Origin of the sequence: Rubripirellula lacrimiformis, from assembly GCF_007741535.1 — a bacterium.
GTDB classification, from domain to species: Bacteria; Planctomycetota; Planctomycetia; order Pirellulales; family Pirellulaceae; genus Rubripirellula; species Rubripirellula lacrimiformis.
In genome coordinates, this window is record NZ_CP036525.1 from 4,152,342 (window position 1) to 4,210,012 (window position 57,671).

The following is a 57,671-nucleotide window of genomic DNA, read 5'->3' on the forward strand; positions in this document are numbered from 1 at the left end:
GCCGTCCCACCGCCAAGTGGAGCGGTTCCCGAGCCAAGTACGATCCTCACGTTTGCCGGAGTCCTGTTTGCAGGGATGATCCAGCGTCGGCGTCGACAGAACGTGAGTCCTGCCTCGCGTCTGCGGAACGTTTAGTCGTTTCGCACGCCTCCAAAGCTGGCTAGGATTCACTCTGCGGTCAACGGTTCAAATGTTGCTGTTGCTGTTGCTGATGCCATCGAGTTCGGTCAGCCAAGAATCAGGACTTATCTGAACCGTTGCCTTGCGCATTCCGCAGATGATTGGCAGTAGGTGGTTACGGCGCAGAGATACCGACCATATCCGTCGGTATGGTGGCATTGGTGCTTTCGTCGGCACTCGCAATACGTGCGACGTCTCCGCAGCTGGGGGAACAACCAAGGGTTTGATTTCGGCGGAATCAGCGTCCTTCCGAGGGTGTTCGGTCCGCGATGTCCATTCTCTCGAAACCTGTGGTGCTTGCATGAGTCCTTCTCGACGGATCCTGGAATCGACCTTGGCGTTTGCTGCGGTTGTTTATGCCACGTCATGTTTGTGCGACAGCGTCGGGTATTCACGCGACCCGATCGAATCGGCGAAGCTAGAAATCAGCGCCGAGGCGGACGTGATTCGTGATTTGATCACTCGGCGGAATTCGGAGGTTTCGGTTCGCAGTGCCATGGATCCCTCGGTAGTTTCACTGGACAAGCAGATCGAAGAATTGCGGACGCACACCAATCTTCCGCCCTACTGGCCACGCGACAACGATCGCTTGCGAAACTATCGAGCGACTGGAAACGCACAACCAACCATCGATGCGTTGGTAGATCGTGTGCTGCTCCTAGAGGCCGAGGTTCGAGCGCTCAAGACGAAACAAAACGTCGGTGAGTGATTCGGTACGTGACGTAGAACGGCCTTTCTAGGCCGTCGAGTGGTGGGGATGGGTGTCGTGGTGACGGCCTGGAAAGACCGTTTTACTTTCGATTGCCGATTCGGCATTTCGCGGCGTTTGGGGCGATTTCGCGCAGCGTTCTTCTGGTCTTGGTTTCCCGCGGGATTCGGTGATTGCGTGTCCGCAGGTTGCTGTCATTTTCCGCAATCCTCGGCCCATCTGCCCACTTTCCTTCGATAGACTAGGAGTGCACCCTGCCCCCCAACAGAGATAGTGAACGCTGATGATCCGCATGAAATCCCCCATGGCCAATGTTCACAAGCTCCGTCGTGACGCACTGAAACGTCGACGAATGCTGGCCGAGACGCTCGAATCTCGTCAACTGCTGGCCGGCGAATGGGGCGACACGGCGCCGTCGGACCAGGCGTTGGTCTCGTCCATGAACGCGGAGGGTGAAGGTCTGGTTCAGGAGACGACCGAGACCATCGACGCGGCGGCCCAGGTCGGCAGCGATTCGATCGACTCGTTCGCCAGCGGACTTCGGCAGGCGGTTGGTCAAATTTCTCGCGTGCTGTCTGCGGTCAATCACCTGCCAGGCTTGGCCAGCGAGATTCCGTACCTGGGGTCGATCGTGCCAGAATCGATAGGCGGGACGACGATCGTCGATACCGAATCGATCGCATCGTTGTTCAACTTGGTGGAACGTTTTGACACCGAAGTGTTGCTGCCGCTGGAAACGTTTCTGGAAAACGATCCGGCAGCGACCGCGCAGAGTTTGATCGCGGAGTTTGATTTTCTAGAAGCCGTTCAGGGGATCAGCGGTGGCACACAGGCGGTCCGCCTGAACTTCAATCCGGTCACTCAGTTCAACGCGACGCTGTCCAGTTTGCTGGATCCGATCACGTCCCAAGCCGATTCGCTGCTGCAGCAGATCCAAGGCGAGTCGTTGGCGACGATCGTGCCGCTGAATTTGGGCACCGAGAATCTATCGTTCGACATTTTACGCGACGCGGCGACTCGCGAATTTGCCGTACGCATTCCTAACTTCAGCATCGGACTGGACCGACCGCTGACGTTACCGGTTGATTTCACCGCCAGCATCGGTTTGCTGTCCGGCGGTGTGACCGGCGGCAGCATTTCGTTGGACGCTGGGCTGGACGTGGCGTTTGGGGACGCCTTTGGTGCCGTCATCAACACCGGCGACTTAGGTGGCGCATTCGGGCTGGAATCTTTGCTGGAGGTTTCGATCTCTGATTTGATTGACGACATCAGCCTGACCTATCGCGGCGAAGGACTGAACGTGAACCTGCCGTTCCATTTTGATGTCGCCGGTTTTGGCAGTGGGAACACACCGCCGGTGTTGACCTTGACCGACAGCAACCCGTTTGATTCGCAGATCCCCGAATTGGATCTGATCGTGCCAGAGGGTGCGGACTACTCGCCGCAGTCGATCTTCAGTTTTCAAACGCTGGACCCCGCCGGGCTGGTGTCGTCGATCGAGCAGATTGGAACCTTGATCGGCGCTTGGGAAGACGGCGACTTACTGAACTTTCCGATCCCGTTAGCCGGCAACACGACGATTGGCGACGCGGTTCAGTTTGCGACCAGCTTTACCAACAACGTGACATCGTTCTTGAAGGGCGACGACGGCACACCAGCGTTCGCATCGATTCAGGAATTCGTGAATTTGATCCCCGGTGTGAACATCAACGTCGCTGACTCGCTCAGCGACGTGGTGGTCTACGACCCCGTGCGGATGGCGCTGGACATCGATCTGCAATACTTTTCACAGTTGGAACCGATCGTTGCGCAGGCCGACTTGAACTTCGTCGCCGGCGTGAACGATTTCGAACTCGGTTCGTTCACGATGGATCCAGGCGCCGATGGTACCGACAACCTGTTGACCATCACCGGTGACGTCACCACCGGCATGAAAATCTCCATCGATCTGTCCCCGCCGAGCCAACAGCGAAACGGAAAGGTGAATGTGGCCGAGACGATCTCCTCGCAAGCAAGCGGCGCGACAAGCGTTGTGGATGTGCTGGCACGTCAAGGCATTGGGTACCTGCGGGGCCGTTCGATCGCGACTCAGATCCAAACGTCTAACGGCGAATCCTACACACTCGACTTTGGTCCCATCACGGATTCGACTCGAATTGGGGATTTGATCGATCGCGGTCGAGTGATCGTTCAAGGCGAGCTTAAGGTTGATGTCCGTTTCGAAGATGACCGTTTGGTTTTGCTTGACACAACACTTGGCGGTGGTGCATTTCAGTTAATAGCAGAAGATCAAGAATTCTTTACCCAGCTGTTTCCTAACCCTGCCGACGGAAATCGTTTGGAGAGTGTTCCGCTGTCAGACGCGATCGAGATCACACGAGACACTCTGTTAGAAACATTCTTTGACCCCTTCGATGCACAGCTTGATCAAGACAGTCGCGACGTGGTTATGTCGATGCGAGATGGGACGTCCCGGACAGTCTCCTTTGGGAAACTGAGAGATCGGACGGTTGGGGACTTGCTGGATGCTTTCACACTTTCTGCGGCGGGTGTGTCTCAAACGCTGGCGTCATTTTCGGGACGTTCGGTTGTGCTGCGTGACAAGACAGTGCCGGACGCCAGCAACCGTTTTTCGGTGGTTTGGGGGGATGGCCAAGGAACAACGTTGCTGCAAGCGATTGTCCCGATCGGATACGACCGCGTCCAAAGTTCGGAGGTCGATTCGGCGATCTTAGTCGGCCAGAGCGTCGATTCGGCATTCCCAATCAGTTCGGTTGTCGCCGAGAACGAATCTGTCCCACAAAATATTGTCGATGGCTGGATCGCCGAAGGGCCGTTCGGATCGGTGGGAGGCAACGGACTGACGGCAGACGGAAGCAATCGCGTCGCCGGAGCGATGAGTCGTGTGCTTCCTCATCCGACCAACCCAGACGTGCTTTACGCAGCATCCGTCAATGGCGGAGTTTGGAAAACCACCAACGCGCAGGTTGCGTCACCAACTTGGACGACGACAACCGATCAACTGCCTTCTCTATCAATCAGCGCCCTAGAATTTGACAGTGCGGATACGACTCGTCGAACCATCTACGCGGCTACCGGAAACTATTCGAGCTATGGAGAATCTGGAGCCGGGGGGTACCTGTACCGAACGACCGATGCGGGGGAAACCTGGGAGGTCGTTGAAAACAACCTGCCCATAGGTTCAAACAACATTTCAGCATTGTTTGTGGATGGCGACCTAATCATCGCCACGACCACCTGGGGTACCGTTGCCTTGAATGGCGGTGACAGCGGGAATGGCGTGTTTGTGAGCACAAACCGCGGACAATCGTTCTCTCCGGCGAACATCCCCGGATCGTCTCCAACGACTCCGTTCTATGATGTCGTGGCAGATTCTGGTCGCCAACATGTCTATGTCGCTGGAAAAACCGGCATCTACCGAACCGATGATGATGGTGTGACTTGGACGAACCTAGCCAGTCTGGCGAATACGCCCACCGCCGCGTTCGTCAATGCGTTTCCCGCGCTCAATAACTCGATCAATCGGGTCGAACTGGCGATCCACCGTGACGGACGGATCTATGTTGCACTGGTTGCGGATGCACAGCCACAAGCTGTCTTCTATGCGGAGGACGCAACGACAGCAGTGGTGCAGTGGACGCAAATGGATCTGCCAACACTACCCCAGGGCGTCGCAACCCCGCTTACGGGCGCCAGCAATGCAACACCCATTGTTGTCACCGCTGCTGCCCACGGAATTGATCCCGAAACTCGAGAAACTCAATTCGTCTTGATCGACGGTGTACTCGGGAATACAGCAGCGAACGGTTTTTGGCGAGTCAACGTGCTCAGCGCGGATACCTTTGAACTGCTGGGGAGTTCGGGAAACGGAGCCTATACTAATGGAGGCACTTTCGTCGAACTCACAGGGCCCAGTCCGCGTCCGAAGACGGTCAATCCAGCTGGTTCGCAAGGCGAAATCCATTTCTCGTTCGAAGTGGATCCAATCGCTGAACACATCGTTTACATGGGCGGCGATCGTCAAACGATTCCGAACCTGATTGATGCGGGATACGAGGGCGCAATTTTTCGCGGTGATACGCGAGAACCTCGGCGTAGCGGTTCCCAAACGACTTCGCCTCAATGGACCCACATCACCCATTCGGCGAATAACAGCTTTGAAAACTCGGGTGGGACCGCGACGGGAACCGCACCCCATGCCGATTCGCGTGATATCGCCATCGATGCGGCAGGACGACTGATCGAGGTAGACGATGGAGGAGTGTTCTATCGATCATCTCGATTCGACGAAGGAAGCATTGGCGATTGGCATTCGATCTCCGGCAATCTGAATACAATTGAAATTCATGACATTGCCTATGATCCGCTCCTTAATACCTTGCTGGCGGGTACACAAGATAACGGAAACCTATACCAAGCGTTTGAAAACCAAGCGGAGTGGACACGGAATTCGTTGGGGGATGGTGGTGATGTCGCGGTCGATGCTGTGAGCTTGGCTGGTGACGGGTCACTGTACTATACGAGCTACGTCAAAGCAGAAGATTTTGCCTATACCGAAAATCGAGATGATTCCTCAGCACAATTCAATCAGCCGCTGGCGTTGCCAAGCGGCTTCAAGGGGGCATTTCGATCTCCGTTTGAGATCAATCGCGTTGATCCTACACGGTTGCTGCTTCAATCCGTAGATTCTCTCTTTGACATTACTTATAGGGAAGGAGTTTACGCAAGCGGGGTTGAGATCATATTTGGCACCAGCTACCGAGACGACCAGAATGCGCTGGTCTTTGGTGGGACGAAAGACGGCATTGCGAATGCCGATCTCATATGGGCAGGCCAGGGAAACACTGTCTACCAACGAACCGATCGTTCCGCATTTCCTGCTCCGCGATTTTCTTCTCCCGGAGAATCCATTCTCGATCTCGCAGTCTCGCCAACGAACTATGACCGCATTGTCGCGGTAACCAACGAGAATGTTCTCTATTCGACGGACGCGTCGACGACAACCGACTTGGCCAGCCTGTATGTTCCGTCCTATGGTGTGCTGCCGAAGATCCGGAGCGTCGAGTTGATTTCCACTAGCGTCGGAGACTTTGTGATTGCAGGAACCAACACGGGGATTTTCTGGATCAATGCCAACGCGGCAGATCGTTGGACGAAGCTTGGAACCGGCTTGCCAAATGCAGTCGTCTATGATCTTGAATACAACTCCGATGATGATGTGCTTGCGGTGGGAACGCTGGGACGAGGCGCATGGACGATGGAAGCAATTTCGGAGAAATTGGTTCGCAACTGGAGTGCAAACCGTATCGCCGACGACAGTGATCCGAGATCAACGTTTTCGGCAAGTTGGTCAACCGTTGCTGCCGGGCACGCAGATGGAGCAAAAGTTTTCGATGCCGGCGTCAATGCTGTTGGTAACGAAAAGGGAGTTTGGCATTTCGACGGTGTAGAACCAGGCACTTATCAGGTATTTGCGAACTGGTCGGTCGCAGCGAACAATACCCCAAACGCAAATTACAGCATTGTCGACTCTGGGACCGTGATCGGGTCTGCGATACTAGATCAAACGCTAGCCCCAGCCACGGAAACGGTAGATGGTGTTGTGTGGCAGTTGGTCGCTGTTGTGACCACGACTGGCGATAGTGTTTCAGTCGAAGTTACACCTGGCAACGCAGGATTGACTCACGCGGACGCGATTCGCCTTGGTGTGCTTGGTCAATCTCAGAGCTCCGACGGCAACCAAGACGGTGTGCTCGTTGGGGAAGAACTGATCCCTCATCTGCCTCCGCAATCCCAAGTCGATTTGCAGACGCCACTTGACAACTTTACCGTCGTTCCCGGTGGACTCTTCGATTCGGCAGTTGCACCTTTGATGGGGCCGTTCCAGTTGGCTGAAGGTGAATCACCGCAGGTTTTAGGCCCCCATGTTCACTTCGCTGACGGGTCCCTTGAAATCCTGCCAATCGGGCTGACCAACAATGCCGAAACGATTGATGATCTGATTCACGCACTTCGCGTCCCCGACAAACTGCAAGTTCAGTTCACAGGCGATCGGCTGACGTTGATCGATTTAACCAACGGCAGCGAGACGTTTTCAGTTGACGTTGATCCTCAGTCTCGTCTTGGCAAGATCCTCTATGACCCAATCGTTGTGCTTCGCGACGCACTCGCCGTTGGTCGTGATGTCGATGACGACGGACAGGTGCAAAGCCGGGTCCTGGCGATTCGCGATCTGGAAGAAACTGATTCTGCGGCGGAATTTGTTCCTGAACTGACGCATGATATGGTCGGCGCGCCCATCACCGCTCAATTGCGTGACGGCACATCCGTCGAGCTGAACGTGGGCGAAATCAATCCGAATGTGACGCTGGGCGACATCATTGATCGGCTGACGGTGCGGCGGGGACTGAAACGAGTGGTGATTGCTCGTTTGGACGGCAACCGCATCGTGCTGGAGGACAACACGCGGCCCATCAACGCCTCGTCAACATTCCGGTTGGATTGGGATGGGAACGTCGCCAACGGGCCGACGTCCTATTTCCTGGGTTCGACCAATGGCAGCACGGCCGGGTTTGCGTTGGGCAAGTCGCTGCGTGAAGAATCGCTGCAACCCGATTTGCAACAACGTATCTTCAGTACAATCTATGATGCGGCGCCAAATTGGACGACGCTGGATACGGTTGCCCGTCGAATGGGCAGCCCGCAGGCATTTGGAATCGGATCGGAATCCGAAACGCACTTGTTCAAAGTCCAGTTGGCCGATGGGCGATTTGCAGACTTCACGGTTCCCGGTTTGCTAGCCAACCACACGATCGCCGACATCACGCGGCAGTGGCAGTTCTTTGATGAAAGTGGCGTGGAGCCGGAACTGTTGGCCGAGGTCAAGTTGGTCGATGACCGCTGGGTGATCGTTGACAAAACCAACGGGAATGTTGTTCGGCGAATCACGCAAACCTCGTCGGACTTTACATCGGCTCTGTTCGCGGATTCGGTCGTTAACGATGACGGTTTTGTGGTCAGTCGTAAGCTATCGGAAACCTTGCTGGACAGTCTCGGTTCGGCGACGCCGATCGGATCGTTCTTTGATCCCGAAGACGCGCGGTTGAACCAGGGCATTTCGGCGCCGCTACAGATTTCGCTGCGTGATGGTTCGACGCAAACCGTGAACCTTGGCGATTGGAACACAATGTCGCTGGGGGATTTGGTTCAGCGACTGACCTTGCGCAATGAACAGGGCAACACGGTTCTGCTGGCCGCAGTCGAAGACGATGCGTTGCTGTTGGAAGACATCAGCTTGGCGATTGGCGCTGCCGCCGTCCAACCGTTCTCCATTCGCTGGGTTGGCAATCACAGCGAGAATGACACGCCCAATGGCGGTCAATGGGCCGGTCAATTCGTTCCCATCGCCTCCGATGCGGATTCCGATGGTGTGCTACGTGGCAAGCCGTTTTTGGCCCAGTTGCCCGGCGAGCTTTCGCCGGTTTCTAGCAAGACATTGCTCAGTTCAATCCTGACTCGCAAACAGCTATCGTTCGCGATCGGATTACCAGCAGCGGCAACCGTGACGCTGCGGGATGGCCGTCCATTGTCCATCGATACCGGCCTGCTGGATGAAGATTTGACCGTCAGTGATTTCTTGTCACGGCTGACGATCGAGGATGATGACGGAGTGGTCCTGATCGCGTCGCTGGTCGGCGACCGGATCGTGTTGACAGACATGACGGATGGCCCCAGCGGCGGCGATGATCGATTGTTGATCGAATCGTCGCACCCGGTCTTTGAACAACTAGGGTTAGTAGGCAGTTCGGCCGTGCTGGACACGGCGGAGCGAATCGTCCTGACGTCCAATTCTTTGGCGACGTCGCGAATTGCATCCACCACAACGCTGGACCAGATCATCTCCGATCTGCCGATTCCGGACTTCGTGACGTACGGCTTGAGCGTTCGCACCGCCGACTTTGACGATGCCGATGTTGGCATTGGGCTTAACTTTTTGAACGACGGCGGTGTGTCGACATTGCGGGAAGTGTTGGATAATTTCAACAGCCTTGACCAAGTCTCGGTTCACTTCGAAGACGGTCGGTTCGTGATGCGCAGCGGAGCCAGTCCGTCCGCTGATGGGGCCTTGCAGCTGACGCCGTTTGGCGAGGCCTCGACAGGGCGCGAGATCGCCTTTGCATTGTTCGGCGGAGACGACGAAGGGGTCGATAGCGGCCAGCGGTTGCTGGTTGATATGGACAACGATGCGGAATCATTCGGCGCAAACGTCTACCCGGCCCTGCGTGATTCCAACGTCAACGCAGGCACATCGCTGGGTTCGTTGTTGCGGACCATGGAAATCAATATGGATTCGGGTGTTTTGCAGAACACTCCGATCCGTTACCAGCTTTCCGATGGTAGCATCCAGGACGTCACGGTTCGGCACACCGAGAACCTTTCATTGTCGGACTATGTGCGGCAATACGAAGTCATTCGCAATGGTCGCACGGTCGTCGCGGCGTCTTTGGCCGGGAACGCGTCGGACGGATTCCGTTTGGCGCTTGCAGACTACTCAACACGATTCTTGGATCCCAGCGATTCCGAAGCGAACCAATCGGCGTACGGCGGTTCGTTCAGTGTGATTGTTCAACCCGGTGCGAGTGCGGGAAACTATTCGACGTTGCCGTTCTTGTTAGGCGTGCTAACACCGAATGCCGAGGGTGCATCCGTGTCGGGCAGTCCGTTGGTGGCAGCGGCCAAGAATGTTCTCGATCGAATTCGGATCACCGAATCGCCTTCGTTCGTTGCCAACATCAGCGCGGTTGCGTCGAACCTGAACGCAACGGCGTCTGTGGGCGGGGTAGCGTCGGCCTCGATCGTCAATGGGAGTGCTTCGGTAGCCGGCAGCGTGGGCTTGTCGGTCATCATCCCGCCTGGGCAAGAAGATCTTTCGCTGGGCGATCTGGGGCGTGCCTTGATTAACCCGCTGACCAGCTTGGATCTTGATCTGGATCTGGACGTCCAAGCCGGTGCCGAACTGGCATTGGAACTGTTCGGCGTGCCGCTATCGTCCAACCAACCAGGTGAAACGCCGCGTTTCGATCTCGTCTGGAACGATGTCATTACCGCGGATCCAGCGATCGCTTTTCAACCGGAAAACCTGCAGCTAACGACTCAGAACTTTGACAATCTGGTTCCCGAGTTTTCGCTTGCCGACATTCCCCGGTTGATTCGGTCGGCGGTCGACATTGTCAATGAATTCGCAAGCGAGCAATTGCTCGGTAAACGTCTGCCAATTATCAACGTTTCACTGGCAGATTCCCTTGCGGCAGTCGACCGAGTTGCCGCGATCGCCGACAACGTGATCAACAATGCCCAGGGAACACTTCAGGACATCGAAGATGCAATCGAGCTCGGGATTGAAAATGGTCTGGGGCTGGTCGACATAGATCGCGATTTGGTGGAACTGGATCTGTTTTTCGACGGCGACACGATGACGCTGCGAAGTTCGCTAGAAGTCGCCTTCGACGTGATGCAGCAGCGTGCCTTCGATCTTGATTTGGCGTCGTTGGGGTTGAGCCAAAACGAACTTGTTGATCGAGGATTGGGGTCCCTGTCGAACTTCGTCGACTTTTCTGGCAGTGGTGAGTTTGCGTTCGAAGCGGATGCAACTTTCAATGCGGACCTGGGATTGGATTTAGTTCAACTGGGTCTGGTGACGCCGCCCGATGGTGTCGTGGATGACGCGCGTTTCCGCGACGCCGTGGTCGTCTATGACACCACCGGTGTGGTTGCCAATGCGCGGATCGCAGCGGATGACATCCAGTTCGAAGCGGCCATTTTGTCATTGCCCGTATCCGTCGGACCGGGACGTCTGGCACTGGATCGCGACGGTCTGAATTTTGACGGATCAGCCGAAATCACGGACCCGGCCCGGATCGAGATTCGCGCCGCGGGGACTTGGGCCAATAGCCGAAAACCACTCGCAAGCATCACCACCAGCGACTTCGAAATCAACTACGGCGACGGCGGTAACGCTTTGTCGGATGCGATCGGAATTGGCATCGATTTGCCCTTGTCCTTGGGTAGCGACGGAGTATCACAACCGTTGCAAGTTCAATGGAATGAATTATCGCAGTTAAGTTTTGAAATCTTGCCCATCGGCCAATCCATTGCGACGGCAGGATCGACGGCCCCCAATCAGATCGCGTTGCCGAATGTCACCGCCCTGGTGACGGACCTAAGTCTGACCGACGGCTTGATTGCGCTGGCCAATACGCTACGTGGTTTGTTCGATTCGCTGGACAATTACTTGGGTGACGAGATTCTCGGCATCCCCGTGCCGTTGATCGGCGAAGGGCTGGATGGCGCGGTCTCATTTGTCGAAGACTTTATCGCGCCACTGGCTGACCAGTTGCAAGCCGCTGATACGTCCGCGGATCGCGTCGCGGTTGTTGGTCAGAAAATTTTGTTCGATACGCTGGGCCCCGGTACAAACGGAAACGGGTTGAACGTGTTGAACTTGATCGATCGGAATGGGGACGGTGCGTTCTCCTACTTAGACGTTCCATTGCTGGCCGATGTTGCTGACAACATCTCGTACCCGATCTCGATCCAGAAATCAGCTTTTTCGACCACAGTCCCGTTGGATCTAGACGTCGGTGGCAGCGCGCTGGGCCTTGATCTAGAGGGCGATGCCCGCATCGATGTGAATTACGGCATCGATTTTGTGGTCGGATTCAATCTAAATACCGGCGGCTATGTTGAATTTTTGGACGGACAGAATTCAGAATTGTCGTTGGAGTTTGTCGCCAGCGTGGACAATTTGGTGGGCGAAGGTCGACTTGGACCGCTGCGGATTGGCGTCGAGACGATTCCGGCAACAAGTCTGACAGAGGAACAACGGACGCGCACTCGTTTAGATCCCAACGATTCGACGACAGAGACCGTCAATGCATTCCGCGGCGCCGTTGGTGTCAACTTACCGGACGGACAATTCGGTCTGTCGGATCTGGGACTGCTTTTCGCCGGAATCGAAGCGGACATTGAATTTGCGGGTTCGCTGTACACCAAGGTGGATACCGGGATCAACACGTCGGTCGAGGGCATTCCGACGATTGTGGCCGACCTTGCGCTGAACTTTGATCGATCGTCGCTATCGATTGGCGAAGGGGTCGAGTTCGCCGCCCCCCAAATCGCGATCACAAAGGCTGGGCTGGACCTCGGCTCGTTCGTCACCAATGTGCTGACGCCGGTATTGAAACCCGTCAATCAGTTCTTGCGTCCGATCCGTCCGGTATTGGAAACGCTGACATCGCCGATCCCTGGCGTCTCGGCACTGATTGGCGAGGTGACCTACGTCGATCTGATTTCGCTGTTTGGAAGCGGTGGCCAGTCGGTTGTACCGTTCGTCAACGCGCTGGCGGATCTTGCAGAGTTTGCCGACGTTCCTGATTCCGCCGACGGTCTGATCCTGCCATTGGGCGATTTTCTGCCCACGCTTCAGGATGGTATTTTGGTTCCTGGTCCGTCGATTGGTGCCGAGAACTTGCAAGACTTCCTAGACAGCAATGAAGATGCCAACTTTGATGCATTGAACCAGTACCTCAGCAACTTGCCGTTGCCGTTGACGGCGGATGGCGACGACGGTGACATCGGCGATGATCCCAATACGGTCGGTCCCGATGGGCAACCTGGGATCAGTCGCAACCTGACACCGGGCAAATTTAGCATCCCGTTGTTCAAGGATCCGTCGCAGGCAATCGAACTACTGTTTGGTAAACGTGATCTTCGGTTGGTGGAGTACCAAGCGCCGATTTTGGAAGCCAATTTTGAATTCGACTTGCCGTTTCCGGTGTTTCCAGCGGTGGATGTGATTCTGGGTGCGTACTTCAACGCTCGCGTCGACTTTGCATTCGGCTATGACACACAGGGGTTCTTTGACTACGCCGATTCAGGCCGATTCCTTGATGTGTTGAACGGATTCTTTTTGGACGACCGGGCCGTCTTTGATCAGCAAGGCAATAAGATCAGCGACACAGCGGAGTTGTCCACGAATTTCGGGGTAACGCTTGGCGCGCAGATCAACTTGGCTGCTGTCAAAGCCGGCGTCGAGGTCGGTATCGGCGCGGGCATCGAATTGGACCTGAACGATCCCAATCTAGATGGCAAAATTCGCTTTGACGAATTGCGGGATAACATCAGCAAGGGATTCGGCGCCGGCGTTGGTCCGTTGTTCATCTTCGACCCGTCCGGCGGTATCGATGCGTTCGTGACCGCCTTTGTGAAGGCCTTCGGAATTCGCGTTTCGACGACGTTGGGGCCACGGCGCATTTTGGACTTCGATCTACCGCAATCGTCCGACTTTAACCCCGTGTTAGCTAGTCTGGACAGCGACGGTCAGCTGCTGCTGCATACGGGGCCGAATTCGTCACTTCGTCAGTTTGGGACGTTGGATGACGTCAACGATCTGTTCTCGCTTTCGTTGGATGACGAGACGGATGATATCGTTGTGACCGGGTTTGGCGTCGAGCAGCGATTTGCACGGCGTGACGTCACCAGCGTCTACGCGGAAACGGGATTGGGCAACGACGAGATCTTTATTGATCACACGATTAGCATCCCCGCCGTCATCCTTGCTGGGCCGGGTCGCGACGTGATCGTTGGTGGTAGTGGTCCGTTGATCGCCTATGGAGGCAGCGGGAACGACGAAATCACGGGCGGTAGCGGCGACGATGTGCTGTACGGCAACGGTACCGATCTGATTTCGGGTACCGAAACCGTCGTGGATGAGGATGGCAATGAACGCGAAGTGCCGATCACGGACCGCGATGTACTGGTGGGCGGCCCCGGCAACGATGTGCTGATCGGCGGCGAACAACGCGATGAATTGCAGGGCGAGGAGGGCGACGATCGGCTGGAAGGTGGCCTGGGGCCTGACTTCCTAGGCGGCGGACCTGGCAACGACGTGTTGGTCGGTGGCGATCATGACGATGCGTTGGATGGTGGTGATGGAGACGACCGGCTGTTCGGCGACGCCGAACCGGGGACTGGAACCGTGATTGCCGGTGCCGACTTCTTGCAAGGTGGCGATGGCAATGATCAGTTATTCGGTGGCGGCGAAAACGACGAACTGTTCGGTGGTGCCGGTAGTGATTCCATCTATGGCGAAGCAGGGGACGACCTGATCGTCGGGGGCAAAGCTTCCCCCGCGATTCCGGACTTCGAATTGTTACAGCCGACTCCCGATCTAGCTCCCCACGTGCTCAGTGGCGGTCTAGGGAACGACCTGATTTACGGGACCGCCGGGCCGGACACGGTCATCGATTCGGGGGGGCAGAATCGAATCTTTACTTACGAAGGGGACGATATCGTCACCGCCGGTGATGGCGCCGATCTGATCCGCACTGGCGACGGCAACGATGTGGTCGATGCCGGCGGAGGCGTTAACCGGATCTACACCGGTGCTGGATTCGACATTGTGACATCCGGCGCGGCCAGCGACTTCATTGATCTGCGTCCACAGCAAACAGCCAACACCGGTTTGCAGCTTCAGATCGCAGCCGCTATCGATGGTGGCCAAGTCACCGATGCGGGCGGGAACAACACGATCTTTACCGATGATGGCGGTGACACGATCAATGTGCTCGGTAGCGGCGAAAACTTCATCGATGCCGGCGGCGGTGACAACTTCATTCGCACGGTGGGATTCGGCGGCGACACCATCCAAACTGGCAGTGGTGACGATGTGGTCAATGCGGGCGATGGAAACAATGAAATCAGCGTTGGGGCTGGCAACGATGAAGTGACAACCGGCGGCGGAAACGACAACGTCTATCTTGGCAGTGGCGACGACACCGCTTCGACCGGTGCGGGCAACGATGTCATCATCGCAGGCCTTGGCGATGACTTTGTCGATGCCGGTGGCGGAAGCGACTTCATCCGCGGTGGACTTGGCGACGATGAACTGGTCGGCGGTATCGGCAGCGATAATGTCGATGGTGGAAGCGGACAAGACATCATTTGGGGTGACTTGCGCATCTATACCAAGGCCGAGCTTTTCGCGGGATTGGTCTTGCCCTTTGGTTACGACGCAGATGAAACCATCGTTCCCCTGACGGCAGTCGTCCCTGCGGTCGTCGCGAACGTATCTCTAGAAGGTTTCCCCGAAGATGGCAATGACTTGCTGCGTGGTGGTGACAGTCTTGACTACATCTTCGGTGGCGGCGGTCGCGATCGAATTGAAAGCGGTCCCGGGGCTTCCTACATCGATGGTGGCCGTGGCAACGATATTTTGATCGGCAACAGTGGTCCGGATGTGATTCGTGGCGGAGCAGGCGACGATGACATCCAGGGCTTTGGCGGCATTGACTTTAGCTACGGCGATGATGGTGATGACTTCATCCGTGGCGGAGCGGGACTGGATGTTTTGGGAATCATTCAAACGCTTGGACAGCGGTCCTATGGTGGTTCGGGCAATGATGTGATCTGGGCGTGGGCGGCGTCGTCGTTGGCAGGTGAGACCGGTCTGGTGGGTGAATACCTGGACGGTGGCGAAGGGCGTGACGAACTGCTGGGCAACCTGCGCCGGGATACTTTGATCGGTGGGGGTGGCGACGATCGATTGCTCGGGGATGCATTGGCGGGCAGCAACTACGACAGTAACGCCGCCTTCCGAACACTCGGCGGCGATGACGTGATCGTCGGGGGATTCGGCGATGACCTGCTGCAGGGCGGCGGCGGCAACGACATGTTGTTCGGCGGCGCGAACGTCGATGAACTGGAAGGCCATGCCGGAAGCGATCACCTGTACGGCGGACATGGCATCGACTTCATGCGTCTCGACGTGGATTCGCAGTACGACGTGGACGACTTGGACGTGATTGACGGCGGGTTCGCTGATGCACCAAACGATACGCCGTTTGGCCTGGACAACTCGACGGACATCATCGTCATCAACGGTTCTGACGAAGACGATATCATCACGATCGCGGGCAATGGTGATCAAGCGATCGTCAACTACAAGGTTGGGAATGAACCGCTTCGCCAGATTGACATTCGCATTCAAGACGCCGACGGGAACACACTGGTCGAACAGTATCAGATCAACGGCTTGGGCGGGAATGATAGGATTGGTTTTGAAGCGTCGTTTGACACCAGCGACCTGGCCGCACGCAGCCGCGACTGGGTCGGTGTGTTCCAAGGCGGATCCGGCGACGACACCCTGACGGGATCGGCTGGTCGCGATCGGCTGGATGGCGGACGCGGAAGTGATATCGTGTACGGCCTTGGCGGTGACGATCGGCTGTGGGGTGATTCCGGCGAAGGACGATCGACCGATACCGATTACCTGTACGCCGGTGGCGGGAACGACGACCTGCTGGGTGGGCTGGGGATCAATTATCTGTTTGCCTGGTCGGGTGACCCCACCGGCGGCGGAGCGATCCTAAACGGTCCGAAATATGGTGTCTTCGATGAAAATGGCGAGCGCGAGGACACTGGACTGAACCGGATGCTCGGACGCGACCAGGATGATTTCCTGTATGCAGGCAGCGGTCTTGATTTCATGTACGGCGGTGATGGGGATGACCTGCTGTACGATGTCGATGGTGAATTGCTGGAAAGCTTTGGCGTTCCCGAGGGCGACGAGTGGCTCGATTACGCTCGCAACAACGATTCGGTCTGGTACTACGGTGCGACCGATCGTGACGACATCATTTCAGTGGACTACGTCACCGAACCGGGGTTGCTGGCCAATCATCACCTGATCACGCGGCTGACCGAGAACAATGGTTTCTTCTCGTTCGATGCCCAGGTTCGACTGGACTTTGCCGCCACCAATCCAGACGGTTCGTTGGTTTGGGATCCCAGCGATCTGGTGCAACGTGTCGAAGAGATTCGCGACGCCGTTGACGATGATGCCAGACGACTTGTGGCGCGGACGCTTGAACTGTCCGGCGATCTACTGCCGCCGGAAGGCGACTTTTCCGCCATCATTATCAATGCGGGCGCGGGCGACGATCAAGTCTTTGTTGGACCCACCGTGCAAAAGACTGTTTGGACTGCTGCGGGCGCAGGCGACGACACCGTGGAATACGCCACAGGCCAAGCGATCCTTTCGGACATGGGGGATTCCAATCGACGCAACGAAGTCTTTGGCGATCCCGACGACTTTTCGGGTGCGTTTGACTTAGGCACGCTGTTGCCAACTCAAGATTCCAGTGAAGGTCGGCAGGTGTTATCCCAGACCGCAATGTTCACCAACGCGACCCTGGATGGTCCAACGGACGTTGACTGGTACACCATCCAAGTCCCGTTCATGCAATTCGGATTTGCAGGAATCACCGTCGATTCGATCGATCCCGAAGATCAAATCACACTAGAACTATTCGCTGTGAACCCACAGGTGGAAACGTTTGGACTATTCGGCACTGGCAGTTTGGTCCCCGACGCGAACACGGGCGATCCCGACAAGGCGGATCGCTGGCGAATTGACTTGCAACAGGAAAGCACCCAATCGTTCCAAGACAACCTGTTCTACATTCGCGTTCAATCGGCCAACGGATCACCGACGCAGTACAACCTTGGCATCGACTTCGCTCGCCCCGAGGACCAGGCTCTGGGCGTCGTGCGGATCCCGCTGGGTGCAGAATCGGACACCTACCTTCGCCGTGACGTGATCGTCGGTGGCCCGGGCGACGACATTCTTCGTGGCGGCCCCAGCGAAGACTGGGTGATTGGTGGCGACGGCAACGACATCATCAGTGGTGGTGTTGACGGTTTTGCTTCGGACATCCTGATCGGCGGCGATGGTGACGATGTTTTCCAGATCATTCCTTCGGATGTCGGCGAACTCGATTTAACCTTGGCCGATGAAATCGACGGCGGCGATGGGTATGACCGTGTGCTGTACCTGGGCGGCGACATCGATGATCGTGGCCGGCCGGTGCCGGACTTCGTCACCCTGCGTTATCAACCGTTGCTGAATCGCTATGAATTGGCAGCCAAGGTTTGGGACACGGCGAACCAACGTTTTGAAACCGAGGGGAATCAATTTGTCATCCATTCGGCTAGCTATCGTACGCGTCAGATCGAGGCGACAGAGTTTGACACTCGTGCAGGTGCCGACCAAGTCAGACTGGACGAGGCTTCCTATAGCATCCTGGATGACGAAGTCGTCAATGTGTCCGGATTCCAGTTTGATCTGGTCGATGGGACCAACGATCAGCGAGAAACCTACGGTATATCGCCCGGCGATCGACAGGTCGGTGGCGGCGCCGCGAACTTCATCATCCGTGGCGGTACCGGAAACGACTTGCTGGTCGGTTCGCCCTACGGCGATGTGATCTTCGGTGGTGGTGGGCTGGACCAGATCATCGGCGGCGGTGGCAACGACAACCTGCACGGCGAAGCCGGCAATGATCTGATCGTGGGTGACCAGATTGCGTCCCCGGCGTATGTGTGGGATCGCTATGAGGTGATCGCTGGTGAAGATCGTTCGAACGATTCGCCATCGTTTGCGACACCTGTTCGATTCGATGGTGATTCACTGGAAAATCTAACTCTGCACGATGGTGACGGTGGCGATTGGTACGTCATCCCAGCGTCTTCGGTGTCTGAGCCACTGGATTCAAGTGGTCTGGTCGTTGATGTTGAATTCGATGATGTTGACTTCGATGATTCCGTATCGCAAAACATCTGGGCCAGCATCAATCGAGCCAGCGGACGCGTCGGTGCGGAAGTGATCCCGGCTCTGGTCGATCCAAACACCGGTGCTTATACGCCGACGGCAGGACAGCCTGATGTGTATCTGATTGGGGTCGACAACCCGGTTGGTCAGATGGTAGTCGCGTCCTCGGCACCCCGACTGGATTTGATTGGCGACGGGCAAACCGTCACTGCTGGATTCGTTCTGGACATTTCCGGACAACCGACAGTGACGATTAGTTTTAACGTTTCCTCTGGACAGTCCGGGAAATCGATGGCTGGCAGTATCAATCGAGAGTTCCGGGACCTATTCCTGAACGACGATGTCAAAGCATATTACGACGCCACGCGAGCCCGCTTGATTTTGGTTTCGCTGAAAGATCGCGCCCTGACGGTACGCGCCGGGGACCTCTTTTCGTTTTCGTACCTTGGGTTTGACGACGGGCAGGTTCCCCAGCAACTTCCCTACGGACTTGGTGGTTACACGATCTCCGTCGTCGACAACGAGATCACCAGTCCGCCAACGGCCGCACCGTTGCTGTCATCGAATCCATTTCAGTACAAGACCGCAGACCGAAGTGTGTTGAGGCCGGCTCCCCATCAATCGGTCGGCCTAAACGAACCGAATTTTTCGGTGGATACGGCGGCCAGGATTGAGGGTGGACGCCGTGACGAAATGATTGGAGAAATCGTACCGCTGGGTGATATCAACGCCGACGGACGGGACGATTTCGTGGTCCCTGGAACGACGCGAGCGTATGTGTTCCTGGGACACGTGGATGCGAATTCCCTGTTCGGCGATCAGTCCGATATCCGCGATGCTGCCGACTACATACTGAACTACCCCAATGCCGGGGACATTGAATGGATTAGCGGACCTGTCGATGTTGACGGCGACGGATTTGACGATCTGACGTATGCTCGCACAAGCTTCACCAATGTCGAGCGGACGGAAGGGAACACGAGCATCAACATGATCAGCGGACGCAACCTGACGCAAAATTCAGCCCAGCTTTTCGCGATTCCGATGGGCGGCTTCGAGTATCAGGATTTGGACCACCAATTTGACCTGTTTGGCAGACAACTGGCTTCGCTCAGTCGATCGGCCGATGTGCCGATTCAGGCCGAGTGGATTCGCTACAACGACGATGAATTTGCGGATCTGGCGATCTTCAGTCAAGAACCCAGCCTTCGCCGCGGCACCACCGTTGTGAACTACGGTGGCGTGCTTGATGGTGCACGGATTCATGATCAGGTCGTCAACTACGCGACCGGCAACAGCAACTACATGATGACCCTTTGGTCAGGGTTAGAGGGTTCCAGCGTGGTTGCTGCGTCGCACTTCGATAATCCTGGATCGGTCACCTACGTGGGCGGTTCCCCCGAAGCGTTCTTTGACTTCGGTGATGTGAACGGCGACGGCCTGGACGACATCGTGGCCACCGTCCCACGCGGTTGGGAATTCAGCACGAACGGGAATCGCGATCCGGACATTGTGATCTCGCGAACCTACCTTCACCCTGGGGGAAGTTTTGGTTTTGGCTATCGGTTGACAGCGCCGATCCTGCAACTGGCCGCAGATACCATGGGGCTGCGCGACACGAACAATCCAGATTTGGGTAATCAGGGCGCACTGAATGCCGAGTTGCCCGTGGTCGTGAGCGATCTGGACAACGACGGTTTTGCGGATCTGATCGCCATCAGCGATCTCAGTAGCTCCGATCGCGGTATCGCATCGCTGTTGATTTATACTGGCCAGGAATTGACGGATAACGACGATTTCGCCAATCGTACCCCGGCGGTTGTCTTCGGCCAGATACCGGCGTCGGGCCGTAGCCTGCTGGACGCTCGCGTTTCGATTGGTGATTTTGATGGCGACGGCAGGCAAGATCTCGGGTTCAGTATCTCCAACCCGAGCCAGGCGGGAACCTTTATCTTTTATGACGCCATCGATGGCGGAAGAACTCGATCAACGGGTGCTGGATCGCGACTCCCCACACCGGTGGCGTCAATCGCGTCGCCAATCGGCGCCAGTAATTTCGGGTTGGCCGGCGGAAACGCATTCGACCTGAATGGAGATCGCATGGATGATCTGATCCTTGCCGATTCCGATGCGACAACTTCCGCCGGTGATCTGGGCGGCGGCATTTTGTATGTCGTTCCGGGAAGCCAACGCAGGATACCGCTTCCCGATGAAGCAACGATCGTGGATCTTGGCAACGATTCGATTCGCGGGATCGGTGACGTCGTGCGTGATTCGCAAGGACCGCTGCAGATTGATTCGACGCTGCAGACCAGCGAAGGGACCGATTGGTATCGCTTCCGCACGGTCGGTGACGGACAAGTGGGTGACGTGATTCGTCTGTCACCAACCGCCGACCTGTCTGTGTCAGCAACGGACGGTGCGTCGGGCATCATCAGTGGATCCACTGCGTCTGACAACGTGCGAACTGTGGCGTTCGATTCCGATCAAACCGGAGTCTACGAAATCGATTTGACGCATCTGTTGTCACAATTTGTCGATCCAAGTTCTATCCAGGACGCGACGTTGTCAATCCGTGGGCGTGTGTCTGCGACGGTCACGTCCGGCACGCCGTTGGCCAACCCCGGAAACTTCACCGCGACTGACAACGGCAAAGTCTTCTTCACCGCCGGAGATAGTTATTCCGAAACGGGTTTGTACGTTTACGACGGTACCGAAGTCCGCCTCGTGTTGTCATTCCCTGGGGAATTCATCAGCAACCTGACCGCAATCGGTGACCAGTTGGTATTCACATCGACCAAGTCTGACGAAGAGGATTTTGGTCCCCCGACCTGGTACATCACCGATTGCGTTACGACCAACGAGATTGCAAACGGCGAACCATTCGAATTCGAAGGCGGCGGGCCGATCGAATTTCGCGGAAACCTTTACGCAACCCATCGAAACTTTGGGCCGACGACTTACCAATCGGTCAAAATCGACATCGATCCGACCAAGCCCGCGACGGCAAGTTTTGAAATTGTCCAAGAAGACACCGGTGGAAAAGTAGCCGGATCGACTGACACCGGACTGTTTTACTTTGCGGGCGGCGGAAAGCTTCTATTCAGCGATGGAGTCGCCCCGGTGGAACAGATCGCCGACTTTGGTTTCTTTGCCAACGATATCTACCCGGATGTCGCGGTGTTGGGGGACAAACTGTTTTTTGGAGCCACGAAAGACGATTCGACGCGAGCCGCTTTCGTCAGCGATGGCACCGAGAATGGTACAGTCGAGATCGCATCTTTCGGTACCAGTGCCGATGAACTGCCGATACACTTCGTGGCTGCGGACTCAGTGGTCTACTTTCTGAGCAATGATAAGATTTTCGCTTACCAAGACGCGACAGCCAAAGCCATCCACTCTCTACCCAAGCGACCCTTTTTCGCACAAAATGCCCAGAAACCTCAGTTCGCAACGGCAGCCGGAAAGAACCTGGTCTTGTTCTATCCGCAAGACGAACAGGTGGTCGTGGAAGTCATCGATCCCGACGGCACGATCCTGGCGTCTGCGATGACCGCTACCGTTGACAATTTGTATGACGATCTCGACGTCGCCGTTGACGGGAATCAGTTTTTGCTTAGCTATCGGGGAGTTGACAAAGGCGAGTCGTTCGAACGGCTGGAGGCATTCGATCTGACCAGCGGACAACTGACCGTGTTGGAGGACATTAGGCACAACGGCGGTTTCTTCAGCCCGTTCACTGGCATGACATCGGGGGATGGCTTTGTGTTGTTCGGTGGGTATGACGAAAGCCAGTACTCTGGCCAAGTCTGGGTAACGGACACGACGGTTGCCGGAACCGAACCACTGCTTTTCGGCGATGGAAATGGAGGCGTTGGCGGTGGGAATACCGTTACCGTCCAGCTGGCCGGCGGTGTCAATGATTTGGTCATTGATGGCAGCGAACTAGACGAAACGTTCGTGATCACACGAACGATCAATGCGTCTGCTACATCGACCCTTTACGACATCGATCTGTCCGGTTCCCTGGACCAGCTTCGCGAACTGTTCCGTTTGGGTTCCCGGTCGTTGGTGGTCACGATGGGCGTTGACGAGAATCAGGCTGTGTTCGAAGCGCTGTCGGACAGCGAAGACACGGGACTGTTCGTAGGTGGATCCAGCGGCGGTGTCTCGGGCGAACTGATCGATTCCACAGGACGCATGATTGCGACCGACTTTAGCAATTTGGACATCCGCAATTTGCCCGCCGGTGAGTATCTGGTGGGAGTGTCGCGATCGAATCGCAGCGGCACGCAGGCAACCGACTATCAACTTGAGATCAACGCACCCCGTCTGGGCGATGCCCACGACTTGCCAGCGGACGACATTCTGCGCGGTGGCGATGGGGACGATGTGGTGATCGGCGGCGCGGGGAAGGATCGCATTTCAGGTAACAGCGGTGATGACAACCTGGTCGGTGAGTTGTTCGAGATGCGTGATGCGGCAAGCAACGATGCAATTGCCAGTGAGCTTCCCGAGGACCGGTATTCCGATTCGCGTTCGCCAGTGCAGCAACGTGACCCTCGAATCGTGATTGGGATCGCAGACGAAGATCTTCGGCCGGGTGAAGTTAACATTGGGGAATCAGCAATTGCCATTGCCATCGCTGACCAACTGGGCACCGAGGTGATCACCCTGCCCGGCGGTAACGAGGCCTTTGCAACCCCTATCTACGCCAGCGACCTGGGGGCCATCATTGACTTGGATCTATCGGATCTTGGGTTGGGAAGTATCCGCGGACTTGAATATTTTGTGGGCCTCGTCTCGCTAGACCTTGCCGGCAACAGTCTTGACGTGGACGCGATCGAAGTGCTGACGCCCGGCAACAACGGCACCACCGGAACTCGGCATCTGGAACACCTGAACCTCGATGGCAACAAGATCGAGTCCGTTTCACCGCTTAGCCAGTTGGTCCATTTGCGTGCAATGAGTGTTGCTGACCAGGGTGGCGTGCCTCTTTCGGACCTATCGCCGTTAGAGGACATGACCGAACTGGTATACCTGAATGTGTCGGGGAACGCGATTGTCGAATTTGACCCGATTCGTAGTCTGCAACACTTGCGTATTCTTGATGTTTCGGGGCCCGCGCTTGACCGGGGCATTGCGAGTGCGATCGATATGCGTTCGCTGACCACCAAGGCGGGCACCACCGCGTCCATCGCCGCTGCGAACGGACCTTGGCAAGTCGTCAATGATCCCGCGGCGATCGGCGGCACCTACCTGGTGTTGGACACGGATAGCTTAGAAGGCGATGAACATGTCGACCTTTCCATCAACGGACTGGCGAATAATGTTGATTACGAAGTGTTCGCCCAGTGGCATGGTGATGCCAGCCACACCGGCAGTGCGGGCTACAACATCAGTGGAAAAGAATTTGTCGTCAATCAACGGGTGGCGAGCAGCGGTTTCCCACAGGACGCTGCTTCGCAGTGGCAAAGCCTGGGTGTGTTCAGGCCGACAAACGGATCGATCACGGCGACTGTCGCCCCGATCGGTGAAGACGGTTTGCTGATTGCCGATTCGTTGATGGTTCGGCCCGTCGCCGGAGCATTAGGAGACGAGCTAGTCCACCTGGACGTTCGCGGTGCTGCGGTCACGCCGCTAAGTCGTGATTTGTTGTTGGATACACTGGATGGTCGCGGCGGTGTTTTGCACCAGGACCGAACCAGCGCGCCAACTTACATCGGCCCCAACGCGTTGGTCTTTGGCGAAGCGGGCGACTACGACCAATCGTATCCACTAAGCAGTTTCTTTCGCAGCGACCAAGCGGGATCGCTTTCCTACTCACTCAAGGTTCCCGACGACACCGACCTTCGTGCGACGATCAATGCTAGTCAACTGGCGATTGAGACCAACGGTGCTGTGCAGCGGATTTTCTATGTCGAGCTTACAGCGACGGACTCTCGCGGTTTGTCCACCGTAGCCGCGATACCAGTTGTTGGCGGCTTCGGTCTTGCCCAGGGACAAGTGTCCGACGCGAGTGGTCGCCCAACCGAAGGAGTGCGGGTGCACTTGTCCAACTTCCCCCAATTCGAAGCCGTCACGGACTCGCTGGGGCGATACAGCCTACTGACGCCGACGGATGAAGTGGAGATCAGCCTGGTCGGTGGTCAAAACATTGGTGTGGCCCAGTCACCGATTGCCTATCTGGAAGACATCGACGTTCCCTTTTTGCTATCGAACATCGATTTCAGTTTCACTCCGGCGATGGGATTGACCGCACCATCCATGGCTGCCGAAGGCGACGTGGTGGAAATCCAGATCGATCTGCAGCTAAGCGGCCAAGTGAAATGGACGGTTACTGGAGGCCCGGTCGCGAACGAGTCCGGTGATGCGAATGGCTTTAAGTTCACACCGCTGGACGAAGGCGTTTACACCGTATCGGCAACGTTGGAAACCGACGACGATCGCGAACTAGTTTCGCTGGTAGCGATCCGTATCGAAGAGGTTCCGACGGCCCTATGGGTGGGTGACGATCTTGTTATATCCGAAGGACAACTCGATCTAAGTCGGCAGTTGGTGGTTGATCCCGGCATCGATGCCGTCACCATCAAGGTGGACTATGGCAATGGAGAGATCGAACGATTCGTGAACACAACAGACCGTACTTTTCATCTGCAAACATTCTATTCGTCGGAAGGCATCTACCCACTGACGGTCACCATGACGGCGGACGGGAAAACCGTGACAGATTCGTTCGATGTCACGGTCACCGATAGTGTCCCGGAACTGATCGTGACGCCACTGACCGGTTTCACACAGAATCGTGAAGATGGAACCATCAGCGTTTCAATCACGGACCTAGCCGGCACAATCAACCGTACGACGTGGTTCTACCGCGTCGATTGGGGGGACGGGACTCCCGTAGAGAACTTTGCTGAACTGGTCGACGTCAGTGCCGGAAGCGTTTCAGCAACGGCAACGCTGGACCATCGCTTCTTTGACGAGGGCACGTACAACGCGACAGTCCAAGTCATCGACGCCGACGGCACGACATTCGATCAACAACTAGATATCGTGGTTGTCAATGATGCCCCGATCATTCAAACCAGCCTGCCAGCAACCGTATCGGAGGATCAGATTTTCGTTGCCTCAACTCAAATCACGGATTCCGATTTGGTTCAGGTTGTCTGGGACTTTGGCGACGGTTCGGCATTCCAATCCGGCACGGTGGTCAACCATCAATATGGTCAGCCCGGTGAATACATCATCACGCTGACAGCAACCGACTTCGGCGATCCCAATGATCCCGATGACGATCTAATACAAACCGTGTCGTATGACATCGAAGCCACCGACGTGAATGATTTCCCCGTCCTACGCCCGATCTCGCCCGTCCAGATCACGGAGACATTTGCGCTGACTCTGCCAACCTTCGCCACCGATGATGACGGCGACGCGTTGTTCTACAATCTCTCAAACGCTCCCATCGGCGTCACGATCGACGAATTCGGAGTGATTCATTGGACGCCCACCGCCGACCAAGGCCCGGCGACCTACGCGTTCGACGTCGAAGTGGAAGATGACGGCGGAGGGGTGACACAGCCCGTGACCATCACCGTCCTCGACACCGGGTCGATCTCTGGCGAACTCTATCTCGATGCCAATGGCAACGGCCGCCGGGCAAACGGTGAGGCCCCGTTGTTGGATCGGTTCGTAATGATTGACGAAGGCGACGACGGGACTTTCGAGCAGACAATCGCGGTGGACAGTGAAGGCCGATTCCAGTTCGCGAATTTGCCGATCGGGCTCTACCGCGTCGTTGCCGACTTGGGCACCGATCCGGGGGCGTCGACGCCGCGGTCCTTCCTGGTCGACATGGCGACCACTCGCGAGGTCGTGCTGACGCCAATCGGATTCAATGATGACATCGATGGCGACGGCATCAGCAACAGCGACGAAATCAATTCGAGTGCCGGTTCGGATGCAAACAACGACGGAGTCTCCGATCATTTGCAAGGCAATGTGGCGTCGATTGAAACCATCGGCGGTCCAGTGACTTTGGTGAGCGCGGCGGGAACGAAACTTACCAACGTTGCCGCTCAAGACGCGATCGACTTGGACGCCGTCGACGGCATTTTCTCGCACGGCCGGATCCTGTTTTCGGTCGATGGACTTCCCGAGGGTGCCGAGGCGACGGTTGAACTGAAGACGCATGGCGACTTGGCGATCAACTTGATTTACACCGTCAATGACTTTGTTGATCCTGCGGACCCATACTTCTCCCAATACGGGGATGCGGCAGACGAGACCATAGAATTCCTTTCCGACCGGATTCGTTTGACGGGACTTGATGGCGGTGAGAACGATGTCGACGGTAACCCCGATGGCGTTCTAGCCTTTTCGTTGCAACCTGTGTCCGTTGATTCCGTTTGGACCAATCCGATCGACCCGTTCGATGTCAACGATGACAAGAAGACGAGCGCTTTGGACGCTCTGGTGATCATCAACGCGTTGGGACGAAAACGAGGGACGTTTGATGTGAATTCGCCTCGTCCCGACGGCGAGAAGTTCTTGGATGTCAATGGCGATCACCGCGTCTCCGCGTTTGATGCGTTGCTTGTGATCAATCAGTTGGGACGCAAACGAATCCTGGGTGAGCCCGAGATGGTCCCAGATCAGAGTGCCGATTGGATCATTCAACCGCAAACAACGCTCGATGACGCCGACGATGACAAAGAAGAAGTCAGAGACCAGCCATCCGAGAATCGACTGTTCTAACGCGATGGTTTCCTAACACCATTTAGGATTTCGGGGAGGTTTCGAACGATGCCGAAACACACGTGGCGTCGGCTTGGCATGATGGTCGGCGTAGTGGTGGTTTGCGGAATCGCGGTCCTCTGGTACTCCCATCCGACTGCGCCGTCCGTTGCTGGCGGCGGGCCAATCGCTGTCACGTGGCAACACCTGCGGAACGAGTCATGGTCCTACACGCTGGATCATCGCACCAAGGTCCTTGACCTTCGATTCTCTCCTAGTGGAGTTGTCAGTTCTACAATGGGCGCCAGGGATGGTGACCTGATAAGCGTCAGCGGGCTGGTCTACCATTGGCGGATGGATACTCCGAAGCGTCTGATCTTTACCGATCAGGACGGTGTGGCGGTATACTTTACCTTCGACGTGAAGGCTCTGACGAAGCATGCCGCGATCGTGACGGATGTTTCCAGCGGGGAATCGATGTCATTCACAAGGCGTTATCGAGGCGACGTACGCACCAATCCCCCGGGGCATCTCCACGTCATGCGGTTGCACCACTTCATCTCCGGTGGTGGTTGATCCATCGCTGACGACGGGGATTTCCGATACGCTTCCTCCGCTGATTCGCACGCTTGCCTGCACGACGACATGAATCCGTATTCTCCGCCACAGATTGAATCCGCCAACGTGCGGCATCGATGTCCGATATGCGGGCGTAAGGTTGGTTTCCTTCGATTCACGGTCCCCCTAGGGGCCTGCGGTGGGTGTGGAAACTACCTTGCGATTCGGAACTGGAATCGGTGGTCGCTGCCATGGGTGTTGCTCATCGTTGGCATTATCACGGGGCCTTTGCTGGCGGAACTATTGGGCTTGCGAGCACGCGGCTACCCAATGGGACGACTGATTTTTCTGTGGATGGTCTCGATCATCGTCTTCGACAAATTCACGGGAAGATTGGTGCCAGCGATTTGTTGGGGCCTTCTTGCACTGCGAGACGACGATCGGTTGTCGGATGCGGATGACAAAATGCAAGGCGACGCTGTGGGATGAAACGCACATCCCGTCTCACCAATCGCCCCAAAAGATTGCCGGACGCCTTTCCCAATAGCGAAATGAATCCATACGACGCTCCGACCTCATTGCCCGCTGCAGCGACGTCACGATCGGACACGGGCCTGTGCCCGGTTTGCGGAGCTCCTGTCCGTCGCCTTGCATTGGCATGGCCAGTCTTTCGCTGCCAAACATGCTCGAACAGGCTAATCATCAGTGGTTCTCGGCGGTCACGGAACCTGTCGATTCTGACGATACTTTTACTCGTGGCCGGTTCCTACATCCCATCGGAACAAGGATTTCGCACAGGTACCTATTCCTTTGGCGCCATTCTTATTTATGCGATCATGTCAACATTTTGGCTGCACCTATTCGGCCGGCCGAAGTTGAAAGCTTGGTTCGGTCAAGCATCGCCGGACGCGATCAACAAAGCACGCGAAGCTTACCTTCGCAAAACCGAAAGCGACGCGCAGGTAGGTAGCCAGACCTCTTCCGATTGATTCAGCGTTCCCCCGCTCGCATCAATCCCGTCACCTGACAGTCCCCCAAATACAGGGCCGAATCCCCAAGCGAAACGCAACAAAACCATTCACAGCAAACCTCATCCAAGGTCCGCCAACGAACGATCCCTCAGGCGATAGCCTCGGTTACGTCACCCAACAACCGGGGCTATCGCCCAAACGGCTCACATTCAGATATCGATCGGCCGCTCCAAACTCACTCGGCGGTTCTAATTGACGCCAAAGAACAACCAGTCGGTTTGCTCGTGGTCGACCAGAGAATTGAATGTTCGAATCGGTTCGACGTGAACGGTGTCAAAGGTGGCGTTGAGCGCTTCCGAAAAACTGCTGCTTTCGGCATAGGACCAAACCGACAGAACGCCGCCTTTGGTTAGGTGTTGTTTTGCCTTGGCAAGACCAGCCGCGGTATAGAACTCGTGTTCTTCTTCGCCCAGCTGGTCACTCGGTGAATGGTCGACGTCGATCACGATCAAATCCAGCGGATCCGCAGGCGGGCCGAGGAGTCGCTGGTAGACGTCCGCGGAGGTCAGAGTCAGGTTTTCGGCTGCGCTTAATTGCGAAGACAGCGGGATCAACCCCTGACGTAACCAGTCCAACACTTGTGGTAGAAACTCAACCACTTCGACCGACGCCACCTGTGCGTTTTTCAGCAATTCCCACGCTGTGTAGCCGAGACCGAACCCGCCAACAAGCGTTTTCAAATCGCTGCCACCATGGATTTGGATCGACCGACTCGATATCGCGCGCTCCGAATCGGTGTTGTAGCTGCTCATCAAGAATTCGTGGTTCAGAGTCACTTCCGTGACCACGGTACCCGGTTGCGACAAGAGTTCGCGCCGCCGCAAGCACAGCGGACCTAGAGGAGTATCCTCGTAGGCCAATATTTCTAGCTTGGATGGTTTCATCGTTTCACTTCCAGGACTGGGGGGGGGCAGCTGCCGTCGAGAGTCACGATGGACTGTGGCATGAAGCAGATGGACGGAAACGTTTGGAGAAGCGTCGCGTTCGGTCGCCTAGCATATCAAAACGTTGAATGACCGGACGCAAGGACGAGCCGGTTGACGAACAAAGAACTTGAACCAATGTCGCGATCGCGCGTCGCTTCACGCAAGGATTTCGTGGATGACGTCGCCTTCGACGTTCGTCAGTCGTCTTTGTATCCCGTTATGTTCGAAGGTCAGTCGTTCGTGATCGAATCCGAGTAGGTGCAGGATTGTGGCGTTGAAATCATACAGCGGTCGGACATCTTGGATTGCCTTTTGCCCAAGTTCGTCGGTGACGCCGTGGCTGACGCCCGGTTTGACGCCGGCCCCGGTCATCCAGCATGTGAACCCGTCCGGATTATGGTCACGTCCCTTGGATCCCTTTTGAAAGAAGGGCATCCGACCAAATTCCGTGCACCATACAACCAGCGTATCGTCCAACAACCCTCGTGCCTTCATGTCTTTGATCATCGCAGCGGTGGGTTGATCCAACACAGCCGCGTGCTTGTCGTATTGTTCTTTCAGTTTGTTGTGCCCGTCCCAATTTAGGTCGCCACCGCTGGCATAGGCGCCGTTGAAAAGCTGAACAAACCGAACGCCGCTTTCGATCATCCGTCTGGCCAGAATACAGTTGCGTGCATAGGCGGCACGGACCGGATTGGACTCGTCGTCTGCTCCATAGCTTCTCAGCACGTGAGCAGGTTCTGAACTGAGGTCGGATAATTCGGGCATGCTCATTTGCATCCGAGCGGCTAGTTCGTAGCTTGCGATACGAGCGGCAAGCTTCGTGTCACCGGGGTGATTGTCTTGATGCCGCTGATTCATCTGCTGCAACAGTTTTCTGGCCGCAAGATCCGCACCCGGACTGACGTCGGGCGCGCTCAGGTTTCGCAGCGGTTGCTTCGAACTGAAAGGAGTTCCCTGGAACGCCGCTGGCAAAAAGCCTGCACCCCAATTGTTGGATCCGTTCTGCGGAACGCCTCGTGGATCCGGGATCGCGACGTACGCAGGCAGGTCCTGGTTCTCGCTGCCCATCCCATAGCTGATCCAGGACCCCAGGCTGGGGAACCCATCGAGCGGCGTGCCGGTCGACAAGAAATTCTCCGCTGGCCCGTGCGTGTTGCTCTTGCTTGTCAACGAATGCACAAAGGCAAAGTCGTCCGTCAGCTCCGCTAGATGCGGGATCATGTCGCTGACCCATTTCCCCGTTTCCCCCCGTTGCCGAAACTCGTATTGCGGGCGAGCTAAGTCTCCCGCAGGGCCCTGGAACGTGACCGCCGGACCGCCTTTGAGCGGTTGCCCGTCGTGTTTGATCAGTTCCGGTTTGTAATCCCAAGTTTCCAGTTGGCTGACGGCACCGGCGCAAAAAATCACCAGCACATTCTTGGCTTTGGCGGGAAAGTGAGGCTGACGTGCGGCGAATGGACGAGCCGGATCGATCGTCGGTTGATCGGCCAACAAACGATCCGAAGACAGTAGATCCAGCAGCGCAATGGACCCCAGCGCTGTTGCGGCATTGGACAAGAACCCACGACGATCCTGCGTCGATTGTCCGAGTGGTTGTTGCTGATGCGAACCGTTCTGGTTGCGAAGATGCATGGTGGATCCCGACTGCCTGGAATATCTGGCGATGTGGAACAGTTGCCGACGCGTAACGCCGCTAGGGTAAAAACAAGAATTCGTTGCTGTTGAATAACGCACGACAGAACGTTTCCAGCCCATATTGATGGACAATCGGCACCGCATCGGCCAGTTCATCAGCTTCGGGATCGCGATTGAGTGCGATTTGATAGGCGGCGCGTAATTGTTGTTCATGGTCGTCGCCTGCCTGCTGTCGAAGCAATCTTGCAAACGCGGCAGCTTGCTCGATCGTGAACCGGCTGTTGAACAGGTTCAGTGCTTGGATCGGCGTGGTGGACTCGCTGCGTTTAGCCGCGCTTTGACCACCGTCGGGGCAATCGAAGGCTCCGAAGACAGCATCGGTTTCCCGCCGGACCTTGTGGGCATAGACCATCCGCCGAAGCCCGTCACGCTGGAACGATTCCACGGGGGTAAAACCGGACAGACCGCCGCGTTTATTGAACAGACTGAATCCGCGACCGCCCATCGTCAGGTTCAGCTGTCCGTTGACCGCAAGCATGCCATCGCGAATCGCTTCGGCATCAAGTCGACGCGATGGATATCGCCAAAGCAGTTTTACGTCTGCATCCTTGGCCGCGGCTTCGGGTTGATGCGCGGATTGCTGACGATAGGTCGCCGACAAGACAATCATGCGGTTCATGCGTTTGATGGACCATCCGGATTCAATGAACTTGATGGCCAAAGAGTCCAGCAATTCGGGATGCGTTGGTTCGGCGCCGTTGCGACCAAAGTCGTTTGGCGTTTCCACCGGGCCCACACCAAAGTGCCATTGCCAGATTCGATTGGCCATCACCCGCGCCGTCATCGGGTTGTCGGGCTGGATGATCCAGTCAGCCAGCGCGATCCGGCGATCTTGTTCCTCGGTGTCCGCGGGCAGCGTCAGGTCGCCCAGTGCGCTGAGGACCGCGGGAGTCACCGGTTCCTTGGGCTGTTCGGGATCACCACGGCTAAGCCGATGGATGTCGTCTGGTTTTCGGAACGTACCAGCAAAAGCCAACTTCGCACGCTCTGCTTGCGCGATCCTGGCTTCGGTCGACTGTTTCTGTTCCAGCAGCTTTTGTGCTGTGCGTGAATCATCAGGACTTAGACCTGCCAAACTGTACGTCGGCCGCCGGTCGGCATCGGGTTTCCAATCGTGACGATCGGTCGAATCGGCGACGACCATCCATTTGTCCGTCGAATCGTCATTGGCAACTTCGATCTTGTAGCTTGTCGCCAGCCGATCGCTGAACTTTCCTTTTCGATCGCGTCCCCATAGAACACGCGTAATCTCCTGTTCGTCTGCGAACTGCAACTCGACCCAGCCTTTGCCCGATTCGTTGGACATCCAGCTTCGCGAATTTCCATAGGTTCCATCGTTCACGAACTGGGGATCGTGTCGATCGGCAACGACCGTGTCGCCCGACGTGGTCACCTTGGTGCCGACACTTGCCAACGCAATGTTGTTCCCATCTGCGTTGAACACTTCCAGTTCATCGATACAGGGTTCTAGATTGTTGGTGGACATCACGGTGAATCGCAAACGTTTCGCCGGCACGGGCGTGAAGCGATCAATGTTCAAAGACGGTTGAACCGGTGGACGGCGAGGCTGCACGTGGACCAACGGCTGCATTTGATCCAGCGATAGCCCCGATTCCAGCGTGTAGGCGATGGGTAACCGGTCCGCCAATTTCCCATCGCGATCCCGACTCCAGACCACCTGTGCGATTCGTACAGGATCAGCCAATTCGAACTGTACCCAACCGGTTCCGTTGGAATCCGACATCCAACTGCGAGCGTTGCCGTAGCGTCCGTCGTTGACGTGTTCCAGTTTGTGCTTCGCCGACGAACGGCTTCCAGAGGCCGTGACCTTGGTCCCCAACGATGCCAAGGCGACGTTGATCGGGTTCTCTTCGTCCGTCAGGATCTCGAATTCGTCCAGACAGGGTTCGATCAGACCAAGCGATGGGTGCAGATTGGAATCGTGGATCGTGAACCGAACAAATTTGGATTCCACCGGCGGGAACGATTCGATGTTCTGCTGTGCGTTTGCAACCATTGAATCCGCCTGCGGTGTCTGGGCGGGCATCGCTGTTGGGACGAACTGAGTCAGCTTCTGTTCGATCGTCGAAAGCCGTTTTCGTAGCGCCACGACGGAACGCTTTCGGGCTTCGGTTTCCGGGGACTGGACTTCCCGATCGGAATATTCAACGCCGGCCACAAACGCCTGCATCTCGTAATAGTCTTTCGCGGTGATCGGATCGAACTTGTGATCGTGACATCTGGCGCATCCGACACTAAGCCCCAGGAAGGTCTGTCCGATGTTGTTGACGATTTCGTCCAACGCGTCCTGTCTGGCTAAGCGAATCGACGGTGCATCCTTGCCAATCTGGCCGGGCAACAGCACCGATGCGGTGACCAGGAATCCGGTGGCGGCGTCATGACCGGACGCATCCCCTGCGATCTGCTGTTTGATGAATTGGTCGTACGGCGTGTCGCGATTGAGTGCATCAATGACATAGTCGCGATAAGGCCATGCATTGGGGCGTTCGGTGTTGACTTCAAAACCGTGGGTGTCGGCATACCGCACGACGTCCAACCAGTGCTGCGCCCAACGTTCGCCGTATCGGGGTGATTGCAGCAACCGGTCAACAACGGCTGCGTAGGCTGCGTCACCATCCTTTGCGTGTTTAAGAAACTGCGCGACTTCGTTGATCGTCGGCGGCAGACCGGTCAGATCCAATGTCACACGTCGCAGCCACGTGATCGGATCGGCAGGCGGCGAAGGCTTCAGACCGTTCTGTTCCAATTTCGCAAGCACGAATCGATCCAGATCGGACAATGGCCAATCCTGCTGTTGGACCTCGGGAAGCGGCGGTGCCGTCACCGGTTTCAGAGACCAGTGATCCATGCGGTCTTCCAATTTCGCCGAATCCACACCATCGGGCCACTCCGCGCCTTGTTCGACCCAACGGACCAGCAGATCAATTTGGGAATCGGACAGCGGGTCACCATCGGGAGGCATTCGCGAATCCGCGTCAGAACTGCGGACCATTTCGATCAGCGGACTTTCGCCCGAATCGCCTCGAATGATGCTCTCTCCCCATCCGTCGCCACCCTTGAAAGCTTCGGATTTGATATCCAACCGGAGGCCACTTTTCTGGGTTTCCTGGCCATGGCACGAATAACAATGGGTTTGCAAAATCGGTTGCACGTCGCGAACGAAGTCCACTTGGTTTGCAAAGGCCGACGACATCGGCATCGCTGCGTTGGCGATCAACAGTGCGCAGGTGACAGAAATTCGGTACATGGAACCTTCGTTCGAAAATCGCAACAGGGGCTTGTCTGTGCATTCTAGTTGGCTGTCGGCACGCATCTACTTTGACGGTCCACGGCGTCCGATGCAAGCAAGCTTGGCTTCGTGCTGCAGCCACCTCAAGATCCCCTCTTGGGGGTCAATGCACTTCGCTGGGACGGGTTCTGCCGACCATCCACAGGCCTGCGGTTCCTGCATCGGCGTGTGGACTTGATGATTGGGGCGGTCGCGAATGAAGTTGGACGACCGCGGGCATAATTTTCGGCGGCAAAGCAACACGGTTCACATCTGTTGGTTCCGATACGGCTAGAATGGTCGGTCCTGCCGCAGTGGCTCGATGCCGTTGCTTTCCCACCTTTCCAGCGAAAGACTTTGCTGTGCAACACCCGACGACTCCAATCGCGACGCGGACGTATGGATTGGCTTCCAAATTGGCTCTGCTGTTCGCAGTTCTAACCACGACAGTGAGCGTATCGGGTCAGACCAACAACGCGCCGAAGACGGACGTCGGCGACCGGATGTTGACGCAGTACTTTCAATTGGAAACCGCATCGCTGTCGACGGATGTCGTAACGCCTGGGATGACTCTTCCTGAATTAGAAGAACAACAGAGCACCGATCGCAAGCGGTTGGCCGAAATGCTGGGGTTGGACCCGATGCCTGAACGGACTCCGTTGAAACCGGTCATCGTCAGCACCGAACAACGTGATGGATTTCGAGTTCAACGACTGCACTTTCAACCCTCACCAGGTCTGTACGTCGCGGCCAACTACTATCTTCCGCCGAAATGTGACGAACCGCTGCCGACGATTTTGTACGTCTGTGGTCATGCCAATACGGTGAAAGACGGAGTTCGGCCGGGCAACAAAGCGGCCTATCATCATCACGGCGTTTGGTTTGCCAGGAACGGCTACACCTGTCTGGTCATCGACACGATTCAACTGGGCGAGTTTCCCGGCCAGCATCACGGCACGTATCGGCTGGGCAAATGGTGGTGGAACAATCGCGGGTACACTCCGGCGGGGGTCGAGGCGTGGACCGGGATGCGAGCACTCGACTATCTAGAGACCCGCCCGGAAGTTGATGCTGATCGGTTCGGTGTGACCGGGCGATCCGGTGGCGGCGTCTATTCGTGGTGGATCGCCGCGCTGGACAAGCGAATCAAAGTTGCCGTTCCCGTCGCCGGCATCACGACGCTGCACAATCACGTCGTCGATGGATGCGTCGAAGGCCACTGTGATTGCATGTACATGATCAATACCTATCGCTGGGACTACGGACGTGTCGCGGCGTTGGTCGCCCCGCGTCCCCTGCTGATTTCCAATACCGACAAAGACAGTATTTTCCCGTTGGACGGTGTGGTCCAGATTCATCGCCAAGTCCGTGACGTTTACGAACTGTATGGCGAGCCCAACCATTTGGGTTTGCAGATCACCGAAGGGCCGCACAAGGACACGCAAGAACTTCGCGTCCATGCATTTCGTTGGTTCACTCGCTTCTTGAGAGACGATCATGAACTGATCCGAATGCCGGCGGACAAGTGCATCGAGTTGACGGATCTGGCCGTCTTTGACACTCCACCGGCAGACGAGCGAGTGACCACAGCGGATCAGTGGTTCGTGCCCGAGGTCCAGGATCCGGATCCGAATTGGCAGGAATCGCTGTTGCAGAAAACGTTTGCCGGTTGGCCAAGCGGAGATCAAATCCCGGCGCTGGATACCAAGCGAATCGCGACCTCGGTGAAGGACGGAATCCGCTGCGATGTTTACCAATTCGATAGCCAGCAACCGTTTCGATTGCCGCTGTTTGTGTTGTCCGCTGAACCGGAACCCAAGGAAGCAGATCCGCAGGAAACCAAACCCGCAAAAGATAGTTCTGCAGAGCCCCCTTCTGCAGATGCCAACAACGCAACACCAAACCACTGGACGGTCGAAGTGCTGGGCCAGGAAGCTTGGGAAGAAGTTGCTGGTGGGCTAGCATCGATTTTGCCCAAGCAGTTCCCCGATGCCGTTGGATCGGACGACCGTTTCCAGACGCTTTCCAAACGATTGAAGCAGGATCCCACGGGGACGTTGGTGCTGTTCCCACCACGCGGAATCGGACCCACGCAGTGGTCCGGCAACGACACCAAGCGTGGCCACATCCGACGACGGTTCATGCTGTTGGGACAGACGTTAGATGGGATGCGTATCTGGGATCTGCGTCGCGCCATCGCGGCGGTGCGATCGATCCCGGAATTTGACGATGCACCGCTGACACTGCGTGGGTCTGATCACGCTGCGGCTTGGATTCTGTACGCCAGTCTGTTCGACCAACCGGTTACGGAACTGGAATTGATCCATCCGCCATCCAACCACCAGGACGGGATTACTTTGCTGAACGTCAGCCGCGTGGTGGACATGTTCAGCATTATGAAACAAGCCGAATCGCGTTCCAAGTTGAATGTCTGGTCCGACGTTGCCAGCGAAGAAGACTGATTGATCACCAATAGGAAATTCCATGTTGATGCCAAAGTCCATCCATCGTCGGTTGCTCATTTCCACGCTGTTCGCCTTGACGTGGATGGACGGCCCCTCGGCGCCACCGGCATCCGCCCAGGATGCATCGCAAAACCGTGTGACCACTTCGCAAGGCCTCCAGTACGCGAACGTGGATGGCACGGTTTTGAAACTGGACCTGTATGTCCCCGATTTGGAACCGGCGCCGCCATTGGTCGTTTGGATCCACGGCGGTGGTTGGCGAGCAGGTTCACGAAACAAACCAGCCCTCCGCGTGTTGACCGAACACGGCTATGCGGTGGCAAGCATCAGCTACCGATTCACGGACCAAGCGATCTTCCCCGCGCAGATTCACGACTGCAAAGCCGCCATCCGTTGGCTGCGTGCAAACGCGGATCGTTACGGCTATAGCGGAAAGTGGATCGCGGTAGCCGGCAGTTCTGCGGGAGGACATCTGGCGCTTCTGGCCGGCGTGTCCGGTGGCGTTGCGGAATTGGAGGGCGACCTGGGTGACCACTTGGAACAATCGTCGACCGTGCAGGCGATCGTCGACTACTTTGGTCCGTCGGACTTTGTGCTGCGAGGGAAGACACAGCCTGAACGTGCCTATACCGAAGAATCGGGATCCTTTGCACTGCTGGGCGGGACTCCCAATGGCAAGCTGAAACCCGAAATGGAATCCAAAGCGAGCCCCGCGGCGTATGTCAGTCCAGATGACCCGCCGCTGTTGGTTTTCCACGGCACGAAAGACAAGACCGTGTTGTTGGATCAAAGCCAACGGATCGTTTCGCTGTATCAGCAGGCCGGGCTGAAGGCCAAACTGGTGACGATCCAAGACGCAGGCCACGGAGGAAGAAAGTTTTTCGCTCCGCAGCAAATCGATCGCGTCGTCCAGTTTTTGGATCAACAGCGCTAGGCGGCGGTCGCTACCTACGGGGCAATCGTGATTGTCTTGCGTGTTTTGACCGGGTACCACGACTGGATGTCGTTGGCCAAACGCGTGACGACGTCGGGATGTTGGGAAGCCAAGTTCCGCTGCTCGGTCGGGTCCTTGCTTAGGTCGAACAATTGCGGTCCCCGCTCTGTGCGTGGGTGAGTGCTTGCGTACCGATTGACTTCGCCGTCATAGGTTAGCAACAGTTTCCAATTGTCTTCGATCACCCAGCGAAACAGCATCGATGCTTCGGGGTCTTCGATGTCCGCGATATCGTGGGCAAAGCTTTCCCCGAAAATTTGCTTGCGATCGATGGCGTCACCAGAGGAGAGGTTGGGGATCAGGTTCAGGCCTGGCAGATCGGCAGGAATCCTTGCACCCGCGGCCGCCAACATCGTTGGAACAATGTCTAGGCTGGTCGCCAATTCCGGACGATCCGCGGGACGAATCGAATTGGGCCAACGGTAGATGATGGGCGTTCGGATGCCACCTTCATTGGGGGACTGTTTTGAACGCAGTGCGTACTTGGAACTGGTCGGATCTTGGATCCAGCCGTTGTCGGTCAGCGATACGACCAAGGTGTTGTCGCGCTGGCCCGAATCATCGATCAGTTTCAAGACGTCCCCACAGGTTTCATCGAACCATTCGCACATCGCGTAATACTTGGCGACCGATTCGGGTGTATTGTCGTTGCGATACTTCGCCAGAATCCGCTCCGGTGGATTGTGCGGCGTGTGCGGCAGGAACGGTGCGTACCACAGGAAGAACGGTTTGTCTTCCGCGACGGCCATCTCGACAAATTCTTTGACAGGCTGGACTCCATCGCGACCGATTTTCAGGCCCACGTCGCCGTGTCGCCCGCCCGGATTGGGAAATCCCTTGGTCATGCCGTGGGTGAAGCCCGCGTTTTGGTAGCTTCCTTCCCACAGTTTTCCGCTCTGGTGGCTCAGGTAGCCGCGCTCGGCCAACAATTCCGGCAGCGTGTCAAAACGGTCTAGGTACGAAATCAGTTGGGCACGTTGTTGCGAATACTTTTCGGAATTCGGATTCGCATACTTGGGGGATGGATCGTTCCCGGTCACGCCGTGAGTCGACGCGTAGTGCCCGGTCAGCAAGGTCGCAAGCGAAGGTCGGCACAGCGCCGTCGGCACATAGCCACGACGGAACGTCGCGCCTTCTTTGGCCAACTGGTCCAAATTGGGTGTGCGAATTTCAGCATGCCCCATGAACCCATAGTCGGTCCATGCTTGATCGTCCGAAAGCAGCAGGACGATATTGGGGGGCCGCTGTTTGGATGCGTTGTCCGCAGCAGCATCGTTCTGAGCCTGGACGGGGGCCGACGACAAGCATGCGACCGCCAACAACGGTGCGAAAAGGCCTGAGAAACGTTTCGACACGATATTCTTCACGGTGCGATTTTCCTGACGGGAGGGATTCAGTGGAGGGATGCCACTGAGAATAACCAGACTGGTCCATCGGTTGAACGGTCCTAGTCAGATTCGCGTCGAATCCAGCGGGGAGTGGCAATTCGTAGCGCAACTCGCCAAGAGTTTCGGCTGCGCCGCCGGAGGGATGGCCGGGGGGGAGGGCCGGAGGGGATGGCCGAAAGTCTTGGCGACTTGCGCTACGGGTGGGGATCGCGCGGCCGGAGGGGATGGCCGAAAGTCTTGGCGACTTGCGCTACGGGTGGGGATCGCGTTGCCGGGGGGGATGGCCGAAAGTCTTGGCGACTTGCGCTACGGGTGGGGATCGCGCGGCCGGGGGGGATGGCCGAAAGTCTTGGCGACTTGCGCTACGGGTGGGATCGCGCGGCCGGAGGGGATGGCCGAAAGTCTTGGCGACTTGCGCTACGGGTGGGATCGCGCGGCCGGAGGGGATGGCCGAAAGTCTTGGCGACTTGCGCTACGGGTGGGGATCGCGCGGCCGGGGGGATGGCCGAAAGTCTTGGCGACTTGCGCTACGGGTGGGGTTCGCGCGGCCGGGGGGATGGCCGAAAGTCTTGGCGACTTGCGCTACGGGTGGGATCGCGCGGCCGGAGGGATGGCCGAAAGTCTTGGCGACTTGCGCTACGGGTGGGGATCGCGCCGCCGGAGGGATGGCCGAAAGTCTTGGCGACTTGCGCTACGGGTGGGGATCGCGCGGCCGGGGGGGAGGGGCTAAAAGTGCTGGGCCGTTAGATCTGCTGTGGACTCTTACTTAAGCTTCTTCGAACAGTTGCAGATCGGCGAAGTCGTAGACTCCCGAAGCATGGTCGTTGCGACATTTGACAAAGTATTGCCACTGAGATCGCGTGAAGTTCCACAGCATCTCGGTGATCAATCCGTCCTGGGTCGACTCGGGCAACTTCAACGTGACCTCGTCAAACATCAACAGCTTGGGACGACCGATGTGGTCCGGGTGCGGGTTCAGCTTTTCGACAAGCTCTGCCATCGCCGTCCGCAGGTTGTCATGCGGCGATATCGTCGCATTGCAGATGGCATCCTTCCGTTCGGTCCGATGAGTGACTCGAACCGCAGCGGTGGGGGCTCCGTCGTCGGGAACAAACCGGTGGATCAGAATGTCCTTGGATACTAAATGCATCGCAGCGTCCGTAACGCCAGAGGAACGAAATCAAAGTGTCTGCCCTAGGAACGAAGCCTGAAACAGACCATTGATCTAGCGTAACACACCCGACCGGCGAATGCCCGAATCGCTGGGATCTACCGCAGGCGACTCCCTTCGTCCGCGGTCTCAATCAGAAACCATTCGGCGATGCCATCGAATTCCGCCACGCGTCGTTGACCGGACGTGCGGTTTAAGACGCGGGTTCGACGTTGGCGTCGCCGGTCGAACGCGATCCCGAATTGGACTCGAATTGGTGCCCGCGGCGAGGACCATCTTCGGTCAGCGTCAAAATTTCGGGTCCGTCTTCGGTCATCAACAGCGAGTGTTCGAACTGGGCCGATGCACGTCCGTCTTTGGTCCGGACTGTCCATCCATCGTCTTTGTCGCTTCGTGTATAGCGGCTGCCGGCATTGATCATCGGCTCGACCGTAAAGCACATTCCGGGGTAAAGCCGGTCGATGCGGCTTTGGCGATTGGGGAAGTGTGGCACCGATGGGTCCAGGTGAAACTGGAGCCCCAACCCGTGTCCGACATATTCGCGTACGACGGTGAAACCGCGCCGATGGGCCTCGGGGACGACCGTTTCGCCAATCGTGCTGACGCGACATCCAGGCGTCAGTGCTTCGATCGCCAAATACAGACAATCAAACGCACATTGGGTGACCGCACGTCGTTCTTCCGATACGTCGCCGATCAGGAACGTCTCGCTTTGGTCACCATGCCATCCGTCAACGATCGTGGTGATGTCGACGTTGATGATGTCACCGTCCTGCAGCACGTATTCGTCCGGAATCCCGTGACAAATCACGTCATTGATGCTGGTACAGCAACTTTTCGGGTAGTTCTGATATCCCAAGGTGGCAGGCACGTGACCATTGTCGATCGTCCAGCCATGGATCATTTCGTCGATCTGTCGCGTGGAAATCCCCGCGGTCACATGCGGTCGGATGTAATCCAGTAGGCGCGCGTTCACACGCCCGGCTCGACGCATCGCGTCCTGCTGCTCGGTCGTAAGAATCAGCTTCTTTTGCTTCTTCAACATCGATCTCGTACTCAAGTTTTTCCCACCGGGTGACGGCAAGCAGCCCGGCGGAGCTTACATGGGATTTAGAAAAGAGGAGCTCCGCTGCACCATATCTTACCAGCCCACGATGGCTTGCCCAAGTCACTTCCCCGTCTTGCCGATCCCGCAAAATGGGCATTCCCCCAAGGTCATGTTCGCCACCCCAAATTTGGTCCGTTTCGATCGCTTGTCGGACCTGAACATCCCGGTGATGTGCACAGGATCGATCCACACTGGCGACGTGTTTTCAGCGATTTAGCGGATCATTTTGGATACAGAGCGTCCCCAGCGGAGCCTCCATTCAGCCGACATCGTCTCCTTTTTCGTTGCGATCGCAACGAATGGGCTGATTGCACGGTTTGCGTCGATGGCGTGTTTTCGGCCGAAAAACGTTTCAACAAGCTCAGACGACCAGAACTCGGGGCAATCAAAGGGGTTAGATGAACTGGGACGCAGGATCTTGCGACAGGTATCGCCAGAGTCCGGTTTCTCAAACAGCAGTCTGCCGGACTGTAACTAAGATATCGCTCATCGCCCCTCCATTTTCTCATCAGACGCGGTCTTTCACACCCATGAAGTCGAAACTCGCATTTTTGGCGCCGTCTTTTGCATTGGTTAGCTTGCTGTGCACGACCGGAAATCCGCTCGCCGCCCAGCAGCCAGCCACCGATGTCGCGCCAGCTGCCGCAGCGGTGCCTGTCACCGATGTCCCAGAAAAGGCAGCCGAGAAACCGGCCGAAGAATCGCAGTCCGATCGGGCCGAACCGTTGGTGAAGCCTACGGCCAAGGTGGGAGCCGACCTGCGGTTTAACTTCTCGGGCGCCGAATGGCGTTCGGTGTTGGAGTGGTTTTCCGACGAAGCGGATCTGTCGCTGCAATTGGATCAGATTCCGATGGGCAGCTTCACCTTCACCGATCCGACGCGGTCCTATTCGATTGACGAAGCGCTCGATGTGCTGAACCTGTCGTTGATGAAACGCGGCTATTCGCTGGTTCGACGTGGTCGGTTGCTGCAGGTCATCGATCTGGAGGCCGAGAACGCGAACAAACTGATCAGCGAGATCGCCGAACTGGTCAAACCCGAAGACCTGGACGCACGCGGCCGAAGCGATATCGTCAGCTCGGTCTTTCCGTTGGGCAGCCTGACTCCGTCGGCCGCTCGCGAAGAATTGGTGCTGATGGTCGGCCCTTGGGGACGCGTGGTCGTGCTCGATAGCGCTCGCCAAGTCAAAGTGACCGAAACGGTCAGCAAGTTGATCGCCATTCGCGAACTGTTGCAGGACGCTTCTTTGGCGGACACCAATGTGGTCGAAATCGTGCTGAAGAATCGCGGTGCCGAAGAACTGCTGGAAATCGCGCGTCCTTTGCTCGGTCTAGAAGCGGGCACCAACGCCGGCGAAGATGTTCGCATTTCAGTCGGCCCGCTGGGCGATCGGATCTATGCAACGGGGTTGCCGGGCCAAACCGGACTGTTGGAATCGATCATCGCCAAGGCGGATCAACCGCTGGCGATCGCATCCGCCGACGACGGTGCCGAGGTCGCGCTGCCCACCTTCCGCACCCACCCAATTACCAATGCTGATAGCGCGACCGTGTTTGACGTGTTGCAAACCTTGCTTGCCGGCACACCGGACGCTCGAATTGCGATCGATCCAAAGACCGACGCGATTGTCGCTTTCGCTCGTCCCGATACACACGAGATGATCAAACGAAGCATTGCCGAAATGGAAGGCAACGGCGAATCGTTCAAGGTGCTGGATCTGCGTCGGCTCGATCCGGCGCAAGCACTGTTGACGATCAACAAGTTCTTTGGCGTCACCGAAGAGGGCGGCGAAGGCCCGACAGTCGATGGCGATCCCGCCAGCGGCAAGTTGTGGGTGCGAGGCACTGACGCCGAGATCGCACTGGTTGAGAAACTGTTGGCCGAACTCGAAGGCGATGACCACCTCAGCGAACTCAGCGACAAGGTTCGGATCCTGCCCTACACCGGACGCGCCGCCGAAGACGCACTGAATCAAGTCCAAGAACTGTGGCCCGTGATGGGACGCGCCAATCGCATCCGCACCGTCACACCATCGCGGCCCTCCGGTGGCAGCGGCGGGATCCCAGAACGACGTGTCATCCGCGAATCGGACTTGGAATCGGTCGACGATCGACCACGGTCCGTCCCTGCCGGTTCGGAAGCAAGAACCAACCGTCGCCGCACTTCCGGCAACGCGAACACCCTGGTCGTGGTGCAAGCCGACACGCCAGAGGATTCGTCGGATACCAATGCCGCGGACGCCGATTCGGACTCGCTGGCTGTCGCCGAAAATGAAAACACCACACCCACCACCAGCCAAACCATTTCGGTGGCCGGCAGCGACATCGTGGTTCAATTCACACCCGCCGGAATCCTGATCGCATCGGAAGACGTCGAAGCACTTAACGCATTCGAATCGTTGATGGGATCGCTCGCCGGTCCGTCAGCGGTTCAGTCCGATCTACCAACGGTTTTCTGGTTGAAGTACTGCAAAGCAGACGAAGCGGCCGAGCTGATCTCGAAGATCCTTGGCGGCGCCGATAGTTCGGCATCGTCGGCCATGGATTCGATGATGGGCGGACTCGGCGGCGGAATGCTAGGCGGATTGCTTGGCATGGGCGGCGGTGGTGGTGGCGAATCGTCGTCGGCAAAATCGATCCTAACGACCACCGGTTCGGTCAGCATCGTTCCCGACGCGCGTCTGAACGCATTGATCATTCAAGCCGGCCCGATCGATCTGCAAATGATCGAACTGATTCTGGAAAAGATCGATCGCCAGGAAAGCCCCGAAGACGTTGAAACAGCAGCCAAACCGCTTTTGATTCCGGTCATCTACCAGGATGCCAAGGAAGTGGCCGATGTGGTCAAGGCTGTCTTTGGTGACCGAATCGCTGGTCAAGACAGCGGTGGCGGAGGCCGAGGTGGTGGCGGTGGCGGCCAACCATCACCCCAAGACTTCATCCAAGCCCTGCGTGGTGGTGGCGGTGGACGTGGCGGACGCGGTGGCGGCGGAGAAGCCGCCGGCAGCGAGCCGAGCAAAATCAGCATCGCTGTTGACCAAAAGAGTAATTCGTTGGTTGTGATCGCCACCCCCCAGGACTTTAATGAGGTCCGGGCACTGGTCGAACAATTGGACGCCGGCGGGATGACCACCGAAGAAACGATCAGCACCTACACGATGAACGGTGCGGTCAACCCAGACGTGCTAAAATTGGCGCTCGAATCCATTTTGGGCACTCAAGCCAAATCAAGCTCGACAACGGCTACTAGCAGCAGTTCATCGACTACCCGTCCGACGACATCCACAGGTGGCGGCGATGCCGCAGCCAGTTCAGCAGCCGACATCCAACGTCGCATCGAATTCTTTCGATCCATGCGAGGTGGTGGTGATACGGGTGGCGGACGCGGCGGAGCACCGGGTGGCGGACGTGGCGGAACAACCGGTGGTGGACGCGGTGGAGCACCGGGCGGTGGCGGTGGACGAAGAGGCAATTAAGGGCCGCTTCGCGAGACCCTGGTTGGGGTAGCGGAACTCGTTGATGGTTTGTCGATGGAATCAGTCGTTTAGGCGATAGCCTCGGTTTCATCATCCAAGAACCGGGGCTATCGCCCAAATGGCTCAAATACAGAATTACAAACGGAACAAAATCGACGAACCGTCAAGAGTCTCGGCCTCGTTGTGACTGACGACAGTCCTAGCGACTTTTGCCCGCATGTTTCGTGGACACGGAATACTAGCCGCGAATCGCGATCTTTCCTTTGATGACCATGCTTTCCCAGTAAACTGCTTCTATGACCATGCACGCAGGCGAAATTCTTAAACGACGAGGCCTTTTGACAGCGGAACAGTTGTCGCAAAGCCAAACCAGTGATTCGGGCGGCGTTCTGCAGTCCGCGGTGTCGCTGGGATACGTCGATGAACTCGATGCCTTGCGAGCCCTGGCTGATGAAGTCGGCCTGGACTTTGTCGATCTGCGCGAAGTCGACGTGGACCTGACGGCGCTGGAAGGATTCCCACAAAAACTGATCTATCGCAGCTCGCTGTTTCCGATCGGATTCGACGGTGATTCGATCGTCGTCGCAACCTCGGATCCGTTGGACCTGTACCCGTTGGACGAAGCCAGTTCGTCGACCGGCAAGAACATCATCCCGGTGGTCGCCCAACGCGACGAAATCGCCAAACTGATGAATCGGCACCTTGGGGTCGGTAGCGAAACCATCGAAGGGTTGATGGCGGCCAAAGGGGACGAGGAAAACGAAGTTGAACTGCTAGAGAAGATTGAATCCGACGGCAGCGAACTCAGCGAAATGGCCCAGGAAGCCTCCGTCGTGCGGCTGGTGAACGAGATCCTGCTGGAAGCGATCCAGTCGAGGACCAGTGACGTTCACATTGAATCGCAGGGCAGCGGATTGGTGGTTCGGTTCCGCATCGACGGCATCCTGCACACCCAGCCCACCCCGCCGGAAATCAACCGATTCCAAGCAGCGATCATCAGCCGCCTAAAGATCATGGCGAAGCTGAATATCGCCGAGAAGCGATTGCCCCAAGACGGGCGGATCAAGCTGCGAGTCCACGGACGCGACGTCGATATCCGGCTGAGTGTGATTCCGATGATCCACGGCGAAAGCTTGGTGATGCGGGTGTTGGACAAATCGTCGATGGTATTCGAGCTAGAAAAGCTGGGGATGTCCCGGGCAATCTTCGAACGATTCAGCAAGATTATCGAACTCCCCCACGGCATTATCCTGGTCACCGGGCCGACGGGATCCGGGAAGACGACGACGCTGTACAGCAGCTTGTTACAGATCCGCAGCCCCGAAACCAAAATTATCACCACCGAAGACCCCGTCGAATACCAGCTTGACGGCATCAACCAGATCCAAGTCCACTCGAAGATCGGACTGACGTTCTCGACGTCCTTGCGAAGTATCCTGCGGCATGATCCGGACGTGGTCCTGGTGGGGGAAATTCGCGACTTGGAAACCGCCGAAAACGCGATCCAAGCCTCTTTGACCGGTCACTTAGTGTTCAGCACGCTGCACACCAACGATGCCTCCGGTGCATTCACGCGTATGGGCGACATGGGCGTCGAACCGTTCTTGGTCGCCGGTACGGTCGAAGCCGTCATGGCACAGCGGCTATTGCGACGACTGTGCAAACATTGCAAAGAAGCGTTCACGCCAACCAGTGATGACGCGCCGCCGGACTTTGCGTGGGACAGTCTGGGCGACCGCCAAATCTATCGACCGATCGGATGCCGTGAATGCCGCGGTTTCGGATACAGTGGACGAATGGGGATCTATGAGTTGTTGGTCACCAATGACGAGATCCGCCAAAAGGCGCAGGATCGCGCCAGCAGCTGGGATATCCGCCGCGAAGCAATCAAAAACGGCATGCGGACTCTACGCATGGACGCCTGGGATAAAGTCGTTGCTGGCGACACCAGCGTCGAAGAAGTGCTGCGAGTCACCAAGGGCGAACAAGTCTAGCTAAGTTGGATCCTGCACCGCGACCGTCGAACCTGGCCTCGTAACCTTTCCTTCTAACTCCCAAGACGTTTCTTCCCGTGCCCACCTTCACCTATTCCGCCCGCGACATGTCGGGCAAACTGATCAACGGTACCTTGGATGCCGCCGGCCAGCGTGAAGCGACGGCGATGTTGGCCGAAAAGTCGTTGTTCCCTGTGGAAGTCAAAGAGGCGGTCGGCAACACTTCGATTGCCAGCCTGACGGGGCGAAAGAAGAAGGTCAACGGACAAACGATGGCGTTGTTCTACAGCCAGTTGGCGTCGTTGCTTCGGGCCGGCGTGCCCATGATGCGATCGTTGACGGTGCTGGGGAACCAAAGTTCCAACTCGACGCTCAAAGAGGTGATGGGCGAAATCAAGGGCAAGGTCGAAGATGGCCAGCCGCTTGGCGACGCGATGTCAAAGTTCCCGCGCGTGTTCAGCGAAATGGGATGCAATATGGTCCGGGCCGGCAGCGAAGGCGGCTTCCTAGAGGATGCGTTGGAACGTGTCGGAGCGTTCACGGAACTGCAAGAAGACCTGAAGGGACGCACGGTCAGCGCGATGGCGTACCCGATCTTCCTGTTCTCGGTCGGTAGTGTGGTGCTGACCGCGTTGTTGGTCTTCTTTGTGCCGAAGTTCGACATGCTGTTCGAACGCCTGCGCAAAAAAGGCGAGATGCCGCGGATGACGGAGTGGTTGCTAAGCTTCAGCGGATTCCTACAAAGCTACGGCTGGATCCTGTTGATCGCGGTCGCTATCGCCGGGTTCGCGATCAATCTAAAGATGAAAACCGACGCCGGGAAAGATCTGGCGGACCGAATCAAACTGAAGATCCCCGTGCTAGGCGACATTCTAATGAGTCTAGCGGTGGCCAGGTTCTGTCGGGTCCTAGGCACGCTGCTGGGCAACGGCGTCCCGATCCTCAAGTCACTCGAAATCGCCGGTTCGGCCGCCGGCAACCGACTGCTAACTCGATCGATCGCAGACGCGACCGAGAACATCAAGAGCGGCGAGAGCTTGGCAACGCCACTGCGCAGCAGCGGCTATTTCCCTCAGTCCGTCGCGGAAATGATCAGCGTCGGCGAAGAAAGCAACTCGCTAGACACCGTGCTTCCCGACATCGCCGACTCACTAGAAAAGACAACCTTCCGGAGGTTGGATCTGTTCGTGCGACTGCTAGAACCCATGATGTTGCTGGTGATGGCAATCTTGGTCCTAGGAGTGGTCCTAGCACTGCTAGTACCAGTGCTGAAGAGCAGCACAACGCTGTAAGAGCCGCAACAAGCCTCCCGCAGCGTGCCTCCCACGCCTTGCCTCCCCTCTCCCCCGGTTTGAACGCGAGTTCCACTCGCATTCAAACTGGGGGAGAGGGGTCGGGGGTGAGGGGGCCAAGCAACACAGCCAAGCATCGGCGTCACAGCGCACCATCCCCGGCGCACCAAACCACGCGATTACAGCCGGCATCCAGGCCCCCCTCACCCCAACCCTCTCCCCCCGCCCCCATCCAAGCTCCACTTGGATGGGATCGGGGGGAGAGGGGGCAAAAGAAGCCAAGGTTGCAAGCGCGCACAGCACGATCGGACGCAGGGCGTCGAAGCACCACATGCCGTGGCCCAACACCACAAAGCCGCCCCGCCTACCGAGTCCCCCACCCCTCTCCCTCCCACGTCGTGCCTCCCCTCTCCCCCGGTTTGAACGCGAGTTCTACTCGCATTCAAACCGGGGGAGAGGGGTCGGGGGTGAGGGGGCCAAGCAACACAGCCAAGCATCGGCGTCACTGCGCACCATCCCCGGCGCACCAAATTACGCGCTCACAGCCGGCATCCAGGCCCCCCTCACCCCAACCCTCTCCCCCCGATCCCATCCAAGCTCCACTTGGATGGGATCGGGGGGAGAGGGGGCAAATGGAGCCCAGGCTGCAAGCGCGCAAAGCAAGAGCGGACGCAGGGCGTCGAAGCACCACATGCCGCGGCCCAACGCCACAAAGCCGCCCCGCCTACCGAGTCTCCCCCCCTCTCCCTCCCACGACGTGCCTCCCCTCTCCCCCCGTTTGAACGCGAGTTCTACTCGCATTCAAACTGGGGGAGAGGGGTCGGGGGTGAGGGGGCCAAGCAACACCGCCAAGCATCGGCGTCACAGCGCACCACCCCCGGCGCACCAAACCACGCGATTTAAGCCGGCATCCAGGCCCCCCTCACCCCAACCCTCTCCCCCCGATCCCATCCAAGCTCCACTTGGATGGGATCGGGGGGAGAGGGGGCAAAAGGAGCCCAGGTTGCAAGCGCGCAAAGCACGATCGGACGCAGGGCGTCGAAGCACCACATGCCGCGGCCCAACGCCACAAACCCGCCCCGCCTACCGAGTCCCCCACGCCTCTCCCTCCCACGTCCTGCCTCCCCTCTCCCCCGGTTTGAACGCGAGTTCTACTCGCACTCAAACTGGGGGAGAGGGGTCGGGGGTGGTGGGGCCCCGCCTAAGGAGACTCTTGCTGCGCTTCGGCGGCTTCACGTGCCGACTCGAATTCTTTCAGCTGACGTTCCAGCGGTGGCGAATGGGGCACTAGCTTGATGGCGCGTTTTTGCATCCGGATCGCGTTGTCGTAGTCACCGATGGCGAAGTAACAGCGGCCGCAGGTGTCGTACTTGGCGCCGTCGGCATCCAATTCCAACGACTTCAAGCTGTATTCCAGCGCCAATTGCTTGTCGCCTTCGGTGTTGCTGATCAACCATGCGTATTGGTTCATCAACTCCGCGACACTCGCTAGGCCCATCTGTCGCTGGCCTTGAACTTGCATTTCAGCCGTCTGAACCTGCGACGCGGCTCGTCGTACGGCGGCATCCAATTTGGACTTCACATGCCGCCGCCACTCCTCGTCACCGTCGGTTCGGTACATCGTGATCAGAATGTCGATGTTTGACGGCGACAACGTGTATGCCTGAGTCAGTAGCGGGCGAGCCTCGTCCAGATGGCCCGTTTTGATCTTCGCCAACGCGCCGTGATACAGCACTTCGCTGCGGAAATGGTTGTAGCGGAAAAAGATTCGATTCAACTGCTGCTTGAAATCATCGTCTTTGTCGACGCGTTCAATCAACGGAGTCAAAACAGCAACCACTTCTTCGTGCCTCTGCAATTCCGCTAACATCGACGCTAGCTGATCGCGAACGACTGCGGACGGTTGACCGCCGATTTCTTCTGCATCGATGACCTTTCGGTACTCACGCTCGGCCCAAAAGAAGAGGCCGCGTTTCTGCAGACTCATTCCAATCTCGACGTGTGCCTGGGCTGTATCCTCGATCTCCTTAGGCGTCATCGCCTTCTTTTCTTCTTCCGTTCTTGGCAGCGGCAGGATCGATAACGCCAAGTCCGCCAACTCGCTTGCTCGTTCGTCGTTGCCAGCAACCTTCTCGGCTTCCGCCGCCCCGTAAAGCAACACCGGATGGGGATCGAACATGGGACGGAACTGGTCTCGCAAATCCAAGACGAATGGATGCAGTTGATGATCGATTGCCCAGGAACAAGCGTCGGTGATGTTCCGCGTGGCGGGAACGATTAGATCGATGTTCTCGCGAGCCAAACTTAGGGCTACCTCTCGCTGGCCTGCATCGATGGCTCGCATCGCACAGATCTGAACCAGTTCCAGGACGGATTCGCGACTGGACACCGTCAAAGATGGCGAGTCCATTTGGTCGCGTTGCTGTTGAATCAGCTGACGCCATCGCTCGGCTGAATACTCACCCGCCGCCAAATCTTTGGCGTACACGCGTAACCATTCGGACGCTTGCCGTTGGTTGTTGCCCAACCCTTCGTTGATCAGTTCCGCGCTTCGACTGCGCTCGCTCGGATCGCTGTGCATCTTCTGCTGCATCAACGTCAGCGCCGCCACTCGGCTTAAACGCAGCGAGGTTTCGAACTTGGCCAATCGGACCAGCGCGGGTAACCCCTGGCGATCGGGAAACTCCGCCAACATCTCGATGCGACTTGTGCGTTCCGATTCGCTTTGGGCGCCGTATTCGTGAAGAGTATCGCGAATCACCTGCGGGTCCGAATCCTTGGACCAGCTTACGATCAAACTGCTGACCAGATATCGAGCCGCCATTTCGATTTCGATATCAGGGTGAAACTGGGCTAGGTTCAGCTTGTCGAAGGCTTCCAGCCCCATGCGTTGCAGTCGTTCCATCGCGAGGCTGCGAGTGGCATAGCTGGCCGCCCCGAGCTGTTCGATCAACTGCGTGACCTCGGTATCCCCCTGAAAATCATCCGCCGCTATCGCCACGCAACCACCGGGCGGCTCGCTCGCCGCCTGGACGAACAACATGGCCGCCAATGCGATTGGCAGACGACGATCCGTGAACATGCGATCAATTGGCATAGCGGGTGGTGACAGAATGAGTAGCGTGCGGAGCTGTTTCTACGCCTTCCAATCTAACTGCCCCGACAAGTCAGAAGGCAGCCGGAACAGGCATTTCCGATGCCCATTCTGGATTTCTTAGCACGTCGTCGAGACCGTCAAACACTGCTGGCCGCGTAGCTAGCTGCCATTTTCTGGACCGCTTCGGCGACCGCTTCGCGGAAGATCGGTGGCGAAATGACTTCAGCGTCAGCCCCCAGCGACAGCACTTTCGGAAGCACCTCCCGCGGGTGGGATGCCGGGATCGTCATCATGGTCGATCCATCCTCGTGCGATTCCAATTTCTGTTCCGGGTGCCAAGGGTCCTCACGAACGTAGGCGGCGGCACGTTGCCCCAAACGAATTTGGACCATCGTTGGATCCTCGCCCGAAAAGATGCCGATGCTCTTGCCCAGATGTTTCGACAGTTCAATGCTGGGGTCGGGCTTGAAGTATTCGTCCAATGCGGTGGCATGCCGAAACCGGTCCAGTTTCCAGTTGCGAAGCCGTTCGCTCGGCTCCGTCACTTCGGGCGCCGCAGCAACCACATAGATACTGCTCTGATAGACCGCCAATCCGTACGGTTCGATCCGCCGCGTGGACGCCGGTTTTCCGACCGATTCGTATTCGACCTCGACCACGCGATGCTCGACGATCGCTCGGTTGATCGTCTTCAACATCCCTTCGTGATTTTCGTAGGACTTGCTCGGTCCGCCGAACACATGCAACGTCTTTCGGTATCGCGAATAGTGATCGAAGACACCATCGGGAACCGCTTCTTGGACCTTGTTCCAGAACGTCTCGATACCGCGCCAGTACTGGGTTCCCACCAATGGGTACAGCAGTTCGCGTCCGATCGACAACGCAATCATCTCGGACGCCGACAGGCCGACTTCGTGAACCCCCTTGTTGTTCTGCCCCAGCTTGTAGACTTTGCCACGTTCGACCGTCTCGTTTTGGATGTCGAACCCGGCCGCTTGCAACGCCTCGACGTCACGCCGCACCGTCCGTTCGTGCAGATTCGTCAGCCCCAAATCCAGCACCAAGTCGCCACGCAATTCGTCCAACGTGCGGCCGAAATGCGAGTATTCCAGCAATTGCAGCAGCTTGTGCTGGCGAATCAGTTGTTCGTTGCGTGCCATCGATCAGTTCCCCGTCCGTGCAAAAGTCCAGTGACGTCCATTGTCGCCCAGTTTGCCACCACTGGGAAGAACCGTCAAACGCCGCGTCAACGGATCGCACGTCAACGCCAAGTGGTTTCCCCCGCAGAATCGCGGGCAACCGTTAGACGTCGATCACGACCGTTCCGGCAATGCGGTCATGCAGCATGCGAGCGTTCTCTGTGAACACGAAACACCCGTCAATGAATGCCAGAAACGGGATGAACTGATTGGCGATCCCGAACACCAGCGATCGCAACAGCCAGCCCTGAATGAATCCAGGTAGCTCACGGGTGTCTTGCATCACGATCCGCGTCCCAACCGCCTTCTTGCCGACCGTTTGGCCAGACTTGGTCACCAGCACTGCATTGAGCGCAAGTACTAACGCGACGGGAAACAGCATCACCACCATGATGACTGCTGTCATTACCGGCGTCGGCTCTTGTTGTCCCATCGCCGCCCCCATCGCTGCGACCAAGCCCATCCCGATGCCGAACGCGACCATGAACATCAAGCCGTCGACGAACGATCCAAGGAAGCGTTTCCAGACACTGGCGATCGGACCGCCAAAACTTCCGGACGAACCATGGCCACCGCCACCGGACGGCGCGTAGGGATTGCTGCTGGCCGGTCTGCCCGGTTGCCCGACCGCTCGGACCGGTTGCAAGTCACCGGTGGTCAATTCGTCGAACATGCCGGGGTCGAAGTCATTCGATACCGCAGCGGGCCGTCGGGGTGGAGCCGCCGATGGATTTGCCTGGCCGGCTGGGCCTGCCGTGGGACGCCGTGGCGTGGCGGCCACAGGAGCTCCGGTCTTGGCGGGGCCACCAGGAGCTCGCAGCTGTTTCCCGCAAGGGCATTTGACGACTTTCCCGGCCGCGGCGTCGGGGATGTTCAAAACCTGAGAACAGGCCGGGCACTTGATTTTCATAGATGCAGTTTGCGACAGAAGCGGTAATTGATCGGTTCGATGTGGTGCAAGAACGCCCGGCCTGGCACGATCAACCGCCGCACCCCAGCCGGGCAAACCCGGGTCAGCATTCTAGTGGAAGATCACCGCCGCGGGGCGCCGCAGCGAAAGAGCCACTGCCGAACGCCCCCAAACTCGGCTCTCAGCGAAAACACCAGCCACCGATGCCGCCCGATTTCGTGTCCTTTTCGTTGCAAAGCCCCACTGCAAATCCGTCCCCCAGACCCAACGCGCACGGGCGGCAAATTTGGCCCCAAAAATCAGCCAATACCATCTTTTCAACGTCCACCGACTCACTATCATTGGCAGCACAATCGGGGCGTGGCTCAGCCTGGTAGAGCGCTGCGTTCGGGACGCAGAGGTCGTGTGTTCAAATCACATCGCCCCGACTGGTCAAAAACCCTGGAAACCAAGCGTTTTACAGGGTTTTTTCGTCGACTGAGGGGCAATCGCCGACGACGCCCCAGATTGCCCAAAGTGACAGGAATGGACTCCTTTGGACACCGTCGGCCTGAATCTGGTGCATCCATTGGTGCATCGGCGCTCACCTGCGTCGATCGAAGGTCCCTCATGATCGTGAGAGACTCGACCGCGCTGGCCGTCTCCAGCAGTCGGGTGTCGGTGTAGGTTTTCATGGTCAATTCGATGTCGCTATGACGCATCGTGGCCTGGGCAACTCGGGGTGCCACTCCGCTGATCGACAGGTGGGTCCCGAGCGTGTGCCGAAGGGCATGGACGTGAACAATCCCAAGCGTCTTGTGCATCAGCCACCGCACGTGCACGAGTCGAGTCAACACCACCCTGCGTACCTCGATCGAATCGTCGCCTTCGCCCGTGGCCAGTCCGATCGTTTCAAATCCTTCGAACGATACCAATCGAGTGAACGATCGAGTGATCGTTTGATCGACCATGTCGACCGAAACCTTCTGGCTTGTGCTGGCCGAACGAACAGCATCGTTCTGATTTTTGGCAGCATCCAAACGGCGGATGAGTTAGCTACAACTCGGATCGATCGATTTCGAACAATGGTGGAAAATGATGTCGATCTTTCTAGCCTGCGTTTCATGTCTCGTGTTTGTGCCGATATGCCAACGTAGCATGCATGATCCGCAATGGTTTCAATCCAGTTCCGACGTAGATAAGACCGAGGCGGAAGATGATGGAGACACCTGCTTTCTTCTTCACTCGAGTCCAATGTTTCCTGTTCTCCCTGAATCGATGAAGGATATTGCTAGGCCCGGAAGAGCGACGAAATCCGAAGAACAGAAACGTATCGATGAAATGCACAACGAGAGGACTGAACACTCTAAGAGAATCAAGTCGCAGGAAGAGAAACGAAGGGCACCGGAAAGAAATCAGAGATTTCACATTGCTTGTTTCCCGGGGTTCGCCGTGCAATCGGGAGTCACGCAAAACCTGGCACGCTCTTTTCAACAACCCGAAATGCAACACCGTTAACATCCGCGGCGGCTTGGGGGCACCGCGGCAATGAAGAGGAAGGTTGAGCGGTACGGTGCCCTTGCACTTTGCTTGAAGGCGGACGTTTGCGTTCGTGTTCCGGGGGGGGATTTGCTCGCGTTGTGGCTGTGTGCGTGCTACGATCGGGGGGCAGTGCTGCTTGTTGCTGGCGCCGATCGAAGTTGGCGTTTTTCCACCCGATACGATCCATTGAACAAAGTTCGTTGCATGCTTCTGAAGACAAAGTCAAACTGGCTAGTACTTTTGGCCTCCTTGATCGCACTTCCATCGGTGGCCACCGCACAGGACGGGTATTGGCCAGAAGGCAAAAGCTATTGTGTTTCACTGACCTATGACGATGGCCTGCCAAGTCAGATTGTTCATGCCTTGCCGCAGTTGAAGGCCGCGGGTCTGAAGGGCACCTTCTTCTGTCCGGGCGATGCCGACTATCGTTGGTCACAAGACGACGTAGATCGGATTCGTGAGGAAGGGCACGAGTTGGCTGGGCACACGGTCAATCACCCCTGCGCTCGCAAAAATGATTGGGTCAAGCCAGGCAATGCGTTGGAGGACTACGATGATGAACGCATGGCGAAAGAACTCGATCAGAATCTGGCCAACCTGATCAAAAATGGAGTCAAACGGGAGATTGCCACGTTCGCCTATCCGTGCGGCAGCACGTACATCGGCGAAGACAAACATAGCTATATCCCCTTGGTCAAAGAGCGGTTCTTTGCCGCCCGTGGCACGAAGGTTGGCTTTGAAGTGCCAAGCAACGGCGAAACCAATCTATTTGATGTGAAGACATTTGCGGGCAACCAACGCGACGTGGCCTATCAACTGAATCAAGTAACCGCCACACGAGACAACAACGGCTGGCTCGTTTTTATGTTTCATGGTGTTGGCGGCGATCACATTGCAATCAGTGCAGACGGGCACAAAGAGATCCTTCGGTTCCTGCAAGAAGACGACTCGGTCTGGGTTGCAACGTTTCAAGAGGCGGCCGCTTGGGTAAAGTCCAAACAAGAAGGGAAACCTGCGTCGGCCTCGGCTAGCCAAGCGGAATAGGTTTTCACGGGGTGAGCGTTCGGGGTCTCCGGGTGAAGGGTCGATGATCATCATCTGGTCATCAACTGAGCGAAGGACTTGCCCGTATCCGTTGCTGCGGCAACGCCGTGCCACCAAGGCAAAGGTCTGTGAGTCTTGAAAACGAACAGATCACAGGAAGCGACGCATCCGTGATCTGCGATCGCGATGCCACCAAGTATTCGAGGTCTGCCCAGTCTGCGAGCCGAAGCATATGTTCATCACCAAGCATGGAACCTTGGGCATCAATCCCATACGGATCGTTGATTCGCGCACCGGAGCCCGCGATCGCATCAGCCAAACGTTGCAGACGTTGTTTTTCGTCCATTACGCAACCGAGCCAAAAACATCTTCCAGATCATGTGCACACTCCATTCATGGGAAAGATAACCAACCTCTGCGAGCACGCGTCAGCAACTGCGAATCGAGTTTGGCTGAAACGGCAACTCTCGTTCTGTCGTGGTGGGCAAGGACGCAATGTGAGACCCATGCCGTCTTTGGTCGGCGGATCAATGCCGCGTTGATCGACAAGCCACTGGCCATTCAGCTTATCAAAGTGGCGACGCGATCGCTCGACTAATCATGCAGTGGAGGATCGCGATTTCGATCGGGGCCGCCTTAGCCGAGGTTGCCCTAGCTGGGCCCGTTGCTGCTGGGCCCGTTGCTGCTGGGGCCGGCCGTTAGGCGATGGATCATGGCGATCAGTTTTTGGCTGTCGAGTGGCTTGGTTGTGTAGTCGGTGCAGCCGGCCGCGAGGCATTCGTCGCGGTCACTCTTCATGGCGTTGGCAGTCAACGCGATGATCGGCAGGTCACAGCCTCGGCGGCGGAGTTCCGCCGCGGCACTGTACCCGTCCATCACCGGCATTTGCATGTCCATCACAATCAAATCAATCTGGGGGCGATCGTCCGACTCGATCGTGTCGACCGCTTCTTGCCCGTTGGTTGCCGTCAGCACTCGCCCGCCTGCCTTTTCAATGAAGTGCTGTGCGAGATAGCGGATGTCACGTCGGTCATCGACCACCAGGATGTTCCCCGAAATCGTCGCCGACTCGGTTGGCTTGTCTTCGGAAACCTTGACCGACAGGTTCGGTTCGACCAACGATCCCTTGGCCACCGTATCAATCGACAGCGTGAACGTGCTGCCATGGCCGAATTCACTCTCCAGCGAAACCT

At 57.1% G+C, this 57,671-nt stretch carries 23 protein-coding genes, 1 tRNA gene and 1 pseudogene (2 of these 25 cut by a window edge); 13 read left to right on the plus strand and 12 right to left on the minus strand.

The window, feature by feature from the left end:
• The 5 genes from K227x_RS14500 to K227x_RS31160 form a co-directional block, all read left to right on the plus strand.
• A protein-coding gene (locus tag K227x_RS14500) for a PEP-CTERM sorting domain-containing protein (RefSeq protein WP_218934013.1) crosses the window boundary here: on the plus strand, positions 1-135 show its 3' end. It extends 684 nt beyond the left edge of the window; the window shows 135 of its 819 coding nt (coding positions 685-819); its start codon lies beyond the left edge, outside the window; it ends in the stop codon at positions 133-135.
• A 346-nt stretch (positions 136-481) separates the two neighbouring features.
• Positions 482-889, plus strand: coding sequence for a hypothetical protein (locus tag K227x_RS14505; protein WP_145170509.1), 408 nt, complete (start codon positions 482-484; stop codon positions 887-889).
• 283 nt (positions 890-1,172) lie between these two features.
• The gene (locus K227x_RS14510) at positions 1,173-27,338 is read left to right on the plus strand and encodes a PKD domain-containing protein (protein ID WP_218934014.1); all 26,166 of its coding nucleotides are present in this window, start codon (positions 1,173-1,175) and stop codon (positions 27,336-27,338) included.
• A 48-nt stretch (positions 27,339-27,386) separates the two neighbouring features.
• On the plus strand, positions 27,387-27,893 hold the full coding sequence (locus K227x_RS14515) for a hypothetical protein (RefSeq protein WP_145170513.1): 507 nt from the start codon (positions 27,387-27,389) through the stop codon (positions 27,891-27,893).
• A gap of 312 nt (positions 27,894-28,205) precedes the next feature.
• Complete coding sequence (locus K227x_RS31160; protein WP_246146811.1) at positions 28,206-28,364, plus strand: hypothetical protein; 159 nt, start codon at positions 28,206-28,208, stop codon at positions 28,362-28,364.
• Positions 28,365-29,094: 730 nt separating this feature from the next.
• Here K227x_RS31160 and K227x_RS14525 read toward each other — a convergent pair.
• From K227x_RS14525 to K227x_RS14535, 3 genes are all read right to left on the minus strand, one after another.
• Positions 29,095-29,790, minus strand: coding sequence for a polyamine aminopropyltransferase (locus K227x_RS14525; protein ID WP_145170517.1), 696 nt, complete (start codon positions 29,788-29,790; stop codon positions 29,095-29,097).
• 198 nt (positions 29,791-29,988) lie between these two features.
• A complete protein-coding gene (locus K227x_RS14530) occupies positions 29,989-31,467 on the minus strand; it encodes a DUF1501 domain-containing protein (protein WP_145170519.1) in 1,479 nt (492 codons plus the stop codon).
• A gap of 61 nt (positions 31,468-31,528) precedes the next feature.
• Positions 31,529-34,798: a DUF1553 domain-containing protein gene (locus K227x_RS14535; protein WP_145170521.1), complete on the minus strand. Its 3,270-nt coding sequence runs from the start codon at positions 34,796-34,798 to the stop codon at positions 31,529-31,531.
• Positions 34,799-35,181: 383 nt separating this feature from the next.
• Here K227x_RS14535 and K227x_RS14540 point away from each other — a divergent pair, with 383 nt between their 5' ends.
• Both K227x_RS14540 and K227x_RS14545 read left to right on the plus strand, forming a co-directional pair.
• Entirely contained in the window at positions 35,182-37,281 is a 2,100-nt protein-coding gene (locus K227x_RS14540) for an alpha/beta hydrolase family protein (RefSeq protein WP_218934015.1), read from the plus strand.
• A gap of 22 nt (positions 37,282-37,303) precedes the next feature.
• On the plus strand, positions 37,304-38,218 hold the full coding sequence (locus K227x_RS14545; protein WP_246146812.1) for an alpha/beta hydrolase: 915 nt from the start codon (positions 37,304-37,306) through the stop codon (positions 38,216-38,218).
• 14 nt (positions 38,219-38,232) lie between these two features.
• Here the strand turns inward: K227x_RS14545 and K227x_RS14550 are convergent, their stop codons facing one another.
• The 3 genes from K227x_RS14550 to map form a co-directional block, all read right to left on the minus strand.
• Complete coding sequence (locus tag K227x_RS14550) at positions 38,233-39,645, minus strand: sulfatase family protein (RefSeq protein WP_246146813.1); 1,413 nt, start codon at positions 39,643-39,645, stop codon at positions 38,233-38,235.
• Positions 39,646-40,432: 787 nt separating this feature from the next.
• A complete protein-coding gene (locus K227x_RS14555; protein WP_145170523.1) occupies positions 40,433-40,816 on the minus strand; it encodes a hypothetical protein in 384 nt (127 codons plus the stop codon).
• Between the two features lie 214 nt (positions 40,817-41,030).
• Positions 41,031-41,882: a type I methionyl aminopeptidase gene (gene map, locus K227x_RS14560; protein ID WP_145170524.1), complete on the minus strand. Its 852-nt coding sequence runs from the start codon at positions 41,880-41,882 to the stop codon at positions 41,031-41,033.
• A gap of 109 nt (positions 41,883-41,991) precedes the next feature.
• On the opposite strand from map, the gene K227x_RS30565 reads away from it, so the two are divergent.
• The 4 genes from K227x_RS30565 (at position 41,992) to K227x_RS14575 (ending at position 48,707) form a co-directional block, all read left to right on the plus strand.
• Entirely contained in the window at positions 41,992-42,162 is a 171-nt protein-coding gene (locus tag K227x_RS30565; protein ID WP_218934016.1) for a hypothetical protein, read from the plus strand.
• Between the two features lie 313 nt (positions 42,163-42,475).
• Positions 42,476-45,421, plus strand: coding sequence for a secretin N-terminal domain-containing protein (locus tag K227x_RS14565; protein ID WP_246146814.1), 2,946 nt, complete (start codon positions 42,476-42,478; stop codon positions 45,419-45,421).
• Between the two features lie 296 nt (positions 45,422-45,717).
• Complete coding sequence (locus tag K227x_RS14570) at positions 45,718-47,415, plus strand: GspE/PulE family protein (RefSeq protein WP_145170528.1); 1,698 nt, start codon at positions 45,718-45,720, stop codon at positions 47,413-47,415.
• A gap of 77 nt (positions 47,416-47,492) precedes the next feature.
• Positions 47,493-48,707 (plus strand): type II secretion system F family protein, encoded by a 1,215-nt coding sequence (locus tag K227x_RS14575; protein ID WP_145170530.1) that lies wholly within the window; start codon positions 47,493-47,495, stop codon positions 48,705-48,707.
• A 1,201-nt stretch (positions 48,708-49,908) separates the two neighbouring features.
• Here the strand turns inward: K227x_RS14575 and K227x_RS14580 are convergent.
• The 3 genes from K227x_RS14580 to K227x_RS14590 form a co-directional block, all read right to left on the minus strand.
• The gene (locus K227x_RS14580; RefSeq protein ID WP_145170532.1) at positions 49,909-51,804 is read right to left on the minus strand and encodes a tetratricopeptide repeat protein; all 1,896 of its coding nucleotides are present in this window, start codon (positions 51,802-51,804) and stop codon (positions 49,909-49,911) included.
• 137 nt (positions 51,805-51,941) lie between these two features.
• A complete protein-coding gene (locus K227x_RS14585) occupies positions 51,942-52,964 on the minus strand; it encodes a helix-turn-helix transcriptional regulator (protein WP_145170534.1) in 1,023 nt (340 codons plus the stop codon).
• Positions 52,965-53,106: 142 nt separating this feature from the next.
• Positions 53,107-53,913, minus strand: a complete 807-nt coding sequence (locus K227x_RS14590; RefSeq protein WP_145170536.1) for an RDD family protein — start codon at positions 53,911-53,913, stop codon at positions 53,107-53,109.
• 354 nt (positions 53,914-54,267) lie between these two features.
• On the opposite strand from K227x_RS14590, the gene K227x_RS14595 reads away from it, so the two are divergent.
• Positions 54,268-54,341: transfer RNA gene (locus K227x_RS14595), tRNA-Pro, on the plus strand.
• A 285-nt stretch (positions 54,342-54,626) separates the two neighbouring features.
• Here K227x_RS14595 and K227x_RS31520 read toward each other — a convergent pair.
• Positions 54,627-54,863 (minus strand): annotated as a pseudogene (locus tag K227x_RS31520) (hypothetical protein); the annotation flags it as partial.
• Between the two features lie 775 nt (positions 54,864-55,638).
• Here K227x_RS31520 and K227x_RS14605 point away from each other — a divergent pair.
• Positions 55,639-56,478: a polysaccharide deacetylase family protein gene (locus tag K227x_RS14605; protein ID WP_145170537.1), complete on the plus strand. Its 840-nt coding sequence runs from the start codon at positions 55,639-55,641 to the stop codon at positions 56,476-56,478.
• 61 nt (positions 56,479-56,539) lie between these two features.
• Here the strand turns inward: K227x_RS14605 and K227x_RS14610 are convergent, their stop codons facing one another.
• On the minus strand, positions 56,540-56,824 hold the full coding sequence (locus tag K227x_RS14610; RefSeq protein WP_145170539.1) for a hypothetical protein: 285 nt from the start codon (positions 56,822-56,824) through the stop codon (positions 56,540-56,542).
• A gap of 305 nt (positions 56,825-57,129) precedes the next feature.
• Positions 57,130-57,671 carry the final stretch of an ATP-binding protein gene (locus K227x_RS14615; protein WP_145170541.1) on the minus strand. 1,987 nt of this gene lie beyond the right edge of the window, so 542 of the gene's 2,529 nt are visible here — the last part of the coding sequence; the start codon falls outside the window, past its right edge; the stop codon is at positions 57,130-57,132.

Excerpts from the sequence above, each read along its gene's own strand:
- K227x_RS14505 (WP_145170509.1), top strand. The coding sequence starts at position 482 with ATGAGTCCTTCTCGACGGATCCTGGAATCGACCTTGGCGTTTGCTGCG.
- K227x_RS14510 (WP_218934014.1), top strand. The coding sequence starts at position 1,173 with ATGATCCGCATGAAATCCCCCATGGCCAATGTTCACAAGCTCCGTCGT.
- K227x_RS14515 (WP_145170513.1), top strand. The coding sequence starts at position 27,387 with ATGCCGAAACACACGTGGCGTCGGCTTGGCATGATGGTCGGCGTAGTG.
- K227x_RS31160 (WP_246146811.1), top strand. The coding sequence starts at position 28,206 with ATGGGACGACTGATTTTTCTGTGGATGGTCTCGATCATCGTCTTCGAC.
- K227x_RS14525 (WP_145170517.1), bottom strand. The coding sequence starts at position 29,790 with ATGAAACCATCCAAGCTAGAAATATTGGCCTACGAGGATACTCCTCTA.
- K227x_RS14530 (WP_145170519.1), bottom strand. The coding sequence starts at position 31,467 with ATGCATCTTCGCAACCAGAACGGTTCGCATCAGCAACAACCACTCGGA.
- K227x_RS14535 (WP_145170521.1), bottom strand. The coding sequence starts at position 34,798 with ATGTACCGAATTTCTGTCACCTGCGCACTGTTGATCGCCAACGCAGCG.
- K227x_RS14545 (WP_246146812.1), top strand. The coding sequence starts at position 37,304 with ATGTTGATGCCAAAGTCCATCCATCGTCGGTTGCTCATTTCCACGCTG.
- K227x_RS14555 (WP_145170523.1), bottom strand. The coding sequence starts at position 40,816 with ATGCATTTAGTATCCAAGGACATTCTGATCCACCGGTTTGTTCCCGAC.
- map (WP_145170524.1), bottom strand. The coding sequence starts at position 41,882 with ATGTTGAAGAAGCAAAAGAAGCTGATTCTTACGACCGAGCAGCAGGAC.
- K227x_RS30565 (WP_218934016.1), top strand. The coding sequence starts at position 41,992 with ATGGCTTGCCCAAGTCACTTCCCCGTCTTGCCGATCCCGCAAAATGGG.
- K227x_RS14565 (WP_246146814.1), top strand. The coding sequence starts at position 42,476 with ATGAAGTCGAAACTCGCATTTTTGGCGCCGTCTTTTGCATTGGTTAGC.
- K227x_RS14570 (WP_145170528.1), top strand. The coding sequence starts at position 45,718 with ATGACCATGCACGCAGGCGAAATTCTTAAACGACGAGGCCTTTTGACA.
- K227x_RS14580 (WP_145170532.1), bottom strand. The coding sequence starts at position 51,804 with ATGCCAATTGATCGCATGTTCACGGATCGTCGTCTGCCAATCGCATTG.
- K227x_RS14585 (WP_145170534.1), bottom strand. The coding sequence starts at position 52,964 with ATGGCACGCAACGAACAACTGATTCGCCAGCACAAGCTGCTGCAATTG.
- K227x_RS14590 (WP_145170536.1), bottom strand. The coding sequence starts at position 53,913 with ATGAAAATCAAGTGCCCGGCCTGTTCTCAGGTTTTGAACATCCCCGAC.
- K227x_RS14605 (WP_145170537.1), top strand. The coding sequence starts at position 55,639 with ATGCTTCTGAAGACAAAGTCAAACTGGCTAGTACTTTTGGCCTCCTTG.
- K227x_RS14610 (WP_145170539.1), bottom strand. The coding sequence starts at position 56,824 with ATGGACGAAAAACAACGTCTGCAACGTTTGGCTGATGCGATCGCGGGC.